A 56,429-nucleotide genomic window follows, 5' to 3' on the forward strand; every position below is an offset into this window, starting at 1 on the left:
GTCCCCCCTGAGGGCCTGCGCTGTTGTGGGGGGGGGGGTGGGAGCGGGCCCCCCGGATGCCCGAAAGCGGGGGGGGGGGGGCCCGTTCGGTCCCCCCCCGCCGCCGTGAGCGATCGTTTTCCGCCGCCCGGTCCCTCGCTCAGTACGGCCAGACGGGCGGGTCGTCGACGAACCGGCCGCCGAGGTGGGTGTGGGCCGGCTTCTCCGGGTCCAGGTCGCCGTGCTCGGCGATCAGCTTCGCGGCGAACTGCTCGGAGTCGTCCTGCGGCTCGTAGCCGAGCGCGCGTGCGGTGCTCAGGTCCCACCACAGCCGGGTGTTGGCGGACGAGCCGTAGACGACGGTGTGGCCGACCTCCTCGGCGGTCAGCGCCGCGTGGAAGAGACGGGCGCCGTCGGCGGGGCTCATCCACACCGACAGCATCCGCACGTCGGCCGGCTCGGCGAAGCAGGAGCCGATGCGCACGGAGACCGTCTCCAGGCCGTGCTTGTCCCAGTACAGCTGGGCGAGGTCTTCGCCGAACGACTTGGACAGGCCGTAGAAGGTGTCCGGGCGGCGCGGGGTGTCGACCGGGATCAGCGGATCGCCCGCGCGCGGGGCCGGGGTGAAGCCGACAGCGTGGTTGGAGGAGGCGAAGACGATGCGCGGCACGCCGGCCTCGCGCGCGGCCTCGTACAGGTTGTAGGTGCCCTCGATGTTCGAGCGGAGGATCTTCTCGAACGGTGCCTCAAGGGAGATGCCCGCCAGGTGCAGGACGGCGTCCACGCCCTGGACGGCGGCCCGCAGCGCGTCCTTGTCGCCGAGGTCGGCGGTGATCGCGTCCGGTGCGCCGTCGACCGGGCGCACGTCGAACAGGCGCAGCTCGTAGCCGTACTCCGGGAGCAGGGACCGCATCAGGGTGCCGAGTCCGCCGGCGGCACCGGTGAGCAGTAGCGTGCGGGGCGTGGGCATGCACGGTCTCCTTGGATCGACACCGATCGCGTACGCCGATCGCGTACATCGATCGCGTACGTGTCCGGCATTCACATTCATGGACACGCTAGGGAGGTGCGGCGCGCCGAGTCAAGTGTGCCGTGGAGTGCGGGAATCCGCTCGACTGTTGGTCGTATGCCGCCTTGACCGGCCGCAAGGGGGCCTCGTAACGTGGTCACGTTCATGAATATGGACGCCGATCAGAGACATGCATCAGCAGCACGATCTGCGTCGACCGCCTCGACAGGGAGCGCCCGTGACGCCAGCCCCTCTCGCCGCCCGGCTCCGTGACCCGCGCGGGCCGCTCTTCTTCCCCGTCACCGCCTACGGCCCCGACGGCTCCCTCGACCTCGACGCCTACCGCGAGCACGTCCGCCGTGGCGTCGAGGCCGGCGCCGCCGCCGTCTTCGCCTGCTGCGGCACCGGGGAGTTCCACGCGCTGCTCCCGGAGGAGTTCGAGGCCTGCGTGGCCGCGGCCGTGGCGGCGGCCGGCGGGCGGGTACCGGTGGTGGCCGGCGCCGGCTACGGCACCGCACTCGCCGTGCGCTACGCGCGTCTCGCCGAGGCCGCGGGCGCAGACGGCCTCCTCGCCATGCCGCCCTACCTGGTCGTCGCAGGACAGGAGGGCCTGCTCCGGCACTACCGCGAGGTGGCGGCGGCCACCGCCCTTCCCGTGATCGTCTACCAGCGCGACAACGCCGTGTTCACCCCGCCCGCGGTCGTCGAACTCGCCCGCACCGAGGGCGTCATCGGCTTCAAGGACGGCCTCGGCGACCTGGACCTCATGCAGCGCATCGTCAGCGCCGTCCGCACCGAGGCCCCCGGCGACTTCCTCTACTTCAACGGCCTGCCCACCGCCGAACAGACCCAGCTCGCCTACCGGGCCATCGGCATCGACCTCTACTCCTCCGCCGTCTTCTGCTTCGTCCCCGAGATCGCCCTCGCCTTCCACGCCGCCCTGCGCGAGGGGGACAGGGCGACGGCCGAGCGCCTGCTGGACGGCTTCTACCGCCCGTTCGTCGAGCTCCGCGCCCAGGGCAGGGGATACGCCGTCTCGCTGGTCAAGGCGGGCGTACGGCTGCGCGGCCTGGACGTCGGCGAGGTCCGTCCTCCGCTGCACGAGCCGGCCGAGGACCACGTGAAGCAGCTCGCCCAGCTGATCGAGCGCGGGTACGCACTGCTGGAGGAGGACGCGTGACGCACTCCGGAGCGGGCCGGGCAGGGCGGCTGAAGGCCTCGGCGTTCGTGTACCCCTGGGACGTCATCGGGGACCCCGCGGCCCCGGAGCGCATCGCCGCACTCGGCGTCGACCAGGTGACCCTGGCCTCCGCCTACCACTCCACCCGCGCCCTGACCCCCCGCCACCCCCGCCACCGCATCGTCACCGCCGAACACGCCGCCGTCTACTACCCGGCCGACGGCGACCGCTGGACGGGCCGCGCGCTGCGCCCCCACCCGGCCGGCGACTGGGCCCCCGGCGACGCCCACGGCGAGGCGGCCGACGCCCTGCGCGGCGCCGGCCTCGACGTCCACACCTGGGTGATCCTCGCCCACAACTCCCGCCTGGGCGCCGAGCACCCGGACACCTCCGTCGTCAACGCCTACGGCGACCGCTACCCCTGGGCACCCTGCATCGCCCAGCCCGCCACGCGCGCGTACCTGGCCGACCTCGCCGCCGAGGCCGCCGTCCGGCCCGGCGCGGCCGGTACCGAACTGGAGTCCCTCGGCTGGTACGGCCTCCAGCACCTGCACGCCCACGACAAGACCGCCGGGGTCGGCCTCGGCGACGCCGGCCAGTACCTGATGGCACTGTGCTTCTGCCCCGCGTGCCGGACCGGGTACGGCGCACAGGGCCTGGACGCCGGCGAACTGGCCGCCGCCGTACGGGAGGCCCTGGAGCCGCTGTGGCGGGGGACGGCCGACGACGCCGGCTGGCCGACCGTGGAGAAGCTGCTCGGCGAGCCGGTGGCGGCGGCCACGCGCGCGTGGCGCGACGGACAGGCCCGCACGCTCCAGGAGACGGCCGTGACCGCGGTCCGGGCGACGGCCCCGGAAGGCTTCCAGGTGCTGCTGCACGCCGACCCGGTGACGTACCACTGCGGAGCCAACGTCGGGGTGGACCCGGCCTGGATCCTGTCCGTCGCGGACGGCGTCGTGGTCCCCTGCGCCTCCGGTACGGGCCTGCTCGCGCCCTTCGCCGAACACGCGCGTGCGGACACCGTCCTGGCCGCCAACTTCACGGTGGTCTCCGGCATGGGCGGCAGCCCCGCGACCCTCGCGGCCGACGCGGACCGCGCCCGTGCCCAGGGCGCGACCGAACTGCGGCTGTATCACGCGGGGTTGGCGTCCGACGGCGACCTGGCCGCGGTGCGGGAGGCGCTGCGCTGACCCAGTGACCCGGCGGTGAGAAGCAGCGCCCCGCCGAGGACGGGCAACAGCAGCCGGCGGTCGACGAGTTCGACGAGGGCGGCCCCGACGGCCAGTCCGAGCACGTTCGGTGTGAACATCAGCGTGTCGGCCGTCGCGGTCGCCCGCCCCAGCGCGGCGGCCGGGATCTCCCGCTGTACGGCGGTGTAGGCGGCGATCAGGACGCAGGGGAGGCCGAGACCGCCGGCCAGGCTGCAGGCGAGCAGTGCTATGTCACATGGCACCGCCCGCCCCGCCACCGCCACCCCCGTCAGCGCGATCCCGCACGCCGCGAACCGCCGCTCCCCGAGCCGCCGCAGCGCGGGCCCCGAGACCAGCCCGACGCCCACCGAGCCGACGCCCTGGACGGCGTACAGCACCCCCAGATAGGCGGGGGAGTGCCCGAGGGCGGCCACGACGGCGTAGTTCAGGCTGCTGCCGAGCGAGGTGAGGCACATCGTGGCGCCGCCGGCCCGCACCAGCGACCGCACGGCCGGATGCGCCCGGACCAGCCGGACCCCTTCGGCGGTCTGCACGCGCCAACTGCCGCGCGGTGCCCGTCCGGGCCGCTCCTCCCGCACCCGGAGCAGCGCGCACAGCCCCGCCGCCAGCACGAAGGTGCAGGCGTCCAGCAGCGCCACGCCCGGCCCGCCGTACGCCGTGTACAACGCGGCGCCGGTCAGCGGGGCGACCAGCTTCATGCCCTCGCGGGCGGTCATCCGCAGCCCGTTGAAGTCGCCGAGGAGCGCCGGGTCGACGGCGGCGACGACCAGCGCGGAGTTCGCCGCGTCCTCGACGACGCCCGCCGCGCCGTAGAGGACGAGGACGGCGAGGAGCAGCCACACACAGGCGGCGGAGTGGACCGTCCCCAGTGGCAGCAGGAGAAGGGCGAGCGCGAGGTTCGTGCGGACCACCAGGGGTTTGCGGCGGACGCGGTCGGCGAGGGTGCCGAGGGCGGGGCCGAGGAGGGTGGGCGCCCAGAGCGCGGCGGTGCACAGGGCGGCGAGGCCGTCGGAGCCGGTGAGGTCCTTGACCCAGACACCGGACACGAGCCAGAGCGCGGAGGTGCCGAAGCCGGACACCACGACACCGGTGAGGTACAGGGCCGCGTTGCGATCGCGCAGCAGGCGGGCCACGGCCCAGGAGGTGCTGGTCGTCATGCCTGCTCATCGTGGGTCTAAGGCGGGGGCGGGGGGATCGGGAAGGTGCCTTAGAACGAAGCGCGAATCAGGCGTGGCGACGGGCAGGGCGTGGCCTCCTCGTGCGGACCGCCCGGCGGGAATCCGTCGGAACCTGTCGCCCGTGCCCATGGGGCCTGCGCCGCCGCGCCCCTAGCGTCGGCGCCATGCGCTACATCGCACCGATCCTCATCGGCCTCGGCTACGTCCTCCTCATGTCCCTCGTCCGCGAACCGCACCGGCGCCGCCTCAACGCGGTGATGGTGGCCGGCGCGGGTGCCGCGTACCTGAGCGGCGGCGGCCTGGGCGGCTGGGAGTTCGCGTTCACCGCACTGGCCACGTACGTCGCCTACCGTGGCCTGGACTCCTGGACCTTCGTCGGCGTCGGCTGGCTGCTCCACACCGCGTGGGACGTCGTCCACGACATCAAGGGCTCGCCGCTGATCCCGTTCTTCCTCGACTCGTCGTTCGGGTGCGCGCTCTGCGACCCGGTGATCGCGCTGTGGTGCTTCCTGGGCGGGGTGTCGGTGTGGCGGACCGATGAGTTTCGCAAGGCCGTGCGGTCCACCCTCCTGAAGGCGACGACGCACCGGGAGGCAGCACGATGACTGGGACGACCATGATCGACCTCGGCCCGCAGGCGAGGATCGTGGCGGAGCTCGCGGAGCGGGTGACGGACGGGCAGCTCGCGGAGTCGACGCCCTGTCCGGACTACGCCGTCCGCCATCTGCTGGGGCATGTGGCGGGTCTGTCCGTGGCCTTCCGGGATGCGGCCCGCAAGGAGTTGGGGGCCACCACCGACCACCGCCCCGGCGCGGCGCTGCCGGTCCTCGGACCGGATTGGCGGCAGGAGCTGCCCAAGGCGCTGGACGCGCTGGCGGAGGCCTGGCGGGACCCGTCCGCGTGGGACGGCATGACGCGTGCGGGCGGGGTCGACCTGCCGGGTGGGGTGGCGGGCGCGGTCGCCGCCGACGAACTGGTGATCCACGGCTGGGACCTGGCCCGCGCCACCGGCCAGGAGTACGTCCCCGATCCCGCGGCCCTGGAGGCGGCGTACGGCTTCCTGCGGAGGGCGGCGGAGGGCGACCGCGGCCCGTTCGGCCCCCTCGTGCCGGTGCCGGAGGGCGCGCGGCTGCTGGACCGGGCGGTGGGGCTGAGCGGCCGGGATCCGGAGTGGAAGCCGTAGAGCGGCGCAAACGGTGAGCGGGCGGGGACCCGGATCCGTACTCTCCTCGCCATGCCCTTGAGCCTCACCGTCCTCGGCACCGCCGCCCCCTACCCTCGGCCCGGCCGCCCGTGCTCCGGTTACCTGGTGCGGGGCGGCGGCGCCGAGGTGTGGGTGGACGCGGGGACCGGAACCTTCGCGGAGTTGCAGCGGCACACTGATCCGGCGCGGCTCACCGCGATCTGGCTCTCGCACCTGCACGCGGACCACACCGCGGATCTGGCGGCGGCCGCGTACGCGTACGCCTTCGGCGGCCTGACCCCGGCCGCACCGATCCCGGTCTACGCGCCGCAGGAGTGCGCGGCACGCCTGGCCGGCTTCTTCGGCCGTCCCGACCCGGGCTTCCTGAGCGGGATCTTCGACTTCCGTCCCCTGTACGACGGCCACGCCGTCCAGCACTGGAACCTGCGGCTCACCGCCCGCGCGGTCGCCCACGGCACGGAGGCCTACGGGCTGCGCGCCGAGTGCCAGGGCAGCGTGCTCGCGTACTCCGGCGACAGCGGCCCGTGCGCCGCCCTGACCGAGCTGGCCACCCGCGCGGACGTCTTCCTGTGCGAGGCCGACCTCGACCGGCATCGCGAAGGCGAACGAGTCCACTTGACCCCGGAGGACGCCGGGCTGATCGCCCGGGAGGCGGGAGCACGCGAACTCCTCATCACCCACGTGGGCCCGTCCCTGACCCGCGAGACGGCGGCGGCCCGAGCAGGCGCGGTCTCGGGACGCCTCACCGGCGTGGCCCGGGAGGGGGAGGCGAGGAGCTTCTGAGGCGGTGGCGCCCGAAGCCGCGTCCCTCCTCGCGGGCCGCCCCGCCACGACCCGCCCACCACGGCCGCGGGCTCCGCTCCGCGACGCTCAGCACCTCGCCCGGGGACAGCTCGTGGGCCCGCGGACCTCCTCCTCGCGGCAGCGGCCCGTCCGCAGCCCCCCGTCGGCCGGCCGCCGGCCCCACGGTCCGGGCTCCCTCCCTCCAACCGCGCTCTTTGTCGGAAGCATTGACGAAACACAGCCGCCCTCCTACCTTCATCCGCGTCGCACCTCGTACGTCATATATGAGACGCGATACGCGAGATCAGATACGTCAGATCAGGTCCCGCACCTGATATGTGACCCCGAGAGGTGCGCATGACCTCTGTGCCCGTGCCCATTCCGTCGCGCACGCAGTTCGTGCTGGACGCGATCAAACACCGCATCCTGACGGGGCAGCTGACGCCCGGTCAGGCCCTGGTGGAGACCGAGCTCGCCGCGCAGTTCGGGGTGTCCAAGACGCCCGTGCGGGAGGCGCTCAAGACCCTCGCCGGGACCGGGCTGGTCGTGATGAGCCAGTACAAGGGCGTCACGGTGCGCATGGTGGACGCGGACATGGCGCGGGAGGTCTACGACGTGCGGCTGCTCCTGGAGCCCGAGGCGCTGCGGCGGGCCGTGCGGCGAGGCGCCTCCCTCGACGCCGCCCGGGACGCCCTCACCCGCGCCGACGACGCCACCGACACCGCCGAACGCTCCCTTGCCAACCGCGACTTCCACCGCGCCCTCTACCTTCCGTGCGGCAACCCGCTCCTCGGCCGGATGCTCGACGAGGTTCGCGACCAGGCGGCCCTCGTCTCCGCCGTCGCCTGGGCCGCCTCCCCCTCCTGGGAGCGGGAGGCCGGCGAGCACCGGGAGATCCTGCGGCTGGCGCTGGACGGTGACGCCGACGGTGCCGCCCGCACCCTGCACACCCACATCGCGTCCTTCGTCGACCGGGCGTTTCCCCGGCCGGCCGGCCAGGCGGACCAGGAGGGCCAGGAGTGAGCAGCGTGGTGTTCGAGAGCCAACGGGCGGCGCTGGCCGACGTGGTGGCCATCCCGGTGACCCCGTTCGCCGCGGACGGCGGCGTGGACCAGGACGCCCACCGGGCCCTGCTGCGCCGGCTCCTCGACGGCGGTGTCCGCACCCTCACCCCCAACGGCAACACCGGCGAGTTCTACGCCCTCGCCCCGCAGGAGCGGCAGCTGGTCACCGAGCTGACCCTCGACGAGGCCGGGGACCGGGCGGTCGTCCTCGTCGGTGTAGGGCACGACATCGCGACCGCCGTCGCCACCGCCCGGCACGCCCGCGAGCACGGCGCGCAGATGGTGATGGTCCATCAGCCCGTCCACCCGTACGTGTCGCAGGCGGGCTGGGTCGACTACCACCGGGCGGTCGCCGCGGCCGTCCCCGACCTCGGTGTGGTCCCGTACATCCGCAACGCCCAGCTCCCCGGCGCCCGGCTCGCCGAACTCGCCGGCGCCTGCCCCAACGTGATCGGTGTCAAGTACGCCGTCCCGGACGCCGCCAGGTTCGCCGCCTTCGCCCGGGACGCGGGGCTCGACCGGTTCGTCTGGGTCGCCGGGCTCGCCGAGCCCTACGCACCCTCCTACTTCTCGGCCGGGGCCACCGGCTTCACCTCCGGCCTCGTGAACGTCGCCCCGGCCGTTTCGCTGAACATGATCGAAGCGCTTCGATCGGGTGACTACCCGGCCGCCATGAAGGTCTGGGAGCAGATCCGCCGGTTCGAGGAACTCCGGGCCGCGAACGGCTCCGCCGACAACGTCACCGTCGTCAAGGAGGCGCTCGCCGCCCTCGGCCTCTGCCGCCGCGACGTCCGCCCGCCCAGCAGGCAGCTGCCGGAGGAACGGCGCGCCGAGGTCGCCGCCATAGCCGCCGGGTGGTCGCTGTGAGCCCCGGTGAGAGCGTCCCGCGCAGGCGGCCCGAGGAGCTGCGGAGCCACCAGTGGTACGGCACCGAAGGGCTCCGCTCCTTCAGCCACCGCGCCCGCACCCGCCAGCTCGGCTACCTCCCCGAGGAACACCTCGGCAAGCCGGTCATCGCCGTCCTCAACACCTGGTCGGACATCAACCCCTGTCATGTGCACCTCCGTGACCGGGCGCAGGCGGTCAAGCGGGGCGTGTGGCAGGCCGGCGGATTCCCGCTGGAGTTCCCGGTCGCCACCCTCTCGGAGACCTTCCAGAAGCCGACCCCGATGCTCTACCGCAACCTCCTCGCCATGGAGACGGAGGAGCTGCTGCGGTCGTACCCGGTCGACGGGGCCGTGCTGATGGGCGGCTGCGACAAGTCCACCCCGGCCCTCCTCATGGGCGCGGCCTCGGTGGACCTGCCGGCCGTCTTCGTGCCGGCCGGGCCCATGCTCCCGGGCCACTGGCGGGGCGAGGTCCTCGGCTCCGGCACCGACATGTGGAAGTACTGGGACGACAAGCGTGCCGGGCTCATCGGCGACTGCGAGATGACGGAGCTGGAGAGCGGGCTGGCCCGGTCGCCCGGTCACTGCATGACCATGGGGACGGCCTCCACCCTCACCGCCGCCGCCGAGGCGCTCGGCGTCACCGTCCCGGGCGCGTCCAGCATCCCGGCCGTCGACTCCGGGCACGACCGGATGGCGGCCGGGGCGGGGATGCGGATCGTCGAACTCGTGCACCGCGACCGGCGGCTCTCCCACCTCCTCACCCGCGACGCCTTCGAGGACGCGGTCACCACCGTCCTCGGGCTCGGCGGCTCCACCAACGCCGTCATCCACCTCATCGCCATGGCAGGCCGGGCCGGGGTGCGCCTCACCCTCGACGACTTCGACCGCATCGCCCGCACCGTGCCCGTCCTCGCCAACGTCCGCCCCGGCGGACAGCGGTACCTCATGGAGGACTTCCACTTCGCGGGCGGCCTCCCCGGTTTCCTCTCCCGCATCCCCGACCTGCTCCACCTCGACCGGCCGACGGTGTCGTACGACACCTACCGCGAGCAACTCGCCGGCGCCCGGGTGCACGACGACGACGTCATCAGGACCCGTGGCAACCCGGTGGCCGCCGAGGGCGGGGTCGCCGTGCTGCGCGGCAACCTCTGCCCGGACGGCGCGGTCATCAAGCACATCGCCGCCGAGCCGCGGCTGCTCAAGCACACCGGTCCCGCCGTCGTCTTCGACGACTACCGGACCATGCAGCGCACCATCGACGACCCCTCCCTCGGGATCACCGCCGACAGCGTGCTCGTCCTGCGCAACGCCGGGCCCAGGGGCGGCCCCGGCATGCCCGAGTACGGCATGCTGCCCATCCCCGGCCACCTCCTCGAGCAGGGCGTGCGGGACATGGTGCGGATCTCCGACGCCCGGATGAGCGGCACCAGTTACGGCGCCTGCGTGCTGCACATCGCCCCCGAGGCGTACGTCGGCGGGCCGCTCGCCCTGGTCCGCACCGGGGACTCCATCACCCTGGACGTCGAGGCGCGCACCCTGCGACTCGACGTGGACGAGGCGGAGCTGGCGCGGCGCCGGGCCGCGTGGACACCGCCGCCCGTGCGGTACGAGCGCGGGTACGGCGCCCTCTACGACCAGCAGATCACCCAGGCCGACACCGGCTGCGACTTCGAGTTCCTGGCCCGGCCGGGCGACGTCCCTGACCCGTACGCGGGCTGACCCGGGCCGATGATCCTGAATCAGCGGCTTCGTCAGGAACGTGCCGTACTCCCTGGAGGAGGCCGCCTGGGCCGACGGCTGCAACCGGCTCACGGCCTTCCCCGTCCTCGTCCCGCCGCTCGTGATCGTCTTCGCCTTCGTCCAGAAGTGGCTGATCACCGGCTTCGGCGCGGGGGCGGTGAAGGCATGAGACACCTCGCGGGCGGAGCGGGGAAAACGCTTACCCTGCTCGCAAAGATCGACGACGCAGGGAGGACGCTGTGAACTCTTCGCCCATCGACCTCGTTCTGGCGGGGGCGCGCGGCCACGGCCGCTGGCACCTGGAGAACATCCGGCGGCTCCAGGAGAAGGGAGTCGTACGCCTCGCCGGGATCTGCGAGCTGACCCCGCTGGGCGCCGACGAGCTGGCGGAGGGGCTCGGGCAGCCCGCCCAGTCGGCGGACTTCGGCGCCCTGCTCGATACCACCGGCGCCCGCATCGCCGTGATCTGCACGCCCATCCCCACCCACACGGACCTCGCCCTGGCGGCCGCCGAGCGGGGCGTGCACGTGCTCCTGGAGAAGCCGCCCGCGCCGTCGTACGCCGAGTTCCGGCGGATGGCCGACGGGGTCGCGAAGGCGGGCGTGGCCTGCCAGATCGGCTTCCAGTCGCTGGGCTCGCACGCCGTCCCCGCGATCCGGCGGCTGATCGAGGAGGGCGCCGTCGGCGACGTGGTGGGAGTGGGCGGCGCGGGCGCCTGGGCCCGCCCCGAGGCCTACTACCGGCGGGCGCCCTGGGCCGGCAAGCGGCGGCTGAGCGGCGTCGACGTCGTCGACGGGGTCCTCACCAACCCCCTCGCGCACGCCGTCGCCACCGGCCTCGCCCTGCTCGGCACCGACCGCGCCGAGGACGTCACCCGCATCGAGACCGAGCTGCTGCGCGCCAACGACATCGAGTCCGACGACACCTCCTGCGTCCGCGTCACCACCCCGCGCGGCCCGGTCACGGTCGCGGCCACGCTCTGCGCCGAGGAACCGGGGGACCCGTACGTCATGGTGCACGGCACCGGCGGCCGGATCACCCACTGGTACAAGCAGGACCGGGTGCTGGTGCAGCGGGCCGGCCACGGCCCGGAGGAGACCGAGTACGGCAGCACGGACCTGCTGGAGAACCTCGCCGACCACCTCACCACCGGCGCGGCCCTGCTGGTGGAGCCGGACGCGACCGGCGCCTTCATGAAGGTCGTCGAGGCGATTCGACTGGCCGGTGACCCGGTCGCGCTGCCCGCCGGCGCCTGGCACCGCCTGCCCGAGGACGGCCGCCGCGTCGTGACCGGCATCGACGCCCTGGTCACGGCCAGCGCCGACACCCTTTCCCTCTACTCCGAACTGGGCGCCCCCTGGGCCCCGCCCGAGGAGGTGAGCCGATGAGGGGCGAGCGTCGGCCGGGTGCCGCGGACGCTGCCGGGGCCGCCGCCTCCCCGCACTTCCGCGTCACTCCCTGCTGACCCCGGACACAGGAGCCGATCGATGAAGAGCAGCATCCGCGGGCGACAAGGGCGGCGAGGGCTCCGGGAAGGGCACGATCACCTTCTGGGACAACAACGGCGATGTCCGCAGCGACAATCCGCCGACTCGACGGTCCCGGAGGTCTTCGCCCGCCAGTACTTCGCACGCTGCCACGTCGAGAGTGACGTCGACATCGTCTTCGGGCGGGCCACGGCCGTGTACGAGAGCTGCCACTTCCGCACCCTGAACCGGACCGACCTGGCGAGCGCCCCGTACGGGTTCGTCCTCGCCCCGTCGACGGCCGTCGCCGACCCGCACGGCTTCCTGGTGAGCCGGAGCCGCATCAGCAGCGAGGACCCGGACGCCGCCTACGCCTTCTCCTTGGCCGCTGCCGGCTCCGGGACGACCGCGGGGATGCCTCGGCGGGCCGGTCGACCGACCCGCCGAGGAAGCACGCGCTAGAGGCCGGCCCCGGCTCCGGCACGGATCCGGGGGCGGACGGTCATCCGCAGGGTGTGCGGCCGCACGGTGAGCCGGGCCACCTGGCGGACGGCCCGGCCCTCGGAGAGCTCCAGCCGTACCGAACGCAGCATCGTCGCGAGCGCCGTGACCATCTCGGTGAGGGCGAGACGGTCCCCCATGCACTTGTGCTTGCCGTCCCCGAAGGGCAGGAACGCACCCGGCGGAAGCTCCTGCGCGGGGTCGGCCCACCGGTCCGGGAAGAAGGCGAGCGGGTCGGGGAAGCGCTCGGGGTCGCGGTGCAGGGCGTGCTGGCAGTAGGCCAGTTCGGTGCCGGCGGGCAGCGTCCACCCGCCGAGCCGGGTCTCCTCGGTGGTGCGGCGCGTGACCAGCCAGCCGGGGTGGTGCAGCCGCAGGGTCTCGGTGATCACCCGGTTCAGGTACGGCAGCCGGGGCACGTCGTCGAAGGTGACCGGCCGTTCGCCGAGGACCTCGTCCAGCTCGGCAAGGATCCGGTCCTCGATCTCGGGGTGGCGGGCGAGTTCGTAGAGGGTCCAGGACATCACCGACGCGGTGGTCTCGGTGCCCGCGACGGCCAGGGTGAGGATCTCGGAGCAGATCTGATGCCCGGTCAGCGGCTCGCCGGTCTCCTCGTCGACGGCGCGCAGCAGCATGGAGAGCATGTCCCCGGTGTCGTGCCCGGAGGCCTGCAGATCGGCGACGGCCGTGCTGATGGTGGCCCGTACGCCGTCCCGGGCCCGGTCGAAGCGGCGGTTGAAGGGCAGCGGCAGGCGTTCGGCCCAGTCGGGCACCATGATGCGGACACCTACGTCGTTCAGCACCACTGACAGGTCGCTGCGCAGCCTGCGGAAGACGGCGTCGTCGAGGCTGCCGGCGAACACGGTCTTGGCCAGCATGTCGAGGCTGAGTCCGACCATCGCCTCGCGTACGTCGAGGGTCCGCCCGGGCTCCCAGCCGGCGACCGTGGCCGTCACCTCGCCGCGCATGATGTCGACGTACCGGCTGATCTCGGTGTGGGCGAACGCAGGTTGCAGCTGACGGCGCTTGCGTACGTGGTTGCGGCCGACGGCGGTGACGACGCTGTCGCCCAGCAGCTGGCCCAGCTTGTCGTAGAGCCGGCCCTTGTCGAGGCTGGGACCCAGGGCCTTGAGCATCTGGTGGATCAGGGCCGGGTCCTGGACCACGATCGTGCGCGTCCCGGGTTGCAGGACGATCTCCACGAGTGGCTCCCGTGTCTCGCGCAGCGAGTCGATGAAGCCGAGGTTGTCGCGCATCTTCAGCGCGTGGCCGATGAACGGAAACGATCCTGCGGCTCGGGGTATGGGGGGAGGCGCCTTGGACGTCACGGGTCATCCCTTCGCGGCAATCATGGGCGCCCCTATGACTTCCCTGAGCCTTCCTCGACGCAATCCTGTCATGCGGGTGTCCTGCGCCACGTGGCGCGAGCAGGTGGGGAGGGCGCACGTCGGCCCATGGTGAGTATCAATCAGATAACAGGCTCGCCGAAATCCGTGTGATGCGCGTAGACATTGCGTGACCTGGTGCAACACCTACCAACCCAGAAGCGGAGATTACATGCGGAACCCACTCAGAGCCGTGGCTGTCACCGCTGCCTGCGCGCTCGCCGGCGGTGCCCTCTACGGCGCCGGTGCCGCCACGGCCGGCCAGTCGACCGCGAACTCCACCCACGAGCCGTACAACATCGGGCTCCTGGTGAAGGACATCGACACCTACTACGGCACCGCCGCCGACGCCAACGGCGTCTACCAGGCCTCGGCGACCAGCCCGTACGCCAAGGACCTGGCGCGCATCGACGCGGACGCCAAGCGCTACATCGACCGGGCCGCGCGCAAGGCGCACCGCAAGGGCGAGAAGCCCGCGGTCGTCTTCGACATCGACGACACGCTGCTGCTCAGCCTGGACTACGAGAAGCGCTACAACTACACGTACAACAGCGCCACCTGGGCGGCCTACGTCAACCGGGCCGACCGTCCGGGCGTCTTCGGCAGCGCCGAGCTCGTGCAGTACGCGGCGAAGGCGGGCGTGGAGGTCTTCTACAACTCCGGCCTCAGCGAGGCGCAGCGCACCGCCGCGGTCGAGAACCTGAAGAAGATCGGCGCCGACGTCAACCTCGACAGCGCGCACATGTTCCTCAAGGACGCGGCCAACCCGCCGTCCTACCTGAGCGGTTGCGCCACCGCGGGCAGCTGGACCTGCACGACCGTGCAGTACAAGTCCGGCACCCGCCAGCACATCGAGAAGGACCTCGGGTACGACATCATCGCCAACTTCGGCGACCAGTACTCCGACCTGGACGGCGGCCACGCGGACCGTACCTACAAGCTGCCGAACCCGACGTACTTCGTGTCGTAGCCGGCAAGGGCGGCAACCCTTTCCGGGCACGGCGGCGACTGGGAGACAGAAACGGGCCGGGGCGGCCCCTCCGGCCCGTTTCGCTCCCTCGTCGGACACGTCCAGCACGTCACGGGGCCAGGACCGTGTCCGCCGCGAACAGCTGGGACGCCGGGGTGAGTACGCCGGGGTTCAAGTCGACGGACGCGACGTTCGCGTACGGGGTGCGGCAGGCGAGTGGGGCGTTGCCGGTGACGGTGTTTCTGACCACCGGGTCTACGACCGTCGGATCCACCAGCGTGTATCCAGAGGAACGTTCCGGCGGGATCCGGAGCGTAGCAGTGATCATTTCGTGTGCGTCGTACGGGGGTTCGGTGTGCCTCGTGCGAGGGGCCGGACGCGGTGTGGTCCACCGAACCACACCGAGCCCGATTCCGTAACACGGTGAAAACCTGAAACCGGTGCGGCGCGGGAACAATCCAGCCAGCATCCGCACACGCACGCTCAGGGGACGAGGAGTTCGACCATGTCCGATACGCAGAAGGCGGCCCCGCCGCAGGGGGCCGCGCCACCTGCCGGGAACGGCGTCGACCGGTTCTTCAGGATCTCCGAACGGGGTTCCACCTTCGGCCGGGAGATACGCGGCGGCTTCGCCACGTTCTTCACCATGGCCTACATCCTTGTCCTGAACCCCATCATCCTCGGCAGCGCCAAGGACAAGTTCGGCCACACCCTCGACACCGGCCAACTCGTCACCGCCACCGCCCTGGTGGCCTGCGTGATGACGGTCATCATGGGCGTCGGCGGCAACCTGCCCCTGGCCATCGCCGCCGGACTCGGCCTCAACGCCGTCGTGGCCTTTCAGCTGGCGCCGCTGATGAGCTGGTCCGACGCGATGGGCCTGGTCGTCCTCGAAGGCCTGCTGATCTGCGTCCTGGTCCTCACCGGCCTGCGCGAGGCCATCATGAACGCCATCCCGCAGCAGCTGAAGCAGGCGATCGGCGTCGGCATCGGCCTGTTCATCGCGTTCATCGGCTTCGTCGACGCGGGCTTCGTCAGCCGGATCCCGGACGCCGCGGACACCACCGTGCCGGTGCAGCTCGGCGCCGTCGGACGGCTCACCGGCTGGCCCGTGCTCGTCTTCTGCGTTGGCGTGCTCCTGACCATCGCGCTGGTCGCGCGGAAGGTGAAGGGCGCGATCCTGATCAGCATCGTCACGATGACCGTGGTCGCGATCGTCATCAACTCCGCCGCGGACATCAAGAGCTGGGGCCTGACCACACCGAAGATCCCCGACAAGGTCGTGGGCACGCCCGACTTCGGGCTCATCGGTCACTTCAGCCTGTTCGGCGGCTTCGGCAAGGCCGGTGTGCTCACCGCCGTACTGCTCGTCTTCACCCTGATCCTGTCCGACTTCTTCGACGCCATGGGCACGATCGTCGGCATCAGCGCGGAGGCCGGGCTGCTCGACGAGCAGGGGCAGGTGCCGGGCATCGGGCGGGTGCTCTTCATCGACGGCGCGGCGGCGGTGGCCGGCGGCCTCGGCTCGGCCTCCTCCAACACGGCGTACATCGAGTCGGCGGCGGGGGTGGGGGAGGGGGCCCGCACCGGGTTCGCCAACCTGATCACCGGCGGCCTGTTCGGTCTCGCGCTCTTCCTCACGCCGCTGCTGACCATCGTCCCGCTGCAGGCGGCGGCGCCCGCGCTGATCGCCGTGGGCTTCCTGATGATGACCCACGTCAAGCACATCGACTGGGACAGGTACGAGATCGCCATTCCGGCGTTCCTGACGATCGCCGCGATGCCGTTCACCTACTCCATCACCGACGGCATCGGGGCGGGGTTCCTGGCGTACGTCGTGATCAAGGCGGTGCTGGGGAAGGCGAAGGAGGTCAACTGGCTGTTGTGGGCCGTGTCCGCGCTGTTCCTGGTGTACTTCGCGATCGATCCGGTGGAGCAGGTGCTGGGGGTGAAGTAGGGGGTGGGGCGCGGGGTGCGTCCATGGCTGCGGCGCCGTCGTGGCTGGTCGCGCAGTTCCCCGCGCCCCTGACGGGGCGCTTCAGCTTGGGGCTTTCACTTCAGAGCCGCCTCCATCATCGCCTTGGCCACCGGCGCCGCCAGCCCGTTGCCGCTGACCTCCGACCGGGCCGCGTCCGACTGCTCGACCAGGACCGCCACCGCGACCTCCTTGCCGGTGCTGTCGGACGTGCCGTACGACGTGAACCAGGCGTACGGCGTCTTGCTGTTGTTCTCGCCGTGCTGGGCCGTGCCCGTCTTGCCGCCCACCGTCACGCCGTCGATGAGGGCGTTCGTGCCCGTGCCCTCCTTGACGACCGTCTCCATCGCGGACTGCAGCTGCTCCGCGGTCGAGGAGCTGACGATCTCCTTGCTCTCCGTCTCGTCGTCGTAGTTCTTCAGCACGTCGCCGCCGCTGTCGGTGATCTGCGAGACCATATGCGGGGAGACCAGCTTGCCGCCGTTGGCTATGGCGGCCGACACCATGGCCATCTGGAGCGGGGTCGCCGTGACGTCGAACTGGCCGATGCCGGAGAGGCCGGTCTGGGCCTTGTCCATGTCCGACGGGTAGACGCTGGCGTAGGCGCGCACCGGGATGTCCAGCTTGTCGTCGTTGAAGCCGAACTTCTCCGCCATCGCCCTGACCTTGTCCTGGCCCAGGTCGACGGCCATCTTCCCGAAGACGTTGTTGCAGGAGTAGCGCAGGGCCGTGCGGATCGAGGCGTTCTCGCAGGGCGCCGAGGCGCTCTCGTTCCGCAGGGGGGTCGTCGTGCCCGGCAGGGTGTACGGGTTGGGGCTGTCGGTCCTGTCGTCGACGTTCGCGTAGAGGCCGTCCTCCAGGGCCGCCGCCGCGACCACCAGCTTGAACGTCGAGCCCGGCGGCAGCGGCTGGCGCAGCGCCCGGTTGGTGAGCGGCTTGTCGCTGTCGGAAGTCAGCTGCTTCCAGGCCGAGCCGGCGCTGTTGGCGTCGGTGAGCGCGGAGGGGTCGTACGACGGGGTCGACACGACCGCGAGGATCTTGCCGGTCTTCGGGTCGATCGCGACCGCCGCGCCCTTCTTGTTCCCGAGCGCGTGGTACGCGGCCTTCTGCACGGCCGGGTCGATCGTCGTGATCACGTTGCCCGGTTCGGCGCGCTCACCGGTGACCGTGTCCATGACCGTCTTGAGCTTGCTGTCGGTGCCGTTCAGCAGGTCCTGGTAGATCCCCTCCAGCTGGGTCGGGGCGTAGCTCTGCGAGGCGTAGCCCGTCACGGCCGCATACAGCTTGCCGTTCGTGTACGTGCGCTTGTACGTGAGGTCGCTGCCGCCCGAGGTCCTGGCCGAGCCGGTGACCGACTCGCCGGCCACGATGATGTTCCCGAGTGGCTGCGAGTACGTCTCGATGGCGTTGCGCCGGTTCTCCGTGTCGTTCGCGAGGGCCTGGCCGTCGTAGAACTGCACCCATGTCGCCCTGACCAGCAGAGCGAGCACGAGCAGCAGCGCGAAGACGGACGCCCGCCTGATCGTCTTGTTCATCCCGCTCAGACAGACGAGCGAAGGCGGGGTGTGCGTTCCCGTACGGCCGCATTTTCATCGTCCGCTCATGCGGGCCGCCGGGCCCGCGCCCGGGTCAGAGCCGCCGGGTGGCCAGCGTCAGGCGGTCCCGCGCGTCGAACAGGGCGTCCTTGATCATCTGTTCGTGGGCGGGGGTGAGGCGGGCCACCGGGACCGAGCAGCTGATCGCGTCGCGGGCCGGCGTGCGGTAGGGGATCGCGACGCCGAAGCAGCGCAGCCCCAGCGTGTTCTCCTCGCGGTCGATCGCGAAGCCCTGCTCGCGGATCTGGTGCAGCTCCTCGATGAGCTTCTCGCGGTCGGTGAGGGTGTGCTCGGTGAGCGCCGGCAGGGTCTCCGGCAGCAGCTTGCGGACCTGCTCGTCGGTGTGGGTGGCGAGCAGCGCCTTGCCGAGCGACGTGGAGTGCGCGGGCAGCCGGCGGCCGACCCGGGTGAAGGGGCGCAGGTAGTGCTGCGACTGGCGGGTGGCGAGGTAGACCACGTTCGTGCCGTCGAGGCGCGCCAGGTGGATGGTCTCCGTGGTGTCGTCGGAGAGCCGGTCCAGGGTCGGCCGGGCCGCCGCGACCACCTCGTCGCCGTCGATGTACGACGTGCCGACCAGCAGGGCCCGCACCCCGATTCCGTACCGGGTGCCGGTCGCGTCCGTCTCCACCCAGCCCAGCTCCACCAGGGTGCGCAGCAACATGTAGAGGCTGGACTTGGGATACCCGACGGCCTCCTGGACGGCCGCGAGGGAGTGCATACCGGGCCGGCCGGCGAAGTACTCCAGCAACTCCACGGTCCGCACCGCGGACTTGACCTGTGCCCCGCCGCCTGTCTCGCCTGCCGACATCGCCCTTGACCCCTTCGTTGGACGAGAAACCGAGGTTATAGTCTCCAACAGCATATTCATCATCAGAGACAGCGTTCAGTATATCGAACGTCGCTGGTGAACGACCCGGATATGACCTGAATATGATCCGGATACTGCGGCAGAACGCAATCATGGAGGGACCCGCGGTGGCAGCAGCACCAGTCTGGAGCGTCGACCCGCGCACCGGGAAGCAGCGTGAACAGGTTGCGGTGGAGGCCACGGCGGAGGAGGTCGACGCCGTCGTCACGGCCGCGCACGCCGCCCGTGGCTCCCTCGCCGACCGCACCGTCCGTGCGGCTTTCCTGCGCTCGGCCGCCGCCGGGCTGGACGCGGCCAAGGACCGGCTGGTCGAGGCCGCCGACGCGGAGACCGCGCTCGGCCCCGTCCGGCTGACCGGGGAACTCGCCCGTACCGTCTACCAGCTGCGGGCGTTCGCGGACATCGTCGACGAGGGCGCCTTCCTCGACGTCATCATCAACCACCCCGACGCCACGGCCACCCCGCCCATCCCGGACCTGCGCCGCTACAAGGTCCCGCTGGGCGTCGTCGCCGTCTACTCGGCCTCCAACTTCCCCTTCGCCTTCTCCGTCGCGGGCGGCGACACCGCGAGCGCGCTGGCCGCCGGCAACCCGGTCGTCGTCAAGGCGCACCCCGACCACCCGGCCCTGTCCGAGCTGGTCGCCAGGGTGCTGCGCCGGGCCGCGGCCGCGCACGGCATCCCCGAGGCCGTGGTCGGTCTCGTGCACGGCTTCGAGGCCGGCCTCGAGCTGATCAGGCACCCGCTGATCGCCGCCGCGGGCTTCACCGGTTCCGTCCGGGGCGGGCGCGCGCTCTTCGACGCGGCCGCCGCGCGTCCGGTGCCGATCCCCTTCCACGGCGAGCTGGGCTCCCTGAACCCGGTCCTCGTGACGGAGGCCGCGGCCGCCGAGCGGGCCGAGGAGATCGGCACCGGGCTCGCCGGGTCGATGACCATGGGCGTCGGGCAGTTCTGCGTGAAGCCCGGCCTGGTGCTGGTGCCGGCCGGCGCCGCCGGTGACGGTCTGGTCAAGTCCCTCACGGACGCGGTCAGCAACACCGACGCGGGCGTGCTGCTCGACCACCGGATGCGGGACAACTTCGTCGCCGGGGTCGCCGAGCGCACCGGACTTCCCGACGTGGAGAGCCCGGTGACGCCGGGGGCGGGCGGCGAGCACACCGTGAGCGCCGGGTTCCTGACGGTACCGGCGGGCCGGCTGGCCGAGGCCGGGGCGTACGACCTGCTCCTGGAGGAGTGCTTCGGGCCGGTGACCGTGGTGGTCCGCTACGAGGACCGGGGTGAGGCGACGGCGGTGCTGTCGCGGCTGCCGGGGAACCTCACGGCGACGGTGCACGTCTCCGCCGAGGAGGCCGCGGGGGAGGGGCTGGGCGCGGAGATCCTGGCGGAGCTGACGCCGCTGGCGGGCCGCGTGCTGGTGAACGGGTGGCCGACGGGGGTCGCCGTGGCCCCGGCCCAGCATCATGGCGGGCCCTATCCGGCGACCACGTCCACGTCGACTTCCGTGGGCGGTACGGCCATCGAGCGGTGGCTGCGGCCGGTGGCCTACCAGGGGGCGCCGGAGGCTTTGCTGCCTGCCGAGTTGAAGGACGACAATCCGCTGGGGCTTCCTCGGCGGTTCAACGGGGTTCTGGAGCGGTAGCGCCGTCGGGGCGTGGGGTGCGTCGGCGGCTGCGGGTTGACCGTGGTTGCTCGCGCAGTTCCTCCCCCAGCCTTCGGCCGGGGGGACCCCCAGCGCCCCTTCGGGGCGCGCAGACCCGTGCGCATGTCGCATGGTTCTGCTGACACAATCCGACCATGGACGTCGAACTTCCCGAACTCCCTTTCCCGCTCCGCACCTACGGGCCCGACGGGCACTGGTTCCACGAGGACGGGGTGCTCACCGGGTGGGCGGGGGCCCGGCAGGATCGGTTCGTGTCGCCGACCGGGGAGGCGCTGGACCCCGCCTCGGACGCGCCCCGGCTGCTGGGGGCGCCCGAAGGGGACTTCCAGCTGATCGCCCGGGTCACCGTCGGGTTCGGTGCCGCCTTCGACGCCGGTGTGCTGTACGTGCACGTCGGCGACCGGGCCTGGGCCAAGCTCTGTCTGGAGAACTCCCCGGACGTGCCCACCGTCTGCACGGTGGTCACCCGGGGACACTCCGACGACGCCAACGCCTTCACGGTGGAGGGCAGTTCGGTCTGGCTGCGGGTCAGCCGGACCGGCCGGGCGTTCGCCTTCCACGCCTCCCGGGACGGCAAGAAGTGGGTCTTCGTCCGGCTGTTCACCCTGGGCGGCGAGAAGGAGACGGAGGACGCGCTGGTCGGCTTCATGACCCAGTCGCCGATGGGGGAGGGGTGCGTGGTGACCTACGACCACATCGAGTTCAGGCCCGACTGGCCGGCCGACCTGCGCGACGGAAGCTGAGCACGAAGCTCACCGCGAACAGGGCCGCGGCCAGTGCCAGGCTCGCCCGCATCCCGGCCACGAAGCCGCCGCCGACCAGGGAGCCGAACACCGCGATCCCGAGCCCGCCGGCCACCTGCCGTGCCGCGTTGAGCACCCCGGCCGCAAGTCCCGCCCGCTCGGCCGGTACGGCGTCCATCATCACGACGGTCAGCGGCGGCACGGTCAGCGCGCAGCCCACCGCCATCGGGACGAGCAGGACGGCCACCCAGGCGGCGGGCGTGCCGGAGCCGACGGCGAGCAGACCCAGCAGGCCGGCCGCGGCCAGTGCCTGGCCGATCAGCATCGGCAGCCGTGGCCCGTGGCGGGCGGCCAGTCTTCCGGACACCACGTTGGTCAGGCCGATCAGCCCGGACATCGGCAGGAACAGCAGCCCGGTGAACAGCGCCGAACGGCCCTGGACCTGCTGGAAGAAGAGCGAGAAGACGAACACCACGCCGTAGAAGGCCACGCTGCAGGCGGCCCCGGTCGTCACGGCCACCCGTACCGCCCGGTCCCGGAACAGCGTCGGCGGGACGACCGGATGCCGCTGCCGGCGCTCGACGCGGACGAACAGGACGGCGCCGGCCAGCGCCACGGCGAAGGCCACCAGTCCCGTCCTGCCGCCCTCGATGACCGCGAAGGTGAGGGCGGTCAGCGTGACGACGGCGGTGAACTGGCCCGGCAGGTCCAGCGGGGCCGGGCGCCGCTCCGAGCGCGGTGCGCGCACCAGCAGGAGCAGTGCGGCCGCCCCGAGCGGCAGGTTGATGAAGAAGATCCCGCGCCAGTCCCAGGCCGCGGTCAGCGCGCCGCCCGCCACCGGGCCCAGTGCCAGCGCGAGCGAGCCGCCGGCCCCCCACAGCGCCACCGCCCGCGTGCGCTGGGCCGGATCCGCGTACGCCTGCCGCACCAGGGAGAGGGAGGCGGGCAGGACGACGGCCGCCGCGGCGCCCTGCAGCACGCGCCCGCCGATCAGCACCGGGAGGGTCGGCGCCAGACCGCAGGCCGCCGAGGCGAGGGTGAAGACGGCGATGCCGAGCCCGTACGCCCGGCTCGCCCCGGCCCGGTCCGCGAAGGCGCCCGTGGAGAGCATCAGGGCGGCGAAGGCCAGCGTGTAGGCGTCCACCGTCCACTGCAGCCCGGACAGCCCGCCGCCGAGCGCCGAGCCGATCGCGGGCAGGGCCACGTTCACCACGGACGCGTCGAGGGTGATGAGGGCGAACCCCAGCAGGGCGGCGGTCAGAGTGAGGGCCGGGGTGTGGTCCTGGCCCTTCGTCCATGCGCTCTTCCCGGTGCCGGTCCGGGCGGCCCGTCGGGTCTGGTCGGTTGGCATGACTCCATGCTGCTGACCGGCCGCGGCGTACAGTAGTGGCCCGAACGCCACGCATCCGGAGGTTCTGGCCATGCTGCGAGTCGCGGTCGTCGCGTCGCCGCCCGTGTCGATGTTCAATCTCGCCATTCCGGAGATGCTGTTCGACAAGGCGGAGATCGACGGGCGGCCCGGGTACGAGGTGGTGATCTGCGCGCCCGACCCCGGTCCCGTGCCCACGACGGGCGGCCTCGACCTGTACGTCCCGCACGGGCTCGAGGTGCTGCGGGAGGCGGACACCGTGATCGTGGCCGGCGCCGGCACGCTTCACTCGCCGGACCCCCGGGTGCTGGCGGTGCTGCGCGAGGCCGCCGACGCCGGCGTGCGCATCGCCTCCATCTGCACCGGCGCCTTCTCGCTCGCCGAGGCCGGACTGCTCAAGGGCCGCCGGGCCACCACCTACTGGACGCACACCGAAGAACTGCGCCGCCGGCACCCCGACGTCGAGGTCCAGGGCGACGTCCTCTACGCCCAGGACGGCCCGTTCCTCACCTCCTCCGGCTACGCCGCCGGCATCGACCTGTGCCTGCACCTCATCCGCACCGACTACGGCGCCGCCGTCGCCAACGAGGTCGCCCGCCTCGCCCTGGTCGCGCCGGTACGGCCGGGCGGTCAGACCCAGTTCACCCACACCCCGCTGCCGCCCGAGCGCGGCACCGCCTGCGCCGACACCCGGGGCTGGGCCATGCGCAACCTCGACAAGCCGCTCACCCTCACCGACCTGGCCCGGCACGCCGGGGTCTCGGTGCGCACCCTCACCCGCCGCTTCCACGCGGAGAGCGGGGTCAGCCCGCTGCAGTGGCTGCTGCACCAGCGCGTCGAACGGGCCAGGGAACTGCTGGAGACCACCACGCTGCCCATGGACCGGGTGGCCGCCGCCTGCGGCCTCGGCACCGCCGACTCCCTCCGCGTCCACCTGGTGCGCCGCACCGGACTGACCCCGAGCGCCTACCGCGCCCAGTTCAGCCGGCGCGGAACCGGCGTGGACGCGGTCTCGTCCTCCCTTGCATGATCAGTGACCACGCGAAGGGGATCCGGGTGATCCGGACGGCCGTGTCCGCCGAGGCGGAGACCATCGCCGCACTGCACCACCGGGCCCGGTCGACGTACTACCCGGACGGCCTCCCGGACGACGGCGTCGACTGGACGGCCGCCTGGCGCGGTGCCGTCGAACGGCCCGACGGGCAGGTGCTGATCGTGGTGGAGGCGGGCGTGGTCATCGGGGTCGCCTCCTTCCGCACCCCGGAAGGCGCCACCGCCGAAACGGTCAAGCTGTTCCAGTTCCACGTCGACCCGGACCGCTGGCGGGCCGGGGTCGGTACCGCCCTGCACACCGCCTGCCTGGAGCAGTGGCGGGCCGAGGGCAGGCGGACCGCCGTACTGGACGTGCACGTGGACAACCGGCGGGCCCAGGCCTTCTACGCTCGCCAGGGCTGGGTCCCGGACCCGGAGAACCCGCCGGCCGAGGGGGACCACCACCTGTACCTGCGGTACACGGTGAGCGGGGAATGAAGCGGGCTGCTTGAAGGTTCAGGCAGTCGGAAGATTTCCCTATCCTGGAGAGCCACCACCATGCGCGTCGAGATCTGGTCCGATATCGCTTGCCCCTGGTGCTATGTCGGAAAGGCGCGCTTCGAGAAGGCGCTGGCGGCCTTCCCGCACCGCGACGACGTCGAGGTCGTGCACCGCTCCTTCGAGCTGGACCCCGGCCGGGCCAAGGACGACGTCCAGCCGGTGCTGGCCATGCTCAGCAAGAAGTACGGCATGAGCGAGGCCCAGGCTCAGGCGGGCGAGGAGAACCTGGGCGCGCAGGCCGCGGCCGAGGGCCTTTCCTACCAGACCCGGGGACGCGACCACGGCAACACCTTCGACCTGCACCGGCTGCTGCACCTCGCCAAGGAGCAGGGCCGCCAGGACGCGCTGATCCAGATCCTCTACCGGGCCAACTTCGCCGAGGAGCGGTCCCTCTTCACCGAGGGCGAGGACCGGCTCGTGGAGCTGGCCGTGGAGGCCGGGCTGGACGCGGCGGCCGTGCGTGCGGTGCTCGCCGACCCGTCCCGCTACGCCGACGAGGTCCGCGCCGACGAGCGCGAGGCCGCCGAGCTCGGTGCCAACGGGGTGCCGTTCTTCGTCCTCGACCGGAAGTACGGGGTCTCGGGGGCCCAGCCCGCCGAGGTGTTCACCCAGGCGCTCACCCAGGCATGGGGCGCGCGGTCCCCGCTGAAGCTGATCGACGAGGGCGGCGCGGAGGCCTGCGGCCCGGACGGGTGCGCGGTCCCGCAGCGCTGAGAAGGGCCAGGTCAGGGCTGTCGTATAAGCGTTGCTTGGCGAATCCACGTAGAAATCCGCAATGGACGGGGGGTTCCCCTGGCCGCAGAGTGGACGCATGGAGACCACGGAGACGTTCGAGAGCCTCGTCCGCGCCGAGTTCGCCCCGAAGACCATCTACCTCAACACCGCCAGCAACAGCCTGCTCCCCGCCCGTACCGTGGCAGCCCTGCACGAGGCGGCGCTGCTGCGGGCCGAGGGCCGGCCGCTGACCCCGCTGTACGAGGACGTGGAGGCGTGCCGGGCCGCCTACGCCCGGCTCGCCGGCGTCCCGGTGACCCGGGTCGCGGCGGGCGCCTCGGTCGCCGCGCACTCCGGCGTGATCGCCGCCTCGCTGCCGGCCGGCGCCGAAGTCCTCACCGCCGAGGACGACTTCACCTCCGTACTGAACCCGTTCCACGTCCGCGGTGACCTGAAGGTCCGGGCGGTGCCGCTGGAGCGCATCGCGGACTCCGTCCGTCCGGACACCGCCCTCGTCGCGGTCAGCGCGGTCCAGTCGGCGGACGGCCGGCTCGCCGACCTGTCCGCGATCCGCGAGGCCGCCGGCGCGCACGGGACCCGCACCTACGTCGACTTCTCCCAGGCGGCCGGCTGGCTGCCGATGGACGCCGACGCGTACGACTTCACCGCTTCCGTCTCCTTCAAGTGGCTGCTCGGCCCGCACGGCGTGGCCTTCCTCGTGCTCCCCGAGGACTTCGGCGGCCTGACCCCGCTGCTCGCGGGCTGGGTCGCGGGCGAGGAGCCGTGGCACAGCTGCTACGGCCCGGTCGCCGAACTCGCCCACTCCGCCCGCCGGTTCGACCTCACCCATGCCCTGTTCACGTTCGCCGGCCTGCGCCGCTCGCTCGACCTGATCGAGGAACTCGGCATGGCCGCCGTGCACGCCCACGACGTGGGCCTCGCCGACCGGTTCCGCGCCGGGCTCGCGGCCCTCGGGCACGAGCCGGTGCCCGCACCCGGCTCGGCGATCGTCTCGGTCCCCGGGCTCGGCGGCCGCCAGCCCGCTCTGAGCCGGGCCGGCATCGAGGTCTCCGACCGTGCGGGGAACCTGCGCGCGGCCTTCCACCTCTTCAACACGCCCGCCGACGTGGACCGCCTGCTCGACGCCCTCGCGGACTGACCCGGGGATACCCGGACCACCCGGCGCTGTGACACGGCTCAGGGGCCGCCACGACGGACGTGACGGCCCCTGAGGGGGAGGGGGCGGATGCTCAGCGGACCGGCGTGAAGTCCCGCGCCCCGATGAACTCGGGCCTGCGCACCGGCGCGGCGAACGGCTCCACCGCCGTGTTCTCCACGCTGTTGAACACGATGAAGACGTTGCTGCGCGGGAACGGCGTGATGTTGTCGCCGGAGCCGTGCATGCAGTTGCAGTCGAACCAGGTCGCCGACCCGGCCCTGCCGGTGAACAGCTTGATGCCGTGCCGCGAGGCCAGTTCCGTCAGCGCCTCGTCCGACGGGGTGCCCGCGTCCTGCATCTGCAGCGACTTCTTGTAGTTGTCCTCCGGTGTGGCGCCGGCGCAGCCCAGGAACGTCCGGTGCGAGCCCGGCATGATCATCAGGCCGCCGTTGGTGTCGTGGTTCTCGGTCAGGGCGATCGAGACGGACACCGTGCGCATGTTCGGCAGGCCGTCCTCGGCGTGCCAGGTCTCGAAGTCCGAGTGCCAGTAGAAACCGCTGGCGCCGAACCCCGGCTTGACGTTGATCCGGGACTGGTGGACGTACACGTCCGAGCCGAGGATCTGCCGGGCCCGGCCGACCACCCGCTCGTCGCGCACCAGGTTCGCGAACACCTCGCTGATCCGGTGCACCTCGAAGACGGACCGGATCTCCTTGGACTTCGGCTCCACGATCGAGCGTTCGTCGGCCCGGATCGCCGGGTCGGTGATCAGCCGCTCCAGCTCCCGCTGGTACACGGCGACCTCGTCGTCCGCGAGGAGCTGGTCGACGGTGAGGAAGCCGTCGCGCTCGAAGGCCTCCAGCCGGTCCGTGGGGATCGGCCCTGGCGCGCCGGGCGCCGACCAGACGACGGGGTCCTTGCGGGGGACGGCGACTTCGACGGGGCCGCGGCTCGGGTAGAGGTCGGTGATGGTGGTCATGGTCAGCCCTCCTCCGTCAGCAGGGGATAGACGCCGTTGTCGTCGTGGTCCTCCCGGCCGGTGACCGGCGGGTTGAACACGCAGACGCAGCGGAAGTCCTCCTTGACGCGCAGCGAGTGCCGCTCGTGCCCGTCGAGGAGGTACATGGTCCCGGGGGTGATCGTGTACGACGTCCCGGTCTCGTGGTCGGTCAGCTCGGCCTCGCCCTCGACGCAGACGACGGCCTCTATGTGGTTGGCGTACCACATCGACGTCTCGGTGCCCGCGTACAGGATCGTCTCGTGCAGCGAGAAGCCGACCCGCTCCTTCGCGAGGACGATGCGTTTGCTCTCCCAGGTCCCGGACGCCGACTTCACATGCCGGTCGGTGCCTTCGATCTCCTTGAACGAACGGACGATCACGGTGGTGTACAGCCTCCTTGGTTCTGATCCGGTCAGACGGTCTCGCGGACGGCGCGGGCGAGGATGCTCAGCCCCTCGTCCAGCTCGTCCGGGGTGACGGTCAGGGCGGGCAGCAGCTTGACGACCTCGCTCTCCGGCCCCGACGTCTCGATGAGCAGCCCGAGTTCGAAAGCGCGCCCGGCGATCCGCCCGGCCCGTTTCTTGTCGTGGAACTCCAGGCCCCACACCAGGCCCCGCCCCCGGTACTCGCGCACGTCGGCCAGGTTCTCCTCGACGATCGCGATGAGCCCCTGCTCGACCTGCTCGCCCTTGGTCCGGGTCTGCTTCTCCATCGCAGGGCCGTCGGTCCAGTAGCTCTCCAGGGCGGCGGCCGCGGTGACGAAGGCGGGGTTGTTGCCACGGAAGGTGCCGTTGTGCTCGCCCGGCTCCCACACGTCCAGCTCGGGCCGGAACAGGCACAGCGACATCGGCAGCCCGTAGCCGCTGATGGACTTGGACACGGTGACGATGTCCGGGACGATCCCCGACTCCTCGAAGGAGAAGAAGGCGCCGGTGCGTCCGCAGCCCATCTGGATGTCGTCCACGATCAGCAGCATGTCCTGCCGCTCGCAGAGCTCCTTGAGGGCGCGCAGCCACTCGGGCCGGGCGACGTTGATGCCGCCCTCGCCCTGCACGGTCTCCACGATCACCGCGGCCGGCTTGTTGAGCCCGGACCCCTGGTCCTCGAGGAGCCGCTCGAACCAGAGGAAGTCCGGCACGGTCCCGTCGAAGTAGTTGTCGAACGGCATCGGCGTCCCGTGCACCAGCGGGATCCCGGCCCCGGCCCGCTTGAACGCGTTGCCGGTGACGGCGAGCGAGCCGAGGGACATCCCGTGGAAGGCGTTGGTGAACGACACGATCGCCTCGCGCCCCTTCACCTTCCGGGCGAGCTTGAGCGCCGACTCGACGGCGTTCGTCCCCGTCGGCCCCGGGAACATGACCTTGTACGGCAGCTCCCGCGGCCGCAGCACCAGGTCCTGGAACGTCTGCAGGAACGACCGCTTGGCCGTGGTCGACATGTCGAGGCCGTGGGTGACGCCGTCCCGTTCCAGGTAGTCGAGCAGCGCCCGTTTCAGTACGGGGTTGTTGTGGCCGTAGTTGAGTGATCCGGCGCCGGCGAAGAAGTCGAGGTACTCGTGGCCGTCCTCGTCGTACATGCGGCTGCCCCGGGCCCGGTCGAACACGGTCGGCCAGCCGCGGCAGTAGCTGCGGACCTCGGACTCCAGGGTCTCGAAGACGCTGAGGTCGGGCTGGATGATGGTCACGGCGGGGCTCCTCAGTGCGATGTGGGGGTCAAGGGGCCGATGCGGTACAGGACTTCGGGGTCGTGCGGACCGTCGGGGAACTCACCGGCCTCGAACAGCACCGTGCGTTCGACGACGGCGCCGTGCCGGGCGGCGTACGAGGTGAACAGGCGCTCGGAGGCGGTGTTGCCGGGCGTGATGGTGGTCTCGACGGCGGTGAGCGGCCGGTCGGCGGCCACCCGCGCCGTGAGCCCGTCCAGCAGCCGGGCCGCGATGCCGCGCCCGCGCTGCGCGGCGTCCACGGCCACCTGCCAGACGAGCAGCGTGTCCGGCCGGTCCGGCCGGGTGTATCCGGTCACGAACCCGACGGGCTCGCCGTCCGCGCCCCGCGCCACCGCCGAGGTGCCGGCGAAATCCCGGCACCACAGCAGATAGCTGTACGAGGAGTTCAGGTCGAGGCTTCCGGAATCCTTGGCGATACGCCAGAGAGCGGCACCGTCGGTCACCACCGGGCGGTCGACGATCAGGTCTGCTTGTGGGGCAGTCATGCGAATTGAATTTAGCGAGGCAAATGCAAAAATGCACGGCGAGTGCCGGCGATGGCCACATCTGGGCTGCCTGTATGTCCCGATATATCCCGCTACAAATCGGGCAAATGACCCTGTCATGTGGAGTGTGTCACAGGGTTGAAACCTGGACGAAATTCCCCCTGTTTAGCTGCGCAAAAAGCGGGCAGGAGAACTCAGGTAAGCCATCCACCGAAAAGGAATTCGAGATTTCCTTGAATTCAGGCGCCGATAACACCGGGTGCCCGCTCCCGCAATCGTCCGGACTGCTACCGCCAGGCGGATTCGACCGTCCGCCGGGCGCCCTCCAGGTCCACCGCGAGCCCCCGCTTCGCCAGGCACGCGCCGATCGCCGCCAGGCTCGACCGGACGGCGCCGGCCGTCGCGTCCACCCCGTAGTGGTTGACCCGGATCATCTCCCCGGCCAGGGCACCCCCGCCCGCGGCCAGCGGCAGGGTGCCGTCGCCCGCCAGCGCCTCGGCGACCAGCTCCGACGCCACCACGCCCGACGGCACCCGCAGCGTCGTGGCGACCGGTGCCGCGTCGGACTCCGCGTACACGTACGGCTCCAGGCCGCCGCCGAGGGCAACCGCCCCGGCCCTGGTGGCCCGTGCGGCCGTACGGTGCCGGGCCATCACGGTCTCCGGGCCGTCCACCTCGATCCGCTCGACGCACGCCTCCAGCGCCAGCATCTCCAGCTGCGCCGGCGCGTGCAGCAGCGCCTTGCGGCCGCCGTCGACCCAGCGCTCCTTCCAGTCCAGCAGGGAGAGGTAGGAGCGGCGCGGGGCGTTCGGGTTCGCCGCCATCCGGGCCCACGCCCGCGCGCTCACCGACACCGCCGAGACGCCGGCCGGGCCGCCCATCGCCTTCTGCGCCCCGATCACGCACAGGTCCACGCCCCACGCGTCCGGCAGCACCGGCTCGGCCCCGACCGAGGCGACCGCGTCCAGGTAGAAGAGGGCGCCGTGGGCCCGTACCACCTCGCCGATCTGCGCGACCGGGTTGGTGTTGCCGGTCGCCGCCTCCGCGTGCACCAGGGACACGAAGTCGATCTCCGGGTGCTCGGCGAACGCCTCCCGGATCTGCTCGGCCGTCACCGCCGTGTGGAACGGCACGGAGAGGTCGATCACCGTCGCGCCGCAGTCCCGCAGCCAGTTCCCGAAGGTCTGCCCGTACGGGCCGGTGATCACGTTCAGTGCGGTCGTCCCCGGCCCGGCCGTGGCCCTGATCGCCCCCTCCAGGGGCAGCAGCGCCTCGCCCTGCATGATCACGACGTCCTGGCGGGTGTCCAGCAGCCGGGCCACCCGGTCCTCGATCGCGGCGAAGCGGGCGGCGGTCAGCGGGGGCAGGTCGAGGAAGGGGTGGGTCACGGCGGTGCTCTCCTCAGTCGCGGCAGGTGGATCACGATGAGCGTAACCGGCGCCCCTCCACCGCCCCGAGCGGCGACTTCTTAGGCCAGGCCACGGCTCGGCCATCGTTTTGGTTTGGGAAGCCCAAACATCTCCTTATAATCGGAACCCGTAGAACCGGAATCCAAAGCTCCCTCACAGATCGGCGGGGGCTCACCCACAGACTCACGGGAGGTCTCGTGACCACGCTCCTCGGGCGCCGCCGGGCTCGCGCCCTGGCCGCCGCCACCGCCGCGGCCGGGCTGGCCCTCGTGGCCGGCTGCACGTCGAGCGGCAACGGCTCCAGCGCCTCCAGGACGGCCGCCGGCGGGGTCGAACTCGTCAAGGCCGGGCAGCTCACCACCTGCACCCACCTGCCGTACCCGCCGTTCCAGTCGGAGATCGACGGCAAGGTGCAGGGCTTCGACGTGTCGATGATCGACCTGGTCGCCAAGGACCTCGGCGTGAAGCAGCAGATCCTCGACACGCCGTTCGAGAACTTCAAGACCGGCGCCTTCCTCAACTCGGGCGAGTGCGACCTGGCCGCGGCCGGCATGACCATCACCGCCGAGCGGAAGAAGAACGTCGACTTCTCCGACCCGTACTTCGACGCCACCCAGGCCCTGCTCGTCGGCAAGAACAGCGGCATCACCTCGCTCGCCGACGCCAAGGCCAAGAAGGTCGAGCTGGGCGCCCAGGCGCAGACCACCGGCGAGGACTACGTCAGCAAGCAGGGCTTCGACCCGGTCTCCTTCGAGTCCTCCGACGCCGTCCTCAACGGCCTGCGCACCGGCCAGGTCAAGGCCGTCGTCATCGACTACCCGGTGGTCCAGGGCTGGCTGAAGGACAAGGCCAACGCGGACGCCTTCCGGGTCGCCGGGAACATCAACACCGGTGAGCAGTACGGCTTCACGGTGAAGAAGGGCAACACCAAGCTGCTCGCCGCCGTCAACAAGGCGATCGCCGACGCCAAGGCCGACGGCACGTACAAGAAGCTGTACGAGAAGTGGATCGGTCCCTACGACGCCTCGGCCGCGTCCCCCGCCGCCTCATGACCGCAGGCACGGACACGGAGCTCCAGCCGCGCCGCAAGGGCCTGTCCCGGCGGCAGAAGCGCCGGCTGTCGCGCGGGGCGCAGTACGTCGTCTTCGTCGGCGCCGTCGTCGCCTTCGCCGTCGGCGCCGACTGGGGACGGCTGCAGAACCAGTTCGCCCAGTGGGACATCGCCAGGCAGATGTTCCCGGACGTCATCACGCTGGCGCTGAAGAACACCGTGCTCTACACCCTGTCCGGCTTCGTCGTCGGGCTGGCCCTCGGCATGGTGATCGCGCTCATGCGGCTGTCGTCGGTCGGCCCCTACCGCTGGCTGGCCGGCATCTACATCGAGATCTTCCGCGGCCTGCCCGCCCTGCTGATCTTCATCTTCATCGGCGTCGCCGTCCCGCTCGCCTTCCCCGGCACCGAGATCGTCGGCGGCACCTACGGCAAGGTGGCCCTCGCCCTCGGCCTGGTCGCCGCCGCCTACATGGCCGAGACGATCCGCGCGGGCATCCAGGCCGTCCCCAAGGGACAGCTGGAGGCGGCCCGTTCACTGGGCTTCTCACCCGCCCGCGCCATGGTCTCGATCGTCATCCCGCAGGCGTTCCGCATCATCCTCCCGCCGCTCACCAACGAACTGGTGCTCCTCTTCAAGGACTCCTCCCTGGTGCTCTTCCTCGGCGTCACCCTGGAGGAGCGCGAACTGTCCAAGTACGGCCGCGACCTGGCCAGTACGACCGCCAACTCCACGCCGATCCTCGTCGCCGGCCTGTGCTACCTGCTGGTCACGATCCCGCTCGGCTTCGTCGTGCGCCGCATGGAGGCGAAGGCCCAGGAGGCCGTCAAGTGAGCCGACCCGAGATCGAGGTGAAGGGCCTGCACAAGTCCTTCGGCGACAACGAGGTGCTGCGCGGCATCGACCTGGAGATCGCCCCGGGTGAGGTCGTCTGCGTCATCGGCCCGTCCGGCTCCGGCAAGTCCACCCTGCTGCGCTGCGTCAACCTTCTGGAAGAGCCCACCCAGGGGCAGGTGTTCGTCGGCGGCACCGAGCTGACGGACCCGGACGTCGACATCGACGCCGTGCGCCGCCGGATCGGCATGGTCTTCCAGCAGTTCAACCTCTTCCCGCACCTCACGGTCACCGAGAACCTCACCCTGCCGCAACGCCGGGTGCTGCGCCGGGACAAGGCGACGGCGGCACGGGTCGCCGCGGAGAACCTCGCCCGCGTGGGTCTGACCGAGAAGGCGGACGCCTACCCCGCCGCCCTCTCCGGCGGCCAGCAGCAGCGGGTGGCGATCGCCCGCTCGCTGTCCATGGGCCCCGAGGTGATGCTCTTCGACGAGCCGACCTCCGCCCTCGACCCGGAGCTGGTCGGGGACGTCCTGGCGGTGATGCGGATGCTGGCGCGGGAGGGCATGACCATGATGGTGGTCACCCACGAGATGTCCTTCGCCCGCGAGGTCGCCGACCGGGTCGTCTTCATGGACGGCGGAGTCGTCGTCGAGGACGGCACCCCGGACCAGGTCATCGGCAACCCCACCCACGAGCGCACCCGCCACTTCCTCTCCCGCCTCCTGGACCCGGCCATGGCCCAGGTGGAGGAGGAGACCCCGGAGTAGCCGGGAAGGGCCGGCGCACGGCTGCCGGGCCGCATCGATGAGGGGCTGCCGGTCGTCCTAGGCTGAGCCCCATGAGCGATCAGGCGGTGCTGCACGTGAAGGGCAGGGTCCTCGTGGGCCCCGAGGACGTCCGCGACGAGCTGTGGGTGGTGGACGGCCGGGTCTCCTACGCCCGGCCCGCCGGCGCCCGTGACGTCCGGACCGTCGAGGGCTGGACGCTCCCCGGCCTCGTCGACGCCCACTGCCACGTCGGCCTCGGCCCGCACGGCCCGGTCGACGCGGCGACGGCCGAGAAGCAGGCCATCACCGACCGTGAGGCCGGCACCCTCCTCATCCGGGACGCCGGATCGCCGTCCGACACCCGCTGGGTCGACGACCGCGACGACCTCCCGAAGATCGTCCGGGCAGGCCGGCACATCGCCCGTACCCGCCGCTACATCAGGAACTTCGCCCACGAGATCGAGCCCGGGGACCTGGTCGCGTACGTCGCCCAGGAGGCCCGGCGCGGCGACGGCTGGGTCAAGCTGGTCGGCGACTGGATCGACCGCGACCTCGGCGACCTGGCCCCCAGCTGGCCCCGCGACGCCGTCGAGGCGGCCATCGCCGAGGCCCACCGGCTCGGCGCCCGGGTCACCGCCCACTGCTTCGCCGAGAACTCGCTCCAGGACCTGGTCGAGGCCGGCATCGACTGCATCGAGCACGCCACGGGACTGACCGAGGACCTGATCCCCCTCTTCGCCGCCCGTGGCGTCGCGATCGTCCCGACCCTCGTCAACATCGCCACCTTCCCGGACCTGGCGGCGGGCGGCGAGGCCAGGTTTCCTCGCTGGTCGGCCCACATGCGCCGGCTGTACGAGCGCCGCTACGACACCGTCAGGGCCGCCTACGACGCCGGGATCCCGGTGTACGTCGGCACCGACGCGGGCGGCAGCCTGGCCCACGGCCTGGTCGCGGGCGAGGTCGCCGAACTCGTCACCGCCGGGATCCCGCCCCTCGACGCGCTCGCGGCGACCAGCTGGGCGGCCCGCGCCTGGCTCGGCAGGCCCGGCCTCGAGGAGGGCGCGCCGGCGGACCTGGTGGTGTACGAGAGCGACCCGCGCGCGGACGTACGCGTCCTCGCATCCCCCCGGAGAGTGGTGCTGAACGGGCAGGTCGTGGAGTAAGGGAACTCCTGTGCCGACCGAGTCGAATGGATTCACGGAAAGTCCACTAAAGAGTGAAGTAACGCAGGATTGCTGCCCGTTCACCCACAGTGCGTAATTCTTGGCGGGTCCCGAGCACGTTTCCTCTGGGGGTCCCACCACCTTGAACAGCGACACATTCCGTAGGCCCGCACGCCGTCTTGCGACCCTCGCGACGGCCACGGCCCTGGCCGCGGGTCCCGCGGCCCTGGCCGGCGCGGGCACCGCACACGCGACCACCGACCACGGTCGCGCGAGCGCGGTCGTCCTGCGCACCGGGCTCGACGTCTCCCTCCTCGACAAGACCGTGAACGTCCCGCTCGCGGTCTCCCTGAACGAGGTCCAGGCACCGCAGAGCGCCGACCGGACGGCGCTGACCGCGACGCTCGACGGAGTCGACGGCGGCAAGCCGTTCAACGTCCTCGGCGCGGACGTCGCCGCGGCGAAGGCGACCGTCACCGCCGACCGCGCCGAGGCCGCCGTCCACCTCGCCCACGCCCGGCTGCACCTGCCGGGCCTGCCCCTGCTGTCCCTCGTCGAACTCGACACGGTCACGTCCAAGGCCACCTGCCGGACCGGCAGACGGCCCGAGGCCGACGCCGACGTGCTCGGCGCCGTCACCGTGCTCGGCAAGCGCGTGACACTGAGCGCGGGCGGCCCCACCGACGTCAAGGTCCCCGGCGTCGGCGAGGTCCGTCTCGACCTGTCCAGGCGCGAGACGACCTCGACCACGGCCGCGGCCAGCGCCCTCGAACTCACGGTCTCCATCAACCCGCTGAAGCTCAACGTGGCCGAGGTGGAGGGAACCCTGACCCTGGCGAAGGCGACGTGCGAGACCCCGCCCGCCCCCGCGGCGGCCCCGGCCGACCCCGCCGACCCCGCCGACCCGGTCTCCGACGTGAAGGTCCAGGGCGCCCCGGAGAAGGAGACGAAGCTCGCGGAGACGGGCGGCAGTTCGGTGACGCCGTACGTGCTGGGAGGAGCGCTGGCGCTGATTCTGGCGGGCGGAGGAGCGGTGACCGTGGTCCGACGCAGGCGATAGCGCCCCCGTCAGGGGCGCGGGGAACTGCGCGACCGGCCAGGACGCACCCGCAGTCGTCCACGGCGCGCAGTTCCCCCCTCACACCCGTATCAACGTCAACGCCTGATCCAGCGCCTGCAGGAACCGGTTCACCGTCACCCGGTCCCGCACCGCGATCCGCACCCACTCCTCGTCGAGCCCGGGAAACGTGTCCCCCCGCCGCACGGCGTACCCCAGCACCCGAAGCTGCCGCCGCACGGCCGCCGCCCCCGCCATCCGGACGAGCACGAACGGCCCCTCCGCGGGCCCCGCCACCCGCACCCCCTCCGGCGTGAACTCCTCGAGACCCGCCACCAGATGCGCCCGGTCCGCGGCGACCCGGTGCGCCGCATGCGCCGCCTCCGCCAGCGCGCGCGGCGCCACACACGCCTCGGCCGCGGCCAGCGCCGGCGTGGACACCGGCCACAACGGCTGCGCCCGCTCCAGCTCGGCGACGACCTCCGGCGCGGCCAGCACGTACCCGATCCGCAGCCCGGCCAGCCCCCACGTCTTCGTCAGGCTCCGCAGCACCACCAGACCCGGCACGTCGGTCCGCCCGGCCAGCGCCTCCCGCTCGCCCGGCACCGCGTCCATGAACGCCTCGTCGACCACCAGCGTCCGCCCCGGACGCGCGAGCCGGGCGATCGCCCCGGCCGGATGCAGCACCGACGTCGGGTTCGTCGGATTGCCGATCACCACCAGGTCGGCGTCCTCCGGGACGGCCGCCGGATCCAGCCGGAACCCGTCCGCCTCCCGCAGCAGCACCCGTGCCACGGTGTGCCCGGCGTCCCGCAGCGCCGCCTCCGGCTCGGTGAACTGCGGGTGCACCACCACCGGCCGGCGCACCTTCAGCGCCCGCGCCAGCAGCACGAACGCCTCCGCGGCGCCCGCCGTCAGCAGCACCCGCTCCACCGGCAGCCCGTGCCGCGCCGCGACCGCCGCCCGCGCCGCCCGCCCGTCCGGGTAGGCGGCGAGCCCGACGAGCGAGTCCGCTATCCGCTCCCGCAGCCAGACCGGCGGAGTGCCGGTCCGCACGTTGACCGCGAGGTCGACGAGGGCCGGGCCGCCGTCCCGGACCTCGGCGTCGCCGTGGTGCCGCAGATCGTGCCCGCCGCCGGAGCCTCTGTCGCCTCCGGCGCCGCCGGATCCGCCGGAGGCGTCCTCAGTGTGCATGCGCGTGCCCGCCATGGTGAGGGTGTCCGTGTCCGTGTCCGTGGTCGTGGCCGTCGTCGTCCGGGTGGAAGTGCGGCTGCTGCGGCAGCCCGACCTTGTCCTCGAAGCCGGGCAGCGCGATCCGGTACACGCACGAGTCGCAGTTCATCCGCAGATCACCCTCGACCGCCTCCCGGTACCGCTCCATCACCAGGTCCAGCAGTTCCGGCTCGGGCCCGATGACGTCCGCCGAACGCACCTCGATCTCCGGGTGCGCGGCCGCCCAGCCCTCGGTCTGCTGCTGCACCCGGTCCGGCAGGATCCCGGTGAAGAGAAAGTACGGCAGGACGACGATCCGGCGCGCCCCCAGTTTCAGACACCGGTCGAGGCCGCTCGGCACGTCCGGCGCCGCCAGCGACACGAACGCCGTCTCCACCCCGGCGTACCCGCGGCCCTCCCACAGCAGCCGGGCCGCCTTGTGCACCTCGGCGTTGGCGTCGGGGTCCGTCGAACCCCGGCCCACCAGCAGCACGGTCACGTCGGCGCGGTCCTGTGCGGTCCGCGAGGAACCGCCCAGCGCCTCGTCCAGGCGCCGTTCGAGGACCGACAGCAGCGAGGGGTGGGGGCCCAGCGGACGGCCGTAGGTGTACGAGATCCCCGGGTGACGCTCCTTCTCCCTGGCCAGCGCGGCCGGGATGTCGCCCTTGGCGTGTCCGGCGGAGACCAGCATCAGCGGCACCGCGGCGAACCGCCGTACGCCCTGCTCCACCAGGTCGGCCACGGCGTCGCCGAGCGGCGGCGGGGACAGCTCGATGAAGCCGCCCGCGACGGGCAGTTCCGGGTGGCGGCGCCCGAGCTCCCGCACGAAGTCGCGGAACGCCTCGGCCCCGGCTTCGTCCCGGGTGCCGTGGCCGGCGATGAGCAGGGCGGGCGGGGTGGTCACAGGGTCTCCTCGGAAGTGGGGTGGTACAGCAGGGCGTTGAGCGCGGCGGCGGCGACCGCCGAACCGCCCTTCTCGGACACGTTGCTGACGGCGGGCAGCCCGCTCTCGCGCAACGCGGCCTTGGACTCGACGGCGCCGACGAAACCGACGGGCAGGCCGATGACGAGCGCGGGGGCAGCGTCCAGCGTGAGCAGCTCCTCCAGCGCGGTCGGCGCGTTGCCGATCACCCAGAGCGCGCCGGGCCCGACCTGTTCGTAGGCGAGCCGGATCGCGTGTGCCGAACGGGTCAGCCCGGGACCGGCCCCGGCGTCGCGCAGCCGGCAGACCGTCTCCCGGCGGGTGATCCCGGCGGCGACCATCTCGACGTCCACGACGACCGGCGCCCCGGCGTGCAGCGCGGCATGCGCCTTCACCAGGTCGGCCTCGTCGGTCACCAGGTCGGTCGCGTACTCCAGGTCGGCGGCGGAGTGGACGACCCGCTCCACCACGGCCCGGGTCAGCGGCGGGAGGTGCGAGGTGTCCAGGCGGGCGCGCAGCCGCCGGTAGGACTCCTGCTCGATGGGATGGACGACCCGGTTCACTTGCCCTCCTCCTGGGCGCTCTCCTGCCAGCGGTAGCCGCGCGGGGTGACCATGCGCCCGGCGACGTTCCTGGTCGCCGTGTTGCCCACGGTCACGACGGTCATCATGTCGACCCACGCCGGGTCCAGCGCGGCCAGGGTGGTCAGCCGGCTCGACTCGTCGGGGCGCGAGGCGTTGCGGACGACCCCGACGGGCGTCGTGGGCTCCCGGTGCCCGGCGAGGATCGCGAGCGCCTTGGGCAGCTGCCAGTCGCGGCCCCGGGAACGCGGGTTGTAGAACGTCACGACGATGTCCGCCTCGGCCGCCGCGCGCACCCGGCGCTCGATGACCTCCCACGGCGTGTGCAGGTCGGAGAGGCTGATCGAGACGTGGTCGTGGCCGAGCGGCGCGCCCAGGACGGCCCCGGCCGCGAGCGCTGCCGTGACCCCGGGTACGCCGATCACGTCGATGTCGTCGGAGGCCTCGGCGAGCGCGGGGGAGGCCATCGCGTACACGCCCGCGTCCCCGCTGCCGATCAGCGCGACGGCATGCCCGGCCCGCGCCTCGGCGACCGCGGTACGCGCCCGCTCCTCCTCGGCGCCGAGCCCCGACTCCAGGATCCGGGTGCCGGGCCGCAGCAGGTCGCGGATCTGGTCGACGTACTGGTCGAGGCCGACGAGCACGGCGGCGCGCCGGAGTTCGGCCCTGGCGCGCGGGGTGAGCAGGTCCCGGGCACCGGGGCCGAGCCCGACGACCGCGAGCCGCCCGCGCGCCGGACGCCGTACGACGGCACAGGTCGCCATGGCGGGCCGGCCGTCCTCCCGCTGCGACTTCCGCTTGGGGACGAGGAGTTCGCCGCCCCGTGCGAGGGCCGCCGCCTCGGCGACCGAGGGGGTGCCGACGGCGGCGAGGGGGGCGTCCGAGGGGTGGGGGACCTGCACCGCGGCCAGTTCCTCGGCGGAGTACGTCACCAGCGGGACCCCGAGCCGCGCGGCCGCCTCGACGAGAGCGGGTTCCCCGGACTTCGCGTCGACGGTGGCGAGTTCGGCGATGCTGCGGGGTGACAGCCCCGCGTCCCGCAACGCCGTCCCGACGAGGCCGAGCACCTCGTCGGCCGGGGCGCCCTTGGAGGCGCCGACGCCGACGACCAGGGACGGCGGCCGCAACAGCACCTCGTCGGCGGCGGGTTCGACCGCGCGGTCGGTCAGCCGGACGGCGAAGGCGCCCTCCCCGGCCAGCGGCAGCGGCGGCAGCGGCCACGCCAACTCGGCTCGCAGGGCCACCGGTTCGCCGTCCAGCAGGGCCCGCGACACGGTCGCCACGGAGCCCTCGACGGGGAAGCCGAGGGTGTCGAGGCCGGGCAGCCCGACCGAGTCGGTCGCGGTGGTCACCACCGGCTGCGCGGCCAGCAACTCACCCACCTCGCGCGCGAGTTCGTTCGCGCCACCGCCATGCCCGCCGACCAGCGACACGGCGAACCGGCCGCCCTCGTCGACGCACACCACACCCGGGTCGGTCGCCTTCCCGCCCAGCAGCGGGGCGATCAGCCGGACCACCGCACCCGTGGCCAGGAAACACACCAGCTGCTCGCACTCCGCGAACGCGGACCGGACGGCGTCCTTGACGGGACCGTCGTACACCCGCGTGCGGTCCGGCCACGCCGCGGCCAGCCGGTCGCGCGCCGCCGCCCCCGCCGCGGTGGCGGAAATGAGGCCGATCACTGGGCAACTCCTTCTTCGGAAACGGGGATTCGCGTCCCCCACAGCAGGAACACGGGATTGGTCGCCGCCAGCCGGGTCACGTCACCCGGCAGCGGCGCGAGACGGGAGGACTGGAGCAGCACCCCGTCGCAGAAGAACCCGGCGCCGGCCAGCGCCGCACGCGCCGCCGGCACCCGGTCCAGGGCGGCCATCGCGACCACCACCGTCCGCCGGGCCCGCGCGGCGCAGGCGGCGACGATCGCGGGCAGTTCGGCCCCGCCCCCGCCGACGAACACGGCATCGGGGTCGGGGAGTCCGGCGAGGGCGTCCGGTGCCATGTCACACACCACATCCACGTACACCCCGTGCGCCCGCGCATTGGCGGTGATCCGCTCCACCCCGTCCGCAGCCTTCTCCACCGCGACGACGGCGGCGCCGAGCCGCGCGCACTCCACAGCCACCGACCCGGAGCCCGCGCCGACGTCCCAGACCAGGTCGCCGAGGCGGGGCCCGAGCCGGGCCAGCGCCAGCGCCCGTACCTCGAACTTGGTGATCATGGAGTCGCGGTGCGCGAACTCGTCCTCGGCCAGGGCCCACCCGGCGGGCTGCACCCGGCCGCCCGCCACCGTCCGCACCGCGCTCAGCGCCCGTGCCTCGTCGAGGCAGAGGACGACACTCACGGCCGTACCCCAGTCACGCGCGGCCGCCTCGGCCGGGGTGACCCGCTCCACCCGCTCCCGTGCCGGATCACCGAGGCCGCTCGCCACGACGAGCAGCCGGTCCGGGGGCACCGCGGCCCCCAGCTCGGCGGGCCCGGCACCCGGCCCGGTCAGCACGGCGACCTTGGGATGCGCCCGGCAGGCATGGACGGCCGTGCGCAGTTCCCGCCCGTGCGCGCTGACGACCACCGCGTCGTCCCAGGGCAGCCCGAGACGCGCGAAGGCGGCGGCCACGGAGGACACACCGGGGCGCACGTCCAGCACCGCCGCCCCGAACCGCTCGGCCAGCGCCCGCACGATCCCGAAGAACCCGGGGTCGCCGGAGGCCAGCACGACCACCCGGTGCCCCTTGTCCAGATGCCGTGCGACGACGTCGAGGGCCGGTGCCAGCGGACCCAGCACCACCCGCTCGGCATCCTCCGGAACCGGCGCGGCCGCCAGGTGCCGCCGCCCGCCGACGACCAGCCGGGCGCCGGCCAGCACGCCGGGCGGCAGCGGGGCGCCCGTCCCGGTACCGACGACCGTGATCATGTACTGGCCCCCCGCTCGCGCAGCTCCCGCCGGGCCTCGGGGTCGGCCTTGCGGAAGCCGTGGAAGTGGCCGGGGTGGTAGAGGTGCGAGCGGGTGCCGTGCGCGGCCAGGGCCGGGCCGACCAGGAAGAGGGTGTGCTTCCAGAGCTTGTGCTCCTTGACCGTCTCCTCCAGCGTCTCGATGGTGCACCGCACGACCAGCTCCTCCGGCCAGGTCGCCTGGTAGGCGACGACGACCGGGGTGGACGTCGGGTAGCCGCCCTCCAGCAGCTCGCGCACCAGCTGCCCGCTGCGCGCGGCGGAGAGGAAGACCGCCATCGTCGTCCCGTGCCGGGCGAACTCCCGCACCTCCTCCCCGGGCGGCATCGGCGTCTTGCCACCGCCCAGCCGGGTGAGCACGACGGACTGCGCCACCTCGGGAATCGTCAGCTCGCGCTGGGCCAGCGCGGCCACCGCGGAGAAGGAGGAGACGCCGGGCACGATCTCGACCTCGATGCCGATCGCGGCACACCGGTCTACCTGCTCCTGGGTACCGCCCCAGAGCGCCGGGTCCCCGGAGTGGATCCGGGCGACCCGCAGCCCGTGGGCATGAGCCCTCTCGTACACGGCGACCACGTCCTCCAGCGACATCGTCGCGGAGTCGAGGACCTCCGCGTCCTCGCGCGCGTGCTGCAGGACCTCCGCCTGGACCAGGCTCGCGGCCCAGATCACGACGTCGGCCTCGGCGATCGCGCGCGCGGCCCGGAACGTCAGCAGATCGGCGGCGCCGGGGCCGGCGCCGACGAAGGTCACCTTGCCGGCGGGGACAGCGCCGGAGGCGGCGGCATCGGCCATGGAAATTCGGTCCTCTCTGGACAAAGGGTGTTACCGGTGGTGCTGGATGTGCGCTGAGGCGGGTCGATCGGATAGCAAGGGCACATGGCGGTCTTCGTCGCGCTCGGCGCGTTCCTGATGACGCTGGCCGGCGGCTGGACGGCACAGCGTGTGACCGACCGTCGTCACCTGGTCCTCGGACTGGCCGGCGGTCTGATGCTCGGGGTGGTCGGCCTCGACCTGCTGCCGGAGGCGCTGCGCGCCGCCGGCCGCGCGGTCTTCGGGGTGCCGGCCGCCCTGCTCCTGTTCGTGGCGGGCTTCCTGCTGGCCCATCTGGTGGAACGCACCCTGGCCCTGCGCCAGGCCGCGCACGGCGCCGACGAGCACGGCCACCGGGCGCCCGAGGTGGGCCTGACGGCGGCCGGCGCGATGGTCGGCCACAGCGCGATGGACGGCGTGGCGATCGGCGCGGCCTTCCAGGTGGGCGGCGGCATGGGCGCGGCGGTGGCGCTCGCGGTCATCGCGCACGACTTCGCGGACGGCTTCAACACCTTCACGATCACGAGCCTGTACGGCAACGCGCGCCGCCGGGCGATAGCGATGCTGGTCGCCGACGCCTGCGCACCGGTCCTCGGCGCCCTCTCCACGATCTTCTTCACCATCCCGGAGGCCCTGCTCGGCGGCTATCTCGGCCTCTTCGGCGGCGTCCTGCTCTACCTGGCCGCCGCCGAGATCCTCCCCGAGGCCCACCACGAGCACCCGGCCCGCTCGACGCTGCTGTGCACGGTCGCCGGCGCGGCCTTCATCTGGCTGGTGGTGGGCATCTCCAGCTGACGCCCGACCGCTCACAGCTTGCCGCCTCTGCCACCGTCCCGGCGCGGCGGCGCGATGAGCGTGGAGAGGTACGGCAGCGGGGAGCCGTCGAGCTCCGCGGCGGGCCGGACGGACTCCTCCGCGAGCCCCAGCGCCGACCCCCACACGGCATCGTCCAGCCGCCCGGTCTCCCGCAACGCCGCCACGACCTCCCCGGCCTGCCGCCCGAACTTGTACGCGACGACCGTCCCCGCCCCGCTCAGCGCCTCCTTGAGCACCTCGGCGCCCGCCGTCACCGGCACCAGCGTGAGCGGCTCGGTCCCCTCGGTGAGCACGGCCCCCGACCGGGCGGCGAGATCCTGCATGGCGGTGATCCCGGGCACGGTCTCCACCACCACGTCCGGCACCAGTTCGGAGATGGTCTGCGCGAGGTAGGTGAAGGTGGAGTACACGTTCGGGTCCCCGATGGTGGCGAAGGCGACCACCCCGTGCTCCCGCAGCAACCCGGCCACCCCGGCCCCCGCCGCGTCCCAGGCGGCCTCCCGCCGCCCCCGGTCACTGCGCTCGTTCAGCGCGAAGACGACCCGTACGACCTTCTCCGCGCCGACGTAGTGCAGCACGGTGGCCTCGGCCCGCCCCCGCTCACCGGTGTCCATGACCGGCACCACGACGACGTCGGCCGCGCGCAGGGCGTTGACGCCCTTGACGGTCACCAGCTCCGGGTCACCGGGCCCCACGCCGACTCCGATCAACCTGCTGCTGCTCATGACGTCCGGCACCTCTCCACGAACCTTCGGGCCACACCGGGCTCGGACGCCCAGTGCGTGTGCAGATAACTCGCGTGCACACCCCGCTGTACGAAACCCTCGACCCGCGGCCGGGGCGCACGCACCCCCCACGCGGGAGCCGCCCCGGCCCCCGGCTCCACCACGGTCCGGTGGAACTCGTGCCCGCGCATCCGCGTCCCGGCGGCGGCCAGCACACTGTCACTCACGGCAACGGCGTCCCGGTACCCGAGCGTGAGCCGGTCCGACATCCGCGCGGTCACGTCGAGCACCCCGCACATCGGCAGCCCGTCCAGCTCCCGGCCCAGATACAGCAGCCCCGCACACTCGGCGGCCACCGGAGCACCGCGCTCCGCGAGGGCGGCGACGTCCTTCCGCAGCAACTCGTTGGCCGCCAGCTCACCGCCGTACACCTCGGGAAACCCGCCCCCGATGACCAGCCCACGCGTCCCGTCCGGCAGCCGCTCGTCCCGCAGCGGATCGAACACGACGACCTCGGCCCCTGCGGCGGCGAGCAACTCGGCGTGCTCGGCATAGGAGAACGTGAAGGCAGCCCCACCGGCAACCGCGACAAGCGGCCTCTCGACCACCTGCGGACGAAGGCGGCCCTGCACCCCCTCCAAGCCGTCCGGTACCCCCTCCAGCCCGTCCGGCGTTTGAGGACGAGGCCGTTCAGGCCGAAGCGGGGGGCCGGGGGCGGCAGCCCCCGAAGCCGGGGTCGCAGGGGCGGCAGCCCCTGGTGATGGGACGGGCAGGGGCCGCGGGGGCGAGGAAACCAGCGCCTCGGCCGGGTCCCAAGCCGCACCTGGCAGCGCCCCGGCCCCCCGCGCAAGCCCCAGCAACCCATCCAGGTCACAACCGTCGGAGACCTGCGCGGCCATCAGGGCAACGGCCTCGACCGCAGCCGACCGCCGTTCGGCGACAGGAACCAACCCGAGGTGCCGCGAGGGCACAGCCACCTGCGGAGCCCGCCGCAACACCCCGAACACCGGCACCCCCGCCGAATCCAGCGCCTCCCGCAGCAACTCCTCGTGCCGGTCCGACCCCACCTTGTTCAGGATCACACCCCCGACCCGCACCTCCGGATCCCACGACGCGAACCCGTGCACCAGCGCCGCCACCGACCGCGACTGCGCCGACGCGTCCACGACCAGCACCACCGGCGCCCGCAGCAGCTTGGCGACATGGGCGGTGGACGCCAGCTCCCCTTCCCCCGCGGCCCCGTCGTACAGCCCCATCACACCCTCGACGACGGCCAGGTCACAGCCCCGCGCGCCGTGCGCGAACAGCGGGCCGACCAGCTCAGGCCCGCACAGGTACGCGTCGAGGTTCCGCCCCACCCGACCGGTCGCGAGCGCGTGGTACCCGGGGTCGATGTAGTCGGGCCCCACCTTGTGCGGGGACACGGCGAGCCCGCGGGCGGCGAACGCGGCCATCAGCCCGGTGGCGACGGTGGTCTTGCCGCTGCCGGACGCCGGCGCGGCGACGACCAGCCGGGGCACGGACGAGGACATCACCACTCGATGCCCCTCTGCCCCTTCTGCCCCGCGTCCATCGGGTGCTTGACCTTGGACATGTCGGTCACCAGATCCGCGTACTCGACCAGCTTCTCCGGCGCGTTCCGCCCGGTGACGACGACATGCTGGGTCCCGGGCCGGTTGCGCAGCACGTCGACGACCTCGTCGGTGTCGACCCATCCCCAGTGCATCGGGTACGCGAACTCGTCGAGGATGTACAGCCGGTACGTCTCGGCGGCCAGGTCCCGCTTGACCTGCTCCCAGCCCTCCCGGGCCTTCTCCTCGTTGTCCATCTGGGCGTCGCGCTGCACCCAGGACCAGCCCTCGCCCATCTTGTGCCAGTCGACGGTCCCGCCCTCGCCACTGGCGCCAAGCACCCGCAGCGCGTTCTCCTCGCCGACCTTCCACTTCGCCGACTTGACGAACTGGAACACCCCGATGGGCCACCCCTGGTTCCAGGCCCGCAGCGCGAGCCCGAACGCGGCGGTGGACTTGCCCTTCCCGATCCCGGTGTGCACGACCACCAGCGGCCGGTTACGGCGCTGGCGGGTCGTCAGCCCGTCGTCGGGCACGACACTCGGCTGTCCCTGCGGCATTACGCGGCCCTCCTCGAACGACCCTGAACGTCCTTCACCAGCCCGGCGATCGAGTCCGCCCGCAGCTCGTCGAGCGTCACCGCGGCAGCGCCCAGCTCACCCGCCAACTGCCCGGCGAGCCCCAGCCGTACCGGCCCGGACTCGCAGTCCACGACCACGGAGGCGACCCCGTCGGCGGCGAAGAGCCGTGCCGCCCGTCCGGCGAGGGCGACCGGCTCGGGGCCACCGGTGGCACGGCCGTCCGTCACCACGACCACCAGCGCCCGCCGCGCCGGATCCCGCAAGCGCTCCACCCGCAGCACGTCGTGCGCCCTGAGCAGCCCGGCGGCGAGCGGCGTCCGACCGCCGGTCGGCAGCGACTCCAGCCGGGCCGCCGCCGCGTCCACGGACGAGGTCGGCGGCAGCGCCACCTCGGCCGCCGCGCCCCGGAAGGTCACCAACCCCACCTTGTCCCGCCGCTGGTAGGCGTCGAGGAGCAGCGACAGCACGGCGCCCTTCACCGCGCTCATCCGCTGCCGGGCCGCCATCGACCCGGACGCGTCGACCACGAACAGCACGAGGTTCCCCTCGCGGCCCTCGCGAGCCGCCTGCCGCAGGTCGTCCCGCCGGATCACGAGCCCCGGTCCCGACCGCCCGCGCGCCCGCTGGTGCGGGGCGGCCGCCTGCACGGTCGCCGCCAGGTGCAGCTTGGTCAGGGCACCCCGCGGCCGTCGCGCGCCCGTCGTACGGCCGTGCTCGGTCCGCGCCCGGGAGCGCCGCCCGGCGGCACCCTCGCCGATCCCCGGCACGCTCAGCACCTTGGTGCGAAAGGGCTCGGCGGCCCGCACCGGGGCCTGCTCGCCCGACGTGCCGCCCGGGGTCTGCGGTTCGCCGTCCGCTTCGGCCTCGGGCCGGGCAGCCGTGTCGCCGCCCTGCGGACCGCCGTCGTCGGGCGCCGGCTGCCCGCCACCCCCACCGGGACCGTCCGGATCCGGATCGTCGTCGCTCTCGTTCTCGTCCTCCCCGGAGAACTCCTCCAGCGTCTGGTCCAGCTTGTCCTCGTCGAGTCCGGGGGCGTCGAAGGGGTTGCGGCGCCGCCGGTGCGGCAGCGCGAGCAGCGCCGCCTGCCGTACGTCCTCCGCCAGCACCTCGGTCCGCCCGGCCCACGCGGCCAGCGCGGTCGCGGTCCGGGCCATCACGATGTCGGCGCGCATCCCGTCGACCTCGAAGGCCGCGCAGGTCGCCGCGATCTGCCGCAGTGCCCCGTCGCCCAGCCGCACCGACGGCAGCAACTTCCGTGCCGCCACGATCCGCTGCCGGACGGCGGCCTCCTCGCCGGCCCAGCGCGCCGTGAACCCCGCCGGGTCGTCGTCGTACGCGAGCCGCCGCCGTACGACCTCCACCCGCTGGTCGGGTTCGCGGGAGGCGGCCACCTCGACGGTGAGGCCGAACCGGTCGAGCAACTGCGGCCGCAGCTCGCCCTCTTCGGGGTTCATCGTGCCGACGAGCAGGAAGCGCGCCGCGTGCCGGACCGACACGCCCTCGCGCTCCACGTACGACGCGCCCATGGCGGCCGCGTCGAGCAGCAGGTCGACCAGGTGGTCGTGGAGGAGGTTGACCTCGTCGACGTAGAGGATGCCCCGGTGCGCGTCGGCGAGCAGGCCCGGCTCGAAGGCCTTCACGCCCTCCGCGAGGGCGCGTTCTATGTCGAGGGCGCCGACCAGCCGGTCCTCGGAGGCGCCGACCGGCAGTTCGACCATGCGTGCCGGGCGGGACTCGAAGGCCCCGGGCGGGTTGTGCGGGCCGTCCGGGCAGGCCGGGTCCGGGGCGGCCGGGTCGCAGGAGAAACGGCAGCCGGCGACGACGTCCACGGCGGGCAGCAGCGCCGAGAGGGCACGTACGGCGGTGCTCTTCGCCGTGCCCTTCTCGCCGCGCACCAGCACGCCGCCGACCGCCGGCGAGACGGCGTTCAGCAGCAGCGCGAGCCGCAGGTCGTCCTGGCCGACGACGGCCGTGAACGGGAACGGGGTACTCACTGGTCGTCGCCCTCCGAGTTGCCTTCCAGGTCGCCTTCGAGCTCCAGGTACGTGGCCCGCAGCCGCTCCAGGGTGTCCGCGTCCGGCTCGGCCCACAGGCCCCGGTCGGCGGCCTCCAGGAGCCGTTCGGTGATGCCGCGCAGCGCCCACGGGTTGGACTTCTTCATGAAGTCCCGGTTCTCCGCGTCGAAGACGTACTCCGCGCTGAGCTTCTCGTACATCCAGTCGTCGACCACGCCCGCCGTGGCGTCGTAGCCGAAGAGGTAGTCGACGGTCGCCGCCATCTCGAAGGCTCCCTTGTAGCCGTGCCTGCGCATGGCCGCCATCCAGCGGGGGTTGACCACCCGGGCCCTGAAGACGCGGTGCGTCTCCTCGCCGAGCGTCCGGGTCCGCACCTGGTCGGGGGTGGCCGAATCGCCCACGTACGCCTCGGGGTTGGCGCCGGTCAGATGGCGCACCATGGCGACCATGCCGCCGTGGTACTGGAAGTAGTCGTCGGCGTCCACGAGGTCGTGCTCGCGGGTGTCCACGTTCTTCGCGGCGACGGCGATCCGCCTGAACGCGGTCTCCATGTCCCCGCGCGCCGCCCGCCCGTCCAGCCCGCGCCCGTAGGCGTAACCGCCCCACACCGCGTACACCTCGGCGAGGTCGGCGTCGGAGCGCCAGTTGCGGGCGTCGATCAGCGGCAGCAGCCCGGCGCCGTAGGCCCCCGGCTTGGACCCGAAGATGCGGGCGGTGGCGCGCCGCCGGTCGCCGTGCCCGGCGGTGTCCTCGTCGGCGTGCGCCCGCACGTAGTTGGACTCGGCCGGCTCGTCCAGCTCGGCGACCGTGCGCACCGCGTCGTCGATCAGCCCGACCACGTGCGGGAACGCGTCCCGGAAGAAGCCGGAGATGCGGACCGTGACGTCGATGCGGGGCCGGCCCAGCTCGGCCAGGGGGATCACCTCGAAGCCGGTGACGCGCCTCGACGCGTCGTCCCAGACCGGACGGCAGCCCAGCAGCGCCAGGATCTCGGCGATGTCGTCGCCCTGCGTGCGCATCGCGGAGGTGCCCCACACGGTCAGGCCGACGGACTTCGGATAGGCGCCGGTGTCGCTCAGATACCGCTGCACCAGCGAGTCCGCGAGCGACTGGCCGACCTCCCAGCTCAGCCGGGAGGGAATGGCCTTGGGGTCGACCGAGTAGAAGTTCCGGCCGGTGGGCAGGACGTTGACCAGCCCCCGGGTGGGGGAGCCGGACGGACCGGCCGGGACGTAACCGCCGTCCAGGGCCTTCAGGATGTGCCCGATCTCGTCCGTGGTGCGCGCGAGCCGCGGCACGACCTCGGTGCACGCGAACTCCAGCACGGCGACGGCGTCGGCCAGTTCGGTGCCGAGGACCTCCCGCACCAGCGCGCGGCTCTCGGCCGCCGCCCAGCCCCGCTGCTCCATGCCCTCCGCGACCCGGCGGCACAGCTGCTCCAGCAGGTCGACCGCGTCGGCCGCGGTCCGCGCCGGACCCTCGACCAGGTCCGACAGCTCCACCGGCACCTTCACCGGCGCACCCGGCTCGGCCAGCAGCTCCTTCTCACTGAGCCCGAAGTGGGCCGCGAACGAGGCCCTGAGCCCCGGCAGCGCGTTCGCCTGCCCGCCCCACACCTGCGAGGCGCGCAGCACGGCCAGCACCAGGTTCACCCGCGGCTCACCGACCGGACCGCCGCCGAGGACGTGCAGGCCGTCGCGGATCTGCACGTCCTTGATCTCGCACAGGTAGCCGTCGATGTGCATGACGAACGAGTCGAAGTCGTCGTCGTCCGGCTGCTCGTCCACGTGCAGGTCGTGGTGGAGCTCGGCCGCCTTCACCAGTGTCCAGATCTGGGCGCGGACGGCCGGTGCCTTCGTCGGGTCCAGATCCGACACCAGCGCGTACTCGTCGAGCAGCTGCTCCAGTTTGGCCAGGTCGCCGTAGGTGTCGGCGCGGGCCATCGGCGGCACCAGGTGGTCGACGACCGTGGCGTGCCCGCGCCGCTTGGCCTGGGTGCCCTCGCCGGGGTCGTTGACGATGAACGGGTAGACCAGCGGCAGGTCGCCGAGCACGGCGTCCGGCGCGCAACCGGCGCTCAGGCCGAGGCCCTTGCCGGGCAGCCACTCCATCGTGCCGTGTTTGCCCATGTGCACGATCGCGTCGGCGCCGAAGGAGTTGTCGAGCCACCGGTACGCCGCCATGTAGTGGTGCGACGGCGGCATGTCCGGGTCGTGGTAGATCGCGATCGGGTTCTCGCCGAACCCGCGCGGCGGCTGGATCATCACGACGACGTTCCCGAACTGCAGGGAGGCGAGCACGATGTCCTCGCCGTCGACGTACAGCGAGCCCGGCGGCTCACCCCACGCCCGCGTCATCGCGTCCCTCAGCTCCGGGTCGAGCTTCTCGAACCACGCCCGGTAGTCGGCGAGCGGCACCCGTGCGGGCGCGGCGGCCAGCTGCTCCTCGGTGAGCCATTCGACGTCGTGGCCACCGGCGTTGATGAGCCGGTGGATGAGCTCGTCGCCGTCGTCGGGGTGACCTTCGACCACGTATCCGGCGTCCCGCAGCGCGTCCAGCACCCGTACCGCCGAGGCGGGCGTGTCGAGGCCGACCGCGTTGCCCACCCGCGAGTGCTTGGTCGGGTAGGCGGTGAAGACCAGCGCGAGCTTTTTGTCGGCGTTCGGCTTGTGCCTCAGCTTCGCGTGCCGTACGGCGATCCCGGCGACGCGGGCGGCCCGCTCGGGGTCGGCGACGTACACCGGGACGTCGTCCGGCCCCTGCTCCTTGAAGGAGAACGGGACCGTGATCAGGCGTCCGTCGAACTCCGGGATCGCGACCTGCATCGCCGCGTCCATGGGGGAGAGGGCGGCGTCGGACTCGTCCCAGGCGCTCTTCGACGAGGTCAGGCAGAGGCCCTGCAGCACCGGCACGTCGAGGTCGGCGAGCGCCCCGATGTCCCAGGCCTCCTCGTCGCCGCCGGCCGAGGCCTGCGAGGCGTGCGCGCCGCCGGCCGCCAGCACGGTCGCGACCAGCGCGTCGGCCTCGGCGAGGAGCTCGTACAGTCCGGCGTCCGCCCCGCGCAGCGAACCGCAGTACACCGGGAGGGCGTTGGCGCCGTGCGCCTCGATCGCGTCGCACAGGGTGTCCACGAAGCCGGTGTTGCCGCTCAGCTCGTGGGCCCGGTAGAAGAGCACCCCGACCGTCGGCCGGCCGCTCTGCCGGGAACGGGCGCCGTGGACGCCGTACTCGGGCATCTTCTGCGGCTCGGCGAACCCCTCGCCGGTCAGCAGCACCGTGTCGGAGAGGAACCGGGCCAGCTCGGTGAGGTTGGCGGGGCCGCCCTCGACGAGGTACCTGAGCGCCTCGGCGACCACGCCCGCCGGCACCGACGACTCGGCCATCAGCTCGGCGTCCGGCACCGCCTCGCCGCCCAGCAGCACGGTCGGGATCCCGGCGGCCTTCAGCGCGGCGAGCCCGTCCTCCCAGGCGCGCTTGCCGCCGAGCAGCCGTACGACGGCGATGTCCGCGCCCGCGACCAGCGCGGGCAGCTCCTCCGCGACGTCGACGCGCGTCGGATTGCCGATCCGGTAGTCGGCACCGGAGGCGGCCCGGGCCGCCAGCAGATCGGTGTCGGCGGTCGACAACAACAACACAGTGCTCATGCGGGCGCTCCCGGTGGAATGAAAGGCAGTCCTTGCGGCGCGCCCGACTCGATGAGCCGCCAGAGCGCGTCCGTGTCCGCGTGCTGTTCGATCAGGTCGCCGAGCCGGTCGAGCTGCTCCTCGCGCAGCGCGGCGAACGAGGTGCCGGGGGCCGGCACGAACCGGCGGCCCGCGGCGGCCGCCACCTCGCGCAGGAAGGCCCGCCGGAAGCCGTCCGACTCCAGGGAGCCGTGCCAGTGCGTGCCCCACGTCTGCCCGACCCGGCAGCCGTCCAGGAACGGCTCGCCCCCGGTCACCTCGCCGACCCCGTGATGGATCTCGTACCCCTCGACCCGCTCCCCGAGGGCCTGTCCGGCCGGCCGGGTGAGCGTCTTCTCCCGGGCGAACCGGACGCGCACGGGCAGCACCCCGAGCCCGTCGACGGCCCCCCTGCGGCTCTCGACCTCGTCCTCGATGTGCTCGCCGAGGATCTGGAAGCCGCCGCAGATGCCGAGCACCGGCCGCTGCTCCGCGGCCCGGCGCCGCAGCGCGTCCGCGAGTCCCCGTGCGTGCAGCCACTCGAGGGCGCGGACCGTCCCCCGGGTGCCGGGGACGATGACGAGATCGGCGTCGGCCAGCTCCTCCGGCCGGTCCACGAACCGCACCACGACGCCGGGTTCGGCGGCCAGCGCGTCCACGTCCGTGAAGTTGGACATCAGGGGGATGGCACAGACGGCGACCCGGAGCACGTCGTCGCCCACGGGCGGGGCCGTGTTCGACTCCCGGACGGTCCCGCGCAGGGACACCCGCAGTCCGTCCTCCTCGTCGATGCCGAGGCCGTGCCGGAAGGGGAGGACGCCGTAGGTGTGCCGCCCGGTGAGCCCGTGCAGCATGTCGAGGCCCGGCTCGAGCAGGGAGACGTCCCCGCGGAACTTGTTGACGAGGAACCCGGCGACGAGGGCCTGGTCCTCCGGTGAGAGCAGGGCGAGGGTCCCGAAGAAGGAGGCGAAGACGCCCCCGCGGTCGATGTCCCCGACCACGAGCACGGGCAGCCCGGCGTTCCGGGCGATCCCCATGTTCACGATGTCGGTCCGGCGCAGGTTGATCTCCGCCGGACTGCCCGCCCCCTCACAGATCACCGCGTCATACGTGCCCCGCAACTCGGCGAGACAGTCGAGCACGGTCCCGAGCAGCTTCTGCTGCCGCCCGCCGTGATACCCACGCGCGCTCAGCTCGCCGACGGGCTTGCCGAGCAGCACGACCTGACTGCTCTGCTCGCCACCTGGCTTGAGCAGCACCGGGTTCATCAGCGCGGTCGGCTCCACCCGGCAGGCCTGCGCCTGCATGGCCTGTGCCCGCCCGATCTCGGCACCCTCGCGCGTGACGAAGGAGTTGAGTGACATGTTCTGCGCCTTGAACGGCGCCACCTTCACGCCCTGCCGCGCCAGCCACCGGCAGATACCGGCGGTGACGACGCTCTTGCCGGCATCGGAGGTGGTACCGGCCACGAGGAGACCGCCGTTGTTCATGACGCCCGTCCCGAGTGCGATCCGCGCAGCAGGGCACCCGCCGCGCTCACCCCCAACGCCAGCCATCCCACCCGCCGTGACAACCGCACCGCCCGCCCGATGTCCGCGACCTGCACAGCCCGCCCCTCCCCGTTCAGCACCGGCCGGTGCTCGACCCGCCCGCCATACGACAGCGTCCCCCCGAGCCGCACCCCCAACGCTCCCGCGAACGAAGCCTCCACGGGCCCCGCGTTGGGACTCGGATGCTTCGCCGCATCGGCCCGCCAGGCCCGCACCGCTCCCTTGGCGTCGCTGCCGGCCACCGCGGCCAGCGCGGCGGTGAGCCGTGCCCCCGGCCAGCCCGCCACGTCGTCCAGCCGCGCCGAAGCCCATCCGTACCGCCGGTACCTGGCAGACCTGTGCCCCACCATCGCGTCCAGGGTGTTGACGGCCCGGAACCCCAGCAGCCCGGGGACGCCCCCCACGGCTCCCCACACCAGCGCGCCCACGACCGCGTCGCTGGTGTTCTCGGCGACGGACTCCACGACCGCACGGGCGATCCCGTCGGCGTCCAGGGCCTGCGGATCCCGCCCGCACAGATGCGGCAGCCGGGCACGGGCCGCCTCGACGTCACCCGTCTGCAGGGCCCGCCCGATGGTCCGGGCCTCACGGGAGAGCGAAGTGCCCCCGACGACGGCCCAGGTGGCGGCGGCCGTGAGCGCGACGGACGCGACGGCGGACGGGCGTACGACCCGCTGCGCAGCGGCACCCAGCGCCACGGCGCCCCCGGCGCACACGGCGGTGTGCAGCGCGCCCCACCCGCGGTGGTCCCGCCACAGCACCCGTTCCACGGCCCCGGCCGCCCGTCCGAACACGGCGACCGGATGCCCCCGGCGCGGATCGCCGAGCAGCAGATCACCGAGAAGACCGGCGGCGGCGCCGTACGCGAAGACGCGGTCGGCACCCATCGGCTCAGCCGGCCGTGGGGTCGGGGACGGGCCGGGTACTCAACCTCGATCGGCAGCCGCGCATGGCGTTATGTCCTCACTCAGGGTGTCCGCGCCCTGGTTCGACGAGAACGGCGGTGGGAGTTCCTGGCTTCCGGGGATCGCTACCCCGGTGACAGTGGCGGGACCGCGCCGGATTCACACCGGCTTCCTCCCTTGCCGCCGTACATGGCTCCGGAAGTCCACCACGCCCCCGGAAGACCCGTCAACTTGCCTTTGACCTGCGAGGGGAGTGTGTGGGAAGGCCCACACCGAGTGTCCGGCGGGGCCTGTGGGGTATGCGGAAGGCTCCTCTCCGGGCGGACGGAGAGGAGCCTTCGGATCGCCGACGAGGCTCTTTGCGGCGGGCCTTGCGGTATCAGGCCTTCGCCACGATCAGGTGGATGCCGTACGCCACCGCGGCCGCGCAGGCGGCGAAGCAGAGCCAGGCGGCCGTCACGGCCAGGGCCGCGGAGTCGCCCTGGGCGGTGGCGCGTTCGCGGGCGGAGAGGCCCTTGATGCCGAGGGTGAAGAGGGCCACCAGACCCACGGTGGCCACGAGGCTGACGCCGAAGACGGAGCCGATGGCTGCCCAGTCGATGTTCATGTCGGATCTTCCTCGGGGTCAGACGGTGGCGGCCGGGTCGGTCGCGGGAGCGGCCGGGGCGGTGGCGGGGATGGTGGCGGTGGCGGGGATGGTGGCGGGAGCGGGGATGGTGGCGGTCAGGTCGTCCGTGCCCGCGACCGGACCCGCGGGCGGCGGGGTCACCGCGGCGATCGCCGCGGTCACCACGCCGGCCGGCTCCTCGGTGCTGACGACGTTGCTGCTGTCCACGACCTCACGGCGGGAGAGCTTCCAGATCGCGGCACTGGCGGCCACGAGGAAGACGGCGACGGCGGCCGTGCCCCAGTCGCCGAGGTCCGTCACGGACTCGGCGAGCGCGCCGACCACCGCGGCGGCGGGGAGGGTGAGCACCCAGGCGATCATCATGCGGGTCGCGGTGGACCAGCGGACCGCGCCGCCCTTGCGGCCGAGGCCCGCGCCCATCACGGAACCGGAGACGACGTGCGTGGTGGAGAGCGAGAAGCCGAGGTGGGAGGAGGCCAGGATGGCGGTGGCCGCGCTGGTCTGGGCGGCGAAGCCCTGCTGCGGCTGCAGGTCGGTCAGGCCCGTGCCCATGGTGCGGATGATCCGCCAGCCACCGATGTAGGTGCCGAGCGCGATGGCGAGGCCGGCGGAGAGGATGACCCAGGTGGGAGGGTTCGAGCCGGGGGCGATCGAGCCGCCCGCGATCAGCGCGAGGGTGATGATGCCCATCGTCTTCTGCGCGTCGTTGGTGCCGTGCGCGAGCGAGACCAGGCCGGCGGAGGCGATCTGGCCGGCGCGGTAGCCCTTGCGGGTGGCCTCGTCCTCGGCGTTCTTCGAGAGCGTGTAGGAGAGGCGGGTGGAGAGCGCCGCCGCGAGGCCGGCGACCACGGGGGCGGCGACCGCGGGGAGCAGGACCTTGGTGACGAGCACGTCGCCGTGGACCGCGCCGAAGCCGGCGGAGGCGACGGTGGCGCCGATCAGACCGCCCATGAGGGCGTGCGAGGAACTGGAGGGCAGGCCCACCAGCCAGGTCACCAGATTCCAGAGGATGGCGCCGACGAGGGCGGCGAAGATGACCTCGGGACGAATGCCGTTCTCGTCGACGAGACCCTTGGAGATCGTGTTGGCGACCTCCACCGAGAGGAAGGCGCCCACCAGGTTGAGCGCGGCGGACATGGCCACCGCGATCTTGGGCTTGAGCGCACCGGTCGAGATGGTCGTGGCCATCGCGTTGGCGGTGTCGTGGAAACCGTTCGTGAAATCAAACGCGAGTGCGGTGACTACCACAATCGCGAGGATCAGCGAGAAGTTTTCCATTTACCCAAACAATCTTTCGAGGTCATTGGTTTTTGGACCGTAGGCAACCTGGATGAACGGAAGGTGAACTGGGGCGGTCGTGGTGGTGTATGAGATCGACCTTTCAGGCGACCGGAACCGGGCCGCCGCCCCGGTTCCGGTCCGGCGGCCCGGTCGCCCCTTGGTCAGCGGCCCAGGGCGAACGCCTTCAGGCGGCCCGCCGACCCGTTGAAGAGATTCTGGTCACCCGGCAGGCTGCCGTGGTTGTCGTACTGCCAGAAGGTCCACGACGACCATCCGGCCGGCAGTGTCCCGGCGTCCGCCGAGCCGTGGCGGGCGATCCACAGCGCGTGGTCGGCCGCGAAGGCGCTGCTGCCGCCGGTGCAGAGGTTCCACCAGTTCGTGGTCGTGTAGATCACCGGCCGCCGGCCGGTCTCCCGCTTCAGCTCGTCACTGAAGGACCTGATCCACTCGACCATCCGGGAACTGCTCAGCCCGTAGCACCTGTGCTTCTTG

At 72.6% G+C, this 56,429-nt stretch carries 52 protein-coding genes, 1 pseudogene and 1 riboswitch (1 of these 54 cut by a window edge); of the genes and pseudogenes, 25 read left to right on the plus strand and 28 right to left on the minus strand.

Features of this window, described 5'->3' with window-relative positions:
- Positions 1-139: 139 nt before the first annotated feature.
- Positions 140-949 (minus strand): NAD-dependent epimerase/dehydratase family protein, encoded by an 810-nt coding sequence (locus ACZ63F_RS12335; protein ID WP_469710344.1) that lies wholly within the window; start codon positions 947-949, stop codon positions 140-142.
- A 277-nt stretch (positions 950-1,226) separates the two neighbouring features.
- Here ACZ63F_RS12335 and ACZ63F_RS12340 point away from each other — a divergent pair, with 277 nt between their 5' ends.
- Both ACZ63F_RS12340 and ACZ63F_RS12345 read left to right on the plus strand, forming a co-directional pair.
- The gene (locus ACZ63F_RS12340) at positions 1,227-2,168 is read left to right on the plus strand and encodes a 5-dehydro-4-deoxyglucarate dehydratase (RefSeq protein ID WP_469710345.1); all 942 of its coding nucleotides are present in this window, start codon (positions 1,227-1,229) and stop codon (positions 2,166-2,168) included.
- A gap of 29 nt (positions 2,169-2,197) precedes the next feature.
- Positions 2,198-3,358, plus strand: a complete 1,161-nt coding sequence (locus ACZ63F_RS12345; RefSeq protein WP_469710545.1) for a hypothetical protein — start codon at positions 2,198-2,200, stop codon at positions 3,356-3,358.
- Here ACZ63F_RS12345 and ACZ63F_RS12350 read toward each other — a convergent pair.
- Positions 3,301-4,536, minus strand: coding sequence for an MFS transporter (locus ACZ63F_RS12350; RefSeq protein WP_469710346.1), 1,236 nt, complete (start codon positions 4,534-4,536; stop codon positions 3,301-3,303). The two genes, ACZ63F_RS12345 and ACZ63F_RS12350, sit on opposite strands and share 58 nt — an antisense overlap.
- Positions 4,537-4,721: 185 nt before the next feature.
- On the opposite strand from ACZ63F_RS12350, the gene ACZ63F_RS12355 reads away from it, so the two are divergent.
- The 9 genes and pseudogenes from ACZ63F_RS12355 to ACZ63F_RS12395 form a co-directional block, all read left to right on the plus strand.
- Positions 4,722-5,162 (plus strand): DUF6010 family protein, encoded by a 441-nt coding sequence (locus ACZ63F_RS12355; protein ID WP_469710347.1) that lies wholly within the window; start codon positions 4,722-4,724, stop codon positions 5,160-5,162.
- Complete coding sequence (locus ACZ63F_RS12360) at positions 5,159-5,740, plus strand: TIGR03086 family metal-binding protein (RefSeq protein WP_469710348.1); 582 nt, start codon at positions 5,159-5,161, stop codon at positions 5,738-5,740. Before ACZ63F_RS12355 ends, ACZ63F_RS12360 begins: the two co-directional genes overlap by 4 nt.
- Positions 5,741-5,791: 51 nt before the next feature.
- On the plus strand, positions 5,792-6,544 hold the full coding sequence (locus tag ACZ63F_RS12365) for an MBL fold metallo-hydrolase (RefSeq protein WP_469710349.1): 753 nt from the start codon (positions 5,792-5,794) through the stop codon (positions 6,542-6,544).
- Between the two features lie 357 nt (positions 6,545-6,901).
- Positions 6,902-7,567 (plus strand): GntR family transcriptional regulator, encoded by a 666-nt coding sequence (locus ACZ63F_RS12370; protein WP_469710350.1) that lies wholly within the window; start codon positions 6,902-6,904, stop codon positions 7,565-7,567.
- Positions 7,564-8,475, plus strand: a complete 912-nt coding sequence (locus ACZ63F_RS12375; RefSeq protein WP_469710351.1) for a dihydrodipicolinate synthase family protein — start codon at positions 7,564-7,566, stop codon at positions 8,473-8,475. Before ACZ63F_RS12370 ends, ACZ63F_RS12375 begins: the two co-directional genes overlap by 4 nt.
- Positions 8,472-10,217 (plus strand): L-arabinonate dehydratase, encoded by a 1,746-nt coding sequence (gene araD, locus ACZ63F_RS12380; protein ID WP_469710352.1) that lies wholly within the window; start codon positions 8,472-8,474, stop codon positions 10,215-10,217. The genes ACZ63F_RS12375 and araD overlap by 4 nt, the downstream gene beginning before the upstream one ends.
- A gap of 40 nt (positions 10,218-10,257) precedes the next feature.
- Positions 10,258-10,407, plus strand: a complete 150-nt coding sequence (locus tag ACZ63F_RS12385; protein ID WP_469710353.1) for a hypothetical protein — start codon at positions 10,258-10,260, stop codon at positions 10,405-10,407.
- Between the two features lie 70 nt (positions 10,408-10,477).
- Positions 10,478-11,626, plus strand: a complete 1,149-nt coding sequence (locus ACZ63F_RS12390; protein WP_469710354.1) for a Gfo/Idh/MocA family protein — start codon at positions 10,478-10,480, stop codon at positions 11,624-11,626.
- 219 nt (positions 11,627-11,845) lie between these two features.
- Positions 11,846-12,077: pseudogene (locus tag ACZ63F_RS12395) on the plus strand (pectinesterase family protein); the annotation flags it as partial.
- An 85-nt stretch (positions 12,078-12,162) separates the two neighbouring features.
- On the opposite strand, the gene ACZ63F_RS12400 reads toward ACZ63F_RS12395, so the two are convergent.
- On the minus strand, positions 12,163-13,530 hold the full coding sequence (locus ACZ63F_RS12400; protein WP_469710355.1) for a cytochrome P450: 1,368 nt from the start codon (positions 13,528-13,530) through the stop codon (positions 12,163-12,165).
- A 229-nt stretch (positions 13,531-13,759) separates the two neighbouring features.
- Here ACZ63F_RS12400 and ACZ63F_RS12405 point away from each other — a divergent pair, with 229 nt between their 5' ends.
- The gene (locus tag ACZ63F_RS12405) at positions 13,760-14,557 is read left to right on the plus strand and encodes an HAD family acid phosphatase (protein ID WP_469710356.1); all 798 of its coding nucleotides are present in this window, start codon (positions 13,760-13,762) and stop codon (positions 14,555-14,557) included.
- Positions 14,558-14,666: 109 nt separating this feature from the next.
- Here ACZ63F_RS12405 and ACZ63F_RS12410 read toward each other — a convergent pair whose 3' ends face one another.
- Positions 14,667-14,885 (minus strand): hypothetical protein, encoded by a 219-nt coding sequence (locus ACZ63F_RS12410; RefSeq protein WP_469710357.1) that lies wholly within the window; start codon positions 14,883-14,885, stop codon positions 14,667-14,669.
- Positions 14,886-15,062: 177 nt separating this feature from the next.
- Here ACZ63F_RS12410 and ACZ63F_RS12415 point away from each other — a divergent pair, with 177 nt between their 5' ends.
- Positions 15,063-16,514: an NCS2 family permease gene (locus tag ACZ63F_RS12415; RefSeq protein WP_469710358.1), complete on the plus strand. Its 1,452-nt coding sequence runs from the start codon at positions 15,063-15,065 to the stop codon at positions 16,512-16,514.
- Between the two features lie 95 nt (positions 16,515-16,609).
- Here ACZ63F_RS12415 and ACZ63F_RS12420 read toward each other — a convergent pair whose 3' ends face one another.
- Complete coding sequence (locus tag ACZ63F_RS12420; RefSeq protein WP_469710359.1) at positions 16,610-18,067, minus strand: peptidoglycan D,D-transpeptidase FtsI family protein; 1,458 nt, start codon at positions 18,065-18,067, stop codon at positions 16,610-16,612.
- 94 nt (positions 18,068-18,161) lie between these two features.
- Positions 18,162-18,935, minus strand: coding sequence for an IclR family transcriptional regulator (locus ACZ63F_RS12425; protein ID WP_351694752.1), 774 nt, complete (start codon positions 18,933-18,935; stop codon positions 18,162-18,164).
- 167 nt (positions 18,936-19,102) lie between these two features.
- Here ACZ63F_RS12425 and ACZ63F_RS12430 point away from each other — a divergent pair, with 167 nt between their 5' ends.
- Together ACZ63F_RS12430 and ACZ63F_RS12435 are read left to right on the plus strand one after the other, a co-directional pair.
- The gene (locus ACZ63F_RS12430; protein ID WP_469710360.1) at positions 19,103-20,632 is read left to right on the plus strand and encodes an aldehyde dehydrogenase (NADP(+)); all 1,530 of its coding nucleotides are present in this window, start codon (positions 19,103-19,105) and stop codon (positions 20,630-20,632) included.
- A 155-nt stretch (positions 20,633-20,787) separates the two neighbouring features.
- Positions 20,788-21,396 (plus strand): DUF1349 domain-containing protein, encoded by a 609-nt coding sequence (locus tag ACZ63F_RS12435; protein WP_469710361.1) that lies wholly within the window; start codon positions 20,788-20,790, stop codon positions 21,394-21,396.
- Here ACZ63F_RS12435 and ACZ63F_RS12440 read toward each other — a convergent pair.
- Positions 21,356-22,747: an MFS transporter gene (locus ACZ63F_RS12440; RefSeq protein WP_469710362.1), complete on the minus strand. Its 1,392-nt coding sequence runs from the start codon at positions 22,745-22,747 to the stop codon at positions 21,356-21,358. The two genes, ACZ63F_RS12435 and ACZ63F_RS12440, sit on opposite strands and share 41 nt — an antisense overlap.
- A 70-nt stretch (positions 22,748-22,817) precedes the next feature.
- Here ACZ63F_RS12440 and ACZ63F_RS12445 point away from each other — a divergent pair, with 70 nt between their 5' ends.
- From ACZ63F_RS12445 to ACZ63F_RS12460, 4 genes are all read left to right on the plus strand, one after another.
- Positions 22,818-23,795: a GlxA family transcriptional regulator gene (locus ACZ63F_RS12445; protein WP_469710363.1), complete on the plus strand. Its 978-nt coding sequence runs from the start codon at positions 22,818-22,820 to the stop codon at positions 23,793-23,795.
- Positions 23,792-24,295 carry a GNAT family N-acetyltransferase gene (locus tag ACZ63F_RS12450; protein WP_469710364.1) on the plus strand — a complete coding sequence of 168 codons (504 nt, stop codon included), beginning with the start codon at positions 23,792-23,794 and terminating at the stop codon, positions 24,293-24,295. Before ACZ63F_RS12445 ends, ACZ63F_RS12450 begins: the two co-directional genes overlap by 4 nt.
- Positions 24,296-24,355: 60 nt before the next feature.
- Positions 24,356-25,072, plus strand: a complete 717-nt coding sequence (locus ACZ63F_RS12455) for a DsbA family oxidoreductase (protein ID WP_469710365.1) — start codon at positions 24,356-24,358, stop codon at positions 25,070-25,072.
- 97 nt (positions 25,073-25,169) lie between these two features.
- The gene (locus ACZ63F_RS12460; RefSeq protein ID WP_469710366.1) at positions 25,170-26,231 is read left to right on the plus strand and encodes an aminotransferase class V-fold PLP-dependent enzyme; all 1,062 of its coding nucleotides are present in this window, start codon (positions 25,170-25,172) and stop codon (positions 26,229-26,231) included.
- 91 nt (positions 26,232-26,322) lie between these two features.
- Here the strand turns inward: ACZ63F_RS12460 and thpD are convergent, their stop codons facing one another.
- The 5 genes from thpD to ACZ63F_RS12485 form a co-directional block, all read right to left on the minus strand.
- Positions 26,323-27,210, minus strand: a complete 888-nt coding sequence (gene thpD / locus ACZ63F_RS12465) for an ectoine hydroxylase (protein ID WP_469710367.1) — start codon at positions 27,208-27,210, stop codon at positions 26,323-26,325.
- Between the two features lie 2 nt (positions 27,211-27,212).
- Positions 27,213-27,611, minus strand: coding sequence for an ectoine synthase (locus ACZ63F_RS12470; RefSeq protein WP_469710368.1), 399 nt, complete (start codon positions 27,609-27,611; stop codon positions 27,213-27,215).
- A 32-nt stretch (positions 27,612-27,643) separates the two neighbouring features.
- On the minus strand, positions 27,644-28,915 hold the full coding sequence (ectB, locus tag ACZ63F_RS12475) for a diaminobutyrate--2-oxoglutarate transaminase (protein ID WP_469710369.1): 1,272 nt from the start codon (positions 28,913-28,915) through the stop codon (positions 27,644-27,646).
- A gap of 11 nt (positions 28,916-28,926) precedes the next feature.
- Positions 28,927-29,442 (minus strand): diaminobutyrate acetyltransferase, encoded by a 516-nt coding sequence (gene ectA / locus ACZ63F_RS12480; protein ID WP_352360498.1) that lies wholly within the window; start codon positions 29,440-29,442, stop codon positions 28,927-28,929.
- 287 nt (positions 29,443-29,729) lie between these two features.
- On the minus strand, positions 29,730-30,830 hold the full coding sequence (locus tag ACZ63F_RS12485) for a pyridoxal-phosphate-dependent aminotransferase family protein (protein WP_469710370.1): 1,101 nt from the start codon (positions 30,828-30,830) through the stop codon (positions 29,730-29,732).
- 218 nt (positions 30,831-31,048) lie between these two features.
- Between ACZ63F_RS12485 and ACZ63F_RS12490 the strand changes: the two genes are divergently transcribed.
- The 5 genes from ACZ63F_RS12490 (at position 31,049) to ACZ63F_RS12510 (ending at position 35,729) form a co-directional block, all read left to right on the plus strand.
- Positions 31,049-31,903 (plus strand): transporter substrate-binding domain-containing protein, encoded by an 855-nt coding sequence (locus ACZ63F_RS12490; RefSeq protein WP_469710371.1) that lies wholly within the window; start codon positions 31,049-31,051, stop codon positions 31,901-31,903.
- A complete protein-coding gene (locus ACZ63F_RS12495; RefSeq protein ID WP_352360492.1) occupies positions 31,900-32,736 on the plus strand; it encodes an amino acid ABC transporter permease in 837 nt (278 codons plus the stop codon). The genes ACZ63F_RS12490 and ACZ63F_RS12495 overlap by 4 nt, the downstream gene beginning before the upstream one ends.
- Positions 32,733-33,506, plus strand: a complete 774-nt coding sequence (locus ACZ63F_RS12500; RefSeq protein WP_469710372.1) for an amino acid ABC transporter ATP-binding protein — start codon at positions 32,733-32,735, stop codon at positions 33,504-33,506. The genes ACZ63F_RS12495 and ACZ63F_RS12500 overlap by 4 nt, the downstream gene beginning before the upstream one ends.
- Positions 33,507-33,577: 71 nt before the next feature.
- Positions 33,578-34,669, plus strand: coding sequence for an amidohydrolase family protein (locus ACZ63F_RS12505; protein WP_469710373.1), 1,092 nt, complete (start codon positions 33,578-33,580; stop codon positions 34,667-34,669).
- A gap of 142 nt (positions 34,670-34,811) precedes the next feature.
- Positions 34,812-35,729 carry an SCO1860 family LAETG-anchored protein gene (locus ACZ63F_RS12510; protein ID WP_469710374.1) on the plus strand — a complete coding sequence of 306 codons (918 nt, stop codon included), beginning with the start codon at positions 34,812-34,814 and terminating at the stop codon, positions 35,727-35,729.
- A 78-nt stretch (positions 35,730-35,807) separates the two neighbouring features.
- On the opposite strand, the gene cobC is transcribed toward ACZ63F_RS12510, so the two are convergent.
- From cobC to cobM, 6 genes are read right to left on the minus strand one after another with little or no spacing between them, the layout of a single operon-like run.
- A complete protein-coding gene (gene cobC, locus ACZ63F_RS12515; protein WP_469710375.1) occupies positions 35,808-36,920 on the minus strand; it encodes an Rv2231c family pyridoxal phosphate-dependent protein CobC in 1,113 nt (370 codons plus the stop codon).
- The gene (locus ACZ63F_RS12520; RefSeq protein ID WP_469710376.1) at positions 36,910-37,842 is read right to left on the minus strand and encodes a sirohydrochlorin chelatase; all 933 of its coding nucleotides are present in this window, start codon (positions 37,840-37,842) and stop codon (positions 36,910-36,912) included. The genes cobC and ACZ63F_RS12520 overlap by 11 nt, the downstream gene beginning before the upstream one ends.
- Positions 37,839-38,423 carry a precorrin-8X methylmutase gene (locus ACZ63F_RS12525; protein ID WP_469710377.1) on the minus strand — a complete coding sequence of 195 codons (585 nt, stop codon included), beginning with the start codon at positions 38,421-38,423 and terminating at the stop codon, positions 37,839-37,841. The genes ACZ63F_RS12520 and ACZ63F_RS12525 overlap by 4 nt, the downstream gene beginning before the upstream one ends.
- Entirely contained in the window at positions 38,420-40,123 is a 1,704-nt protein-coding gene (gene cobJ, locus ACZ63F_RS12530; RefSeq protein WP_469710378.1) for a precorrin-3B C(17)-methyltransferase, read from the minus strand. The genes ACZ63F_RS12525 and cobJ overlap by 4 nt, the downstream gene beginning before the upstream one ends.
- Positions 40,120-41,352, minus strand: a complete 1,233-nt coding sequence (gene cbiE, locus ACZ63F_RS12535; RefSeq protein WP_469710379.1) for a precorrin-6y C5,15-methyltransferase (decarboxylating) subunit CbiE — start codon at positions 41,350-41,352, stop codon at positions 40,120-40,122. The genes cobJ and cbiE overlap by 4 nt, the downstream gene beginning before the upstream one ends.
- The gene (gene cobM / locus ACZ63F_RS12540) at positions 41,349-42,185 is read right to left on the minus strand and encodes a precorrin-4 C(11)-methyltransferase (RefSeq protein ID WP_390639394.1); all 837 of its coding nucleotides are present in this window, start codon (positions 42,183-42,185) and stop codon (positions 41,349-41,351) included. Before cobM ends, cbiE begins: the two co-directional genes overlap by 4 nt.
- 84 nt (positions 42,186-42,269) lie before the next feature.
- Between cobM and ACZ63F_RS12545 the strand changes: the two genes are divergently transcribed.
- A complete protein-coding gene (locus ACZ63F_RS12545; protein ID WP_469710380.1) occupies positions 42,270-42,998 on the plus strand; it encodes a ZIP family metal transporter in 729 nt (242 codons plus the stop codon).
- Between the two features lie 11 nt (positions 42,999-43,009).
- Here the strand turns inward: ACZ63F_RS12545 and cobI are convergent, their stop codons facing one another.
- From cobI to ACZ63F_RS12595, 10 genes are all read right to left on the minus strand, one after another.
- Positions 43,010-43,756, minus strand: a complete 747-nt coding sequence (gene cobI / locus ACZ63F_RS12550) for a precorrin-2 C(20)-methyltransferase (RefSeq protein WP_469710382.1) — start codon at positions 43,754-43,756, stop codon at positions 43,010-43,012.
- Positions 43,741-45,276, minus strand: a complete 1,536-nt coding sequence (locus ACZ63F_RS12555; RefSeq protein ID WP_469710384.1) for a cobyrinate a,c-diamide synthase — start codon at positions 45,274-45,276, stop codon at positions 43,741-43,743. Before ACZ63F_RS12555 ends, cobI begins: the two co-directional genes overlap by 16 nt.
- Entirely contained in the window at positions 45,276-45,875 is a 600-nt protein-coding gene (cobO, locus tag ACZ63F_RS12560; RefSeq protein WP_469710385.1) for a cob(I)yrinic acid a,c-diamide adenosyltransferase, read from the minus strand. Before cobO ends, ACZ63F_RS12555 begins: the two co-directional genes overlap by 1 nt.
- Positions 45,875-47,890: a putative cobaltochelatase gene (locus ACZ63F_RS12565; RefSeq protein ID WP_469710387.1), complete on the minus strand. Its 2,016-nt coding sequence runs from the start codon at positions 47,888-47,890 to the stop codon at positions 45,875-45,877. Before ACZ63F_RS12565 ends, cobO begins: the two co-directional genes overlap by 1 nt.
- Positions 47,887-51,555 (minus strand): cobaltochelatase subunit CobN, encoded by a 3,669-nt coding sequence (gene cobN, locus ACZ63F_RS12570; protein ID WP_469710389.1) that lies wholly within the window; start codon positions 51,553-51,555, stop codon positions 47,887-47,889. The genes ACZ63F_RS12565 and cobN overlap by 4 nt, the downstream gene beginning before the upstream one ends.
- Complete coding sequence (locus ACZ63F_RS12575) at positions 51,552-53,063, minus strand: cobyric acid synthase (RefSeq protein WP_469710391.1); 1,512 nt, start codon at positions 53,061-53,063, stop codon at positions 51,552-51,554. The genes cobN and ACZ63F_RS12575 overlap by 4 nt, the downstream gene beginning before the upstream one ends.
- Positions 53,060-54,010, minus strand: a complete 951-nt coding sequence (locus ACZ63F_RS12580) for a cobalamin biosynthesis protein (RefSeq protein WP_469710392.1) — start codon at positions 54,008-54,010, stop codon at positions 53,060-53,062. The genes ACZ63F_RS12575 and ACZ63F_RS12580 overlap by 4 nt, the downstream gene beginning before the upstream one ends.
- A 101-nt stretch (positions 54,011-54,111) precedes the next feature.
- Positions 54,112-54,251: riboswitch (cobalamin riboswitch) on the minus strand.
- Positions 54,252-54,407: 156 nt separating this feature from the next.
- Positions 54,408-54,635: a hypothetical protein gene (locus tag ACZ63F_RS12585; RefSeq protein WP_351958489.1), complete on the minus strand. Its 228-nt coding sequence runs from the start codon at positions 54,633-54,635 to the stop codon at positions 54,408-54,410.
- 18 nt (positions 54,636-54,653) lie between these two features.
- Positions 54,654-55,934 carry an inorganic phosphate transporter gene (locus tag ACZ63F_RS12590; RefSeq protein WP_469710395.1) on the minus strand — a complete coding sequence of 427 codons (1,281 nt, stop codon included), beginning with the start codon at positions 55,932-55,934 and terminating at the stop codon, positions 54,654-54,656.
- 164 nt (positions 55,935-56,098) lie between these two features.
- Positions 56,099-56,429, minus strand: the 3' end of a protein-coding gene (locus ACZ63F_RS12595; RefSeq protein WP_469710396.1) for a lysozyme. Its footprint extends 464 nt past the window's final position; the window shows 331 of its 795 coding nt (coding positions 465-795); its start codon lies beyond the right edge, outside the window; it ends in the stop codon at positions 56,099-56,101.

The sequence above is a fragment of the Streptomyces sp. NPDC104761 genome, assembly GCF_055583445.1.

Excerpts from the sequence above, each read along its gene's own strand:
- ACZ63F_RS12335 (WP_469710344.1), bottom strand. The coding sequence starts at position 949 with ATGCCCACGCCCCGCACGCTACTGCTCACCGGTGCCGCCGGCGGACTC.
- ACZ63F_RS12350 (WP_469710346.1), bottom strand. The coding sequence starts at position 4,536 with ATGACGACCAGCACCTCCTGGGCCGTGGCCCGCCTGCTGCGCGATCGC.
- ACZ63F_RS12355 (WP_469710347.1), top strand. The coding sequence starts at position 4,722 with ATGCGCTACATCGCACCGATCCTCATCGGCCTCGGCTACGTCCTCCTC.
- ACZ63F_RS12360 (WP_469710348.1), top strand. The coding sequence starts at position 5,159 with ATGACTGGGACGACCATGATCGACCTCGGCCCGCAGGCGAGGATCGTG.
- ACZ63F_RS12365 (WP_469710349.1), top strand. The coding sequence starts at position 5,792 with ATGCCCTTGAGCCTCACCGTCCTCGGCACCGCCGCCCCCTACCCTCGG.
- ACZ63F_RS12370 (WP_469710350.1), top strand. The coding sequence starts at position 6,902 with ATGACCTCTGTGCCCGTGCCCATTCCGTCGCGCACGCAGTTCGTGCTG.
- ACZ63F_RS12405 (WP_469710356.1), top strand. The coding sequence starts at position 13,760 with ATGCGGAACCCACTCAGAGCCGTGGCTGTCACCGCTGCCTGCGCGCTC.
- ACZ63F_RS12410 (WP_469710357.1), bottom strand. The coding sequence starts at position 14,885 with ATGATCACTGCTACGCTCCGGATCCCGCCGGAACGTTCCTCTGGATAC.
- ACZ63F_RS12415 (WP_469710358.1), top strand. The coding sequence starts at position 15,063 with ATGTCCGATACGCAGAAGGCGGCCCCGCCGCAGGGGGCCGCGCCACCT.
- ACZ63F_RS12420 (WP_469710359.1), bottom strand. The coding sequence starts at position 18,067 with ATGAACAAGACGATCAGGCGGGCGTCCGTCTTCGCGCTGCTGCTCGTG.
- ACZ63F_RS12425 (WP_351694752.1), bottom strand. The coding sequence starts at position 18,935 with ATGTCGGCAGGCGAGACAGGCGGCGGGGCACAGGTCAAGTCCGCGGTG.
- ACZ63F_RS12435 (WP_469710361.1), top strand. The coding sequence starts at position 20,788 with ATGGACGTCGAACTTCCCGAACTCCCTTTCCCGCTCCGCACCTACGGG.
- ACZ63F_RS12440 (WP_469710362.1), bottom strand. The coding sequence starts at position 22,747 with ATGCCAACCGACCAGACCCGACGGGCCGCCCGGACCGGCACCGGGAAG.
- ACZ63F_RS12445 (WP_469710363.1), top strand. The coding sequence starts at position 22,818 with ATGCTGCGAGTCGCGGTCGTCGCGTCGCCGCCCGTGTCGATGTTCAAT.
- ACZ63F_RS12450 (WP_469710364.1), top strand. The coding sequence starts at position 23,792 with ATGATCAGTGACCACGCGAAGGGGATCCGGGTGATCCGGACGGCCGTG.
- ACZ63F_RS12455 (WP_469710365.1), top strand. The coding sequence starts at position 24,356 with ATGCGCGTCGAGATCTGGTCCGATATCGCTTGCCCCTGGTGCTATGTC.
- ACZ63F_RS12460 (WP_469710366.1), top strand. The coding sequence starts at position 25,170 with ATGGAGACCACGGAGACGTTCGAGAGCCTCGTCCGCGCCGAGTTCGCC.
- thpD (WP_469710367.1), bottom strand. The coding sequence starts at position 27,210 with ATGACCACCATCACCGACCTCTACCCGAGCCGCGGCCCCGTCGAAGTC.
- ectA (WP_352360498.1), bottom strand. The coding sequence starts at position 29,442 with ATGACTGCCCCACAAGCAGACCTGATCGTCGACCGCCCGGTGGTGACC.
- ACZ63F_RS12495 (WP_352360492.1), top strand. The coding sequence starts at position 31,900 with ATGACCGCAGGCACGGACACGGAGCTCCAGCCGCGCCGCAAGGGCCTG.
- ACZ63F_RS12505 (WP_469710373.1), top strand. The coding sequence starts at position 33,578 with ATGAGCGATCAGGCGGTGCTGCACGTGAAGGGCAGGGTCCTCGTGGGC.
- cobC (WP_469710375.1), bottom strand. The coding sequence starts at position 36,920 with ATGCACACTGAGGACGCCTCCGGCGGATCCGGCGGCGCCGGAGGCGAC.
- cbiE (WP_469710379.1), bottom strand. The coding sequence starts at position 41,352 with ATGATCACGGTCGTCGGTACCGGGACGGGCGCCCCGCTGCCGCCCGGC.
- cobM (WP_390639394.1), bottom strand. The coding sequence starts at position 42,185 with ATGGCCGATGCCGCCGCCTCCGGCGCTGTCCCCGCCGGCAAGGTGACC.
- ACZ63F_RS12545 (WP_469710380.1), top strand. The coding sequence starts at position 42,270 with ATGGCGGTCTTCGTCGCGCTCGGCGCGTTCCTGATGACGCTGGCCGGC.
- ACZ63F_RS12555 (WP_469710384.1), bottom strand. The coding sequence starts at position 45,276 with ATGTCCTCGTCCGTGCCCCGGCTGGTCGTCGCCGCGCCGGCGTCCGGC.
- cobO (WP_469710385.1), bottom strand. The coding sequence starts at position 45,875 with ATGCCGCAGGGACAGCCGAGTGTCGTGCCCGACGACGGGCTGACGACC.
- cobN (WP_469710389.1), bottom strand. The coding sequence starts at position 51,555 with ATGAGCACTGTGTTGTTGTTGTCGACCGCCGACACCGATCTGCTGGCG.
- ACZ63F_RS12575 (WP_469710391.1), bottom strand. The coding sequence starts at position 53,063 with ATGAACAACGGCGGTCTCCTCGTGGCCGGTACCACCTCCGATGCCGGC.
- ACZ63F_RS12580 (WP_469710392.1), bottom strand. The coding sequence starts at position 54,010 with ATGGGTGCCGACCGCGTCTTCGCGTACGGCGCCGCCGCCGGTCTTCTC.
- ACZ63F_RS12585 (WP_351958489.1), bottom strand. The coding sequence starts at position 54,635 with ATGAACATCGACTGGGCAGCCATCGGCTCCGTCTTCGGCGTCAGCCTC.
- ACZ63F_RS12590 (WP_469710395.1), bottom strand. The coding sequence starts at position 55,934 with ATGGAAAACTTCTCGCTGATCCTCGCGATTGTGGTAGTCACCGCACTC.